Raw genomic sequence first — 55,153 nt, 5'->3', positions numbered from 1 at the left:
CGCCATGGATCAGCTTGGTCGAGCCTGAGGAGGTGCCGCTGGCGAGATCGTTCATCTCGGCCAGAAACACCGAAAAGCCTCGCCCAACGGCGTCGCGGGCAATACCGCAGCCATTGATACCGCCACCGATGACGAAGATGTCATGGATTGCGTCCACAAAGCCCTCCCGCGATTTCGCATTGCAGCATTTTTAGGTTTTTACGAAACCGTATCGGGATTATTTCGAAATAAGAACGAATGTCAAACGAAATATCACGGGGCTGTGATGCAGCCTCTAGGCCAGCGAGGTCTCGATCAGCTGCACCTCGGCCTCTTCGCAGATCCGGCGCACGGACGGGATGTCGCAACGGTCGGTGATGAAGGTGTTGACCTGCGACAGATGGCCGATGCGAACCGGTGCTGTGCGTTCGAACTTGGTCCGGTCGGAAACCAGGATGACATGCCTGGCATTGGCAATGATGGCTTGCGCCACTTTCACTTCACGAAAGTCGAAATCGAGCAGCGCGCCGTCATGGTCGATGGCAGAGGCGCCGATCACGGCATAGTCGACCTTGAACTGCCTGATGAAATCGACCGCCGCCTCGCCGACCACGCCACCGTCGGAGCCGCGCACAACGCCGCCGGCGATCACCACCTCGATCGAAGGATAAATGCGCATCCTATTGGCAACATTGATGTTATTGGTGATGACCATGAGCCCGGTATGGTCGAGCAGTGCCTTGCTGACCGACTCGGTCGTGGTGCCGATATTGATGAACAGCGAGGCGTTGTCGGGAATCAGCCTGGCCGCCGCGCGGCCGATCGCCTCCTTCTCGTCGGCGGCGATCTTGCGGCGCGCTTCATACTCCATGTTCTCGATTCCGGACGGGAACAAGGCGCCGCCATGGATGCGGGTGAGCAGCCGCTGGTCGCAGAGATCGTTGAGATCCTTGCGGATGGTCTGCGGCGTCACATTGAATTGCGTGGCCAGATCGTCGACCAGCACGCGGCCATGGTCTTTCGCCATCTGGATGATTTCGGCATGGCGCGGCGACAGATACACTGAGAACCTCCGTTTTCGTTTTTCTTGTTTGTAACTGAAAACGAAAGCAATGAAAAGGGAGAAGCCGGCTAATGAAATACCGATGATTGCAAAGGCGAACCGGCCATATACGTCGTCAGACCCGTTCTGCCACCTTGCGAGCGACGGCAGCCACTTTGCCCGGCGAGCGGATCATCAGGAATTTGCCAGACCAGATTCCAGGGATTCGCCAGGTGCCTTCGATCTCGGTGGCATCGCCGTTCAGAATGCCGCTGTAGTGGATCGGATGCACGTTCGATCCGGCATTGTCGTATGTCTTGATGAAGGAGACGGCGTTGCCGTCGCGTTGCCCTTGCAAGGTTGCGTATCTCACAGCGGCGGTCGCCGGCCCGGCCGGTTCGTGGGTCGCCCCCGTCAAGCTGGTTGCCGTCTCGATCAGCGTGGCAACGAAGGAGACCGGCGCCAGCTCGCGCGGATAGAAATAGCGCCCGCTCCAGACGCCCGTCAGATTCCGGCTCGCTGCTTCGCCCTGCCCGGCCATGTCCTTGCTCGCAATTCCTTGCTGGCTACCGCGGCGGCGGCAACTGGCGGAACATCCCTGTCAATTCCTCAGGGATCTTGCACAGTCGCAAATGACAGTGAAGGCGGTATCGACGTCTTCTGCCGTCGTCTCGAACTGTCCAACCTGGAAGCGGATGGCGACCCGTCGGTCCACCCGTGTCTGTGTCAGATAGAGGCGGCCGTCATCGTTGATGGCATTGACCAGGCGCAGATTGTGGTCGTCGGCATCGCCTGCTGTCTTGTGGCGGAATGAAAACAGCGACAGCATCGGCTCGGTGACGATCTCGAAATCCGCCTCGCTCGCTATCCGGGCAGCAAGCCCTTCGCTCCAGGCCACATGATTGCGGATCATGGTGCGCAGCGCCTGCAGGCCATGCGCGCGCAGCAGGAACCACAATTTCAGCGCCCGGAAGCGGCGGCCGAGCGGCACCGACCATTCGGAATAGTTGATGATGCCGTCGCGGCCATGCGTCTTCAGGAATTCGGGCTTGATCGCGAGCGTGCGAACCAAGTCCTCCGGCTGGCGGATAAACTGCATCGAACAGTCGAATTGCGCGCCGAGCCACTTATGCGGGTTGAAGACGATGGAATCGGCCCGCTCGGCGCCAGCCCAGAAATGGCGAAATTCGGGGCAGATCATCGCCGATCCTGCCCAGGCGGCATCGACATGCAGATAGAGCCCGTGCCGTTTCGCCACCGCGGCGACTTCAGCGACATCGTCGGTGCCGCCGGTGCTGGTGCCGCCGACGCTGGCGATGATGCCGGCGGGCAGCATACCGGCCGCCCGATCGGCGACGATTGCCGCCTCGAGTGCTGCCGTATCCATGGCGCGGAAGCGACCCGCGACCGGAATGCGGACCAGATTGTCCTCACCGATGCCCGACACCCAGATCGCGCGGTCGATCGAGGTGTGGACCTGATCAGAGGAATAGATGCGCAGCCGCTTCTGCCCGGCCAGGCCCTGTTTGTTGCCCTGCCAATCGAGCGCGCGCTCGCGCATGGTCAGCACGGCGGCCAGCGTTGCCGACGAGGCCGAATCCTGGATGACGCCGGAAAATCCTTCGGGCAGACCGAGCGCCTGGCGCATCCAGTCGACGATGCGGGTTTCGAGTTCGGTCGCGGCCGGCGAGGTCTGCCACAGCATGCATTGCGCGGCCATCGCCGAGACCAGATATTCTGCCACCACCGAGACAGGTGCGGCATTGGCCGGGAAATAGGCAAAGAACCGTGGATGCTGCCAGTGCGTCATGCCCGGCACGATCTTGTCTTCGAAATCGGCGAAAATCTTGTCCATCGGCTCAGCCGCTTCCGGCGGCGAAGCCTCGATGCTGCGAAAGATATCGCCCGGTTCGACCAATGGCCGCACCGGCCTTTCACGCAGCGATGAGCGGTATTCGACGCCCCAATCCGCGGCGCGCCTCGACCATTGGCGGAAATCGCTGTTCTTCATTATCTCTCCCCATACAGGTCACGGCACCGCCCGTCTGAATGGATACCAATAACAGCGCATCCAGAAACGGCAATTCGTGCGCGAACCGCGCTGGCCTTCCATCCCTCCGGGAACAAATCGCTGGCCAACCAATGGAGCAACCCGAAGCGCCTCGCAGCCCTATGTCGACCGCCAAAGACAGCCACGAATCTGGTTTGCGCCTGTTAGGGAATCCTAATAGACTCCAGTAACAATCACGATTTCGTGGTCGCGGGTGGGGCATTTAATTTGACATGGCTGAGAAGCGTTTATGAGACATATCCCAGACGTGTCTCCTTTTTGGAGCTTCTGGTCTTTTTTGGAATACTTGTCAGCTACTGGTGGATAGTATCGTTTTGGTTTTGGGGGGTCTACCTTCTGGAAATCCCCCTGCCCGCTGGTCTGTCGGCATTTTTCTACAAGCTTTGGCTGGTAAAAAACATTCCCCGTGGCTTTTTGATCGCGCTTCTTTTGTGCTCCATCATTCTCAGTTTTTACATACGCCGTATTTCGTTGCGGGAGATGGGTATCCGAACTGACAACATATGGGTTTCCGGACGAGAATGCCTCGTCGTCATTTTCATTATTTTGGTCGCCGCGTCAGCACTTTTACTTATATATCGCCATAATTTTTCCATCGAAAATTATTTCGTCAAGCAACAAGAAACCCGCAGGGAGCTACTGTCGGATCTCTTCCTTGGTCTAATTTCTGGAATAGCTCAGCAATTTCTTTTGCAGTGCTTCTTTCTCCAGAGAACACTTAAGATCTTCAGAAATCCCGCGACAGCAATCTTTTTTTCATCAGCCATATTTTCTTCTCTTCATATACCAAACATACGACTGATGATTGTTACCTTTATTTTTGGAACCATGTGCAGCGTCTTATTCCTGAGAAATAGAAACATCTTCACCGTCGGAATAACGCATGGTATATCTCAACAAATTCTAAGGATTTTTTTTGCTTCGGTCTTTGTTTCCGGATCCTACTATAATGGAAGAGGAAATTACGAGTACAACCTAAGGGTGGGACCTCCCAAAGCGTACCCGGAATATCTGGCTGAATTGAAATACGAAGGCACGCTCCCTGTAATGGCAGCTGCCTCAGCAGGCGGAATTCTAATTCCTGTTTCGGTCACGAACAAAAGCACGGAAATGTGGTCTTCAACGGACGGGTACCACCTCGTATTTGCCAGCTATCACTTTGTCGATCAGGACGGGCAAATAATCTCTGAGGATGGTCCCCTGACGCCTCTCAGCAAACCAATTGGACCTGGGGATTCCGAGACCGTAAACCTGATGGTGACGGCGCCTTCGAAGAGCGGAAACTACCTAGCTGAAGTCGATATCGTGCACACGAAAAGCCCTGAATCGAAAAAACTGACCTGGTTCAAACGCAGAGGCTCAAAAACAATTCTCATTCCCATCACTGCGCCTTAGACGGATTTCTGAAAGATGCGGCCGATGTGCCCGGCAGGAAGAAGAAATGCTGGGGTCGCTATCCCGGGAAATCAGGCAGGCTGGCAAAAGCCGTCTTCAAAGCATTCGACCAACCGTCCGAAATGGTGCGGTAGTACTGATCATCCTGGCCGATCCGCTTCCTTAGCCCAACCCTGAACGTGTCCTTCTCCAGGAACAGCAGGTCGAGCGGCAGGCCGACGGAGAGGTTCGATTTCAGCGTCGAATCGAAAGAGACCAGCAAGAGCTTGACCGTTTCGGCCAGGCTCATCGTCCTTTCATAGGCGCGGATGATGATCGGCTTGCCGTATTTGGTCTCGCCGATCTGGAAGAACGGCGTGTCGTCGGTCGATTCGATGAAATTGCCCTCGGGATAGATCATGAACAGCCGCGGAGGACTGCCCTTGATCTGGCCACCGAGGATGAAGGAGGCGTTGAAATAGGAATCCGCCTTCTCGCCGGCCGGCGACGAACTGGCGATGACTTCCTTGACGGTATCGCCGACCAGCCGCACGGTCTGGTACATGGATGGGGTTTCGAGCAGCGTCGCATGACGCTCGGCCACCGCCTTGGTGCGCTCGTCGAGCAGGCTGACCACGGCCTGCGTCGTTGCCAGATTGCCGGCCGACATCAAAACGATGACGCGCTCGCCGGGCTCTTCCCAGACATGCATCTTCTTGAAGGTCGAGATAGAATCCATGCCGGCGTTGGTGCGCGTGTCCGACATGAACACGAGCCCACGATCGATCTTGAGGCCGACGCAATAAGTCATGGAATCTCTTCAGGCAGCAATCTTGCGGAGAACTACTGCTCTACCGTGACGGTGACCGCAAGCTGTTCCTCCGCCTGTCCCAGTCGAATTCCCGACACCGGCGAGGCATCGCGGTAATCGCGGCCGGTGGCCACCCTGACATAGCGTTCATCAGGAGAAATGCCGTTGGCGGCGTCGAAGGCAACCCAGCCGAGACCTTGCACATGGGCTTCGGCCCAGGCATGGCTTGCCGCCTGCTCGATGGCGGCATCCATCATCAGATAGCCGCTGACATAGCGGGCGGGAAAGCCCATGGCACGGGCGGCGGCGACAAAGATATGGCTGTGATCCTGGCAAACGCCGGTCTTCAGCGCCAACGCCTGTTCGGCCGGCGTCGTCACGCTGGTGGTGCCCGGCGTATAGGCGACGCGCTCGACGATCAGCGCCATCAGCCGATGCAGCCTTTCGATATCGGTGCCTTTGCCGACCGCCGCGGCAAGCTCGCGAATGCCGTCGCCGGGGACGGTCAAAGCGGTCTCCTGGCTGAACAGCCAGAGCGGCGCAAAGCCGTGATGCGGGCCGGAAACACCCGCTGTGTCACGCGTGACAACCTCGCCGGAGGCCTCGACGGTGATGAAGTCGCGCTCGCCTTCAACGCTCAACAGCCTGTTATCATTGCCGAAATGGTCAGTGAAGCGCACTTCCTCGCGCGCACCTTCGATCTTCAACGCCCATGACAACACCGTCTGCGTCGGTCCGCTGACCGGCAACAGCCGCAGCCGCTGCAGCAGATAGTGCACCGGCGCATCGTAGCGGTACTCGGTCCGGTGGGTGATTTTCAGCCGCATAACTTGTCTTCCGCTTTGAGCATGACCTTGTCCGAAAACCGGGTCCCACTTTTCGCTAACGCGGTCCTCCGGTTCGGGATCATGCTCAATTGAACCGGTAATCTTGTGCGATCTCTTCGCCAAGCTTGGTGTTGTCTTGAATGAACCGGGCCAGGAATTCATGCAGGCCGGCGTCGAATATGTCCTTGATCGACCCTGCCCTCAGCATCGCCTGGGTCCTGTCGACGGTGGCGTGGCAGGCATGGCGTTCGCCATAATCGTCGCCGAGGAATTTGAGGTGCTCGGCGAGAAAACGATAGCAGAAGGTCAGCGAGCGCGGCATGCGGACGTTGAGGATCAGATAGTCGGCGATGTTGGTCGGCTTGTAGTCGGCCTCATAGACCCAGCGATAGGAGCGATGCGCCGACACCGAGCGCAAGATCGATTCCCACTGGTAATTGTCCAGGCTCGAGCCGACCCAGGAGATCGACGGCAGCAGCACATAATATTTCACATCGAGGATGCGCGCCGTGTTGTCGGCGCGCTCGACATAGGTGCCGAGCTGCGAGAAATCGAAAATCTCGTTGCGAAGCATGGTGCCGTAGAACGAACCGCGGATCAGCGCCGTCTCGCGCTTGATGGCGTCAAGCACACTCGGCAGGTCGCGCTCGTCGATGGGCTTTGCCAGCATGCGCTTCAGCGCCATCCAGGCTTCGTTGATGCTCTCCCAGGTTTCGCGCGTCAGCGCGGTGCGCACCATGCGGGCATTGTTGCGCGCGGTCTCGATCGCCGACATCGTGCTCGACGGGTTCGAGGTGTCGCGCAGCAGGAAGTCGGCGACATTGGCAGCGGTATAATCTTGGTATTTCTGCGTGAAGGTGACATCGGAGCCGGCGCTGAGCAGCACCGAACTCCACTCTTCCGAGGCGCTCTGGGTGCGGGTCAGCGCCATGCGCAGGCCGGCATCGACCAGGCGAGCCATGTTTTCCGCCCGCTCGATGTAGCGGTTCATCCAGTAGAGCCCGTTGGCGGTGCGGCCGAGAAGCATCAAAAATCCTTCAGGTGAAAGTCAGTCATCGAGCACCCAAGTGTCTTTGGTGCCGCCGCCTTGCGAGGAGTTGACCACCAGAGAACCCTCCTTGAGTGCCACACGCGTCAACCCGCCGGGCACGATCTGGATACGGTCGGAGACCAGTACGTAGGGGCGCAAGTCGACGTGGCGCGGTGACAGGCCCTTTTCAGTCAGGATCGGACAAGTCGACAGCGCCAGTGTCGGCTGGGCGATGTAGTTGGAGGGCTTGGCCTGCAGCTTCTTGGCGAAATCCTGGCATTCCTTCTTGGTCGCCGCCGGGCCGACCAGCATGCCGTAGCCGCCGGAGCCGTGCACTTCCTTGATGACCAGCTCATGGATGTGCTCGAGCACGTATTTCAGGCTGTCAGCCTCGGAGCAGCGCCAGGTCGGAATGTTGCCGAGGATCGCCTTGCGACCGGTGTAGAACTCGACGATCTCAGGCATGTAGGAATAGATCGCCTTGTCGTCGGCGATGCCGGTACCCGGCGCATTGGCGATGGTGATGTTGCCGGCGCGGTAGACATCCATGATGCCGGGCACGCCAAGGGCCGAGTCCGGCCGGAAGGTCAGCGGGTCGAGGAACGAATCGTCGACGCGGCGGTAAAGCACGTCGATCTGCTTGTAGCCTTCGGTCGTGCGCATGGCGACATGGCCGTCGACGACGCGCAGATCCTGGCCTTCGACCAGCTGCACGCCCATCTGGTCGGCCAGGAAGGCATGTTCGAAATAGGCGGAGTTGAAGCTGCCCGGCGTCAGCACGGCGATGGTCGGCGCGCCCTTGGTGCTTTGCGGCCGGACCGCCGCCAGCGACTGGCGCAGCAGCTGCGGATAGTTCTCCACCGGCCGCACCTTGATCTGCTGGAACAGCTCGGGAAAGAGCTGCATCATCGTCTCGCGGTTCTCCAGCATGTAGGAGACGCCCGACGGCGTGCGCGCATTATCCTCGAGAACATAGAACTCGTTCTCCGAGATGCGGACGATATCGACGCCGATAATGTGGGTGTAGACACCGGCCGGCGGCCGCACGCCAATCATTTCCGGCAGGAAGGCCTCGTTCCTGGCGATGAGCTCTCGCGGCACGCGGCCGGCGCGCAGGATTTCCTGGCGGTGATAAATGTCGTCGAGGAAAGCGTTCAGCGCCTGAACGCGCTGCTCGATGCCTTGCGTCAGCCGGCGCCATTCATTGCCGGAGATGATGCGCGGAACGATGTCGAAGGGGATCAGCCGCTCGGAGGCTTCCTGCTCGCCATAGACGGCGAAAGTAATGCCGGTCTTGCGGAAGACGCGCTCGGCGTCCTGCATTTTCTCGGTAAGCCTGGCCGGGTCCTGCTCCTTCAGCCAGCGGTCGTAAGCCGTATACGGTTTTCTCAGTCCGGAAACTTCCGGAAGCATTTCATCGAACGCTGCCAATCGCATACTCCCCTGTGACGCCATTTCACTGGCGTCGCGGGAGAAAATCAAGCGCAATCGGTGATTTGGGGGATGCCGGCGATCAGTATGTTGCAACTGCTCAAAATTCGGGCAGCCAAAACAGGGGTGTAATCAGGCTTTGCCTTGTCGCCGGGCAAGTGCCTGATGTGGCTCTAGAAAGCGCGGAAAGTGACGACCGTGAAGGTGTCCTTGATTCCGGGAATAATCTGCACTTTCTCGTTGACGAAGTGGCCGACATCTTCCTCGTCGTCGACGTAGAATTTGGCGAGCAGGTCGTAATTGCCGGCAGTCGAGTAGATTTCCGAGGCGATCTCGGCATCGGCGAGCGCGCTGGCGACCTCATAAGACTTGCCCAGGTCGCACTTTATCTGCATGAAAAACGTCTTCATTGCCGGTCCCGATCAAGCTTCAGCACACAAGCGGCCCTTGTGGCAGACTGCCGCCCGGCTTTCAAGCATCAGGCGGAGCGTGCCTTGGCGACGGCTTGTCTCAGTTCGGACACCGGCATGCCGCGCCGGTAGAGGTTGCCGCCGATGACCAGAGCCGGCGTGCCGCGCAGCTTGAAGGCTGTCGCCTGGCTGTCGGTGCGAAGAAGTGCAGCGTCAATGTCGGCCTCACGGATGGCGAGATCGGCCCGCACCATCGCCACATCGACCCCGACGGAAGCGAGAATATCGTTGGTGCGGCGCTCCGAGAGGCCGCGCTGATTGGTCATCAGCGCATCGACAGCCGCGGCATAGTGTTCGCCGCTCAGCAGCGCCACCCGCGCCGCGTCGCGCGAGACGTCGCCGAAGATCGGCCAGTCCTTCATCACCAGCCGGATGCCACTGTCCTCTGCCATCAGTTTCTTCAGCTCGACGAAGACGAGTTTGCAGATCGGGCACTGATAGTCGACGAATTCAGCGATGGTGACGTCGCCATCGGGATTGCCGAGTGCTGGAATGACCGGATCGAAGGCGATTTCGGTGACGGTCGGCCCGGTGGCTGCCCAAGCGGGCAAGGGAGCCAGAACTGCAAAGCTGGCCGCGCCCTTCAGCAAAAGGCGCCGGTCGATCGGCTGCTTAGACATGGTTCGTCCCTGGTTGCGCGAACAGGCCCCACCCGTCCCTTACGATGCGCGCCCCGCCTTAAAGGATGTTTAAGCATGATCTTGTGGCCCTTGCGTGGCGAATATTTGCGGTTGCTGAAACCGTAAGGCCACGCCAAGCGTATGGTATGATGCATCCTGGGACAGGTTTTGTTTGGGGACAACGGAGACAGGCCATGCGCCGCATCGCATTCGCAGCCGTTTCATTGCTGTTCGCGTCAGTCCTTTTCGTCTCGGCAGCCCTTGCCGGCGACGCCGAAGTCAAAGCCGGCCAGGCCGTCATCGATGGTCAGTTGAAGGCGCTCATCGCCAATGACGGCGCCAAGGCCTACAGTTTCGCCGCTCCAAACGTGAAGCAGATTTTCCCGACCGTCGACGCCTTCATGAACATGGTCACCAACGGCTATCCGCCGGTGCGCCAGCCACAAAGCTATTCCTTCGGCAAGGTCGAGCAGATAGGCCCGGGTTCGATTATCCAGCAGGTGCTGATCGTCGGTCCCGACGGCAAGAACTACGAGGCCGTCTACACGCTGCAGCAGCAGCCTGATGGCAGTTTTCAGATCACGGGATGCAGCTTGCGGGCGTCGAATTCGCTGAGCACCTGAGGCCTGGTTAAATCACCGGGATATCGCCCCTCGCCCAGCCTTCACTGATCTCCGCTGTGCGAGTTTTGAAGGCCTGTGCCTCGATCGCGGCACGAATGTCCTGCATCAGCTTCTGATAGTAGGACAGGTTGTTCCAGGTCAAAAGCATGGCGCCTAGCGCCTCCTGCGAACGCACGAGATGGTGCAGATAGGCGCGTGAATAATCGCGCGCGGCCGGGCAGTCGCTCTCCTCGTCCAGCGGCCGCGGATCGTCGGCATGGCGAGCGTTGCGCAAATTGACTTTGCCGCGCCTGGTGTAGGCAAGGCCATGGCGGCCGGCGCGGGTCGGCATCACGCAATCGAACATGTCGATGCCGCGCGTCACCGATTTCACGATGTCGTCCGGCGTGCCGACGCCCATGAGATATCTGGGCTTGTTGTCTGGCAGTTCCGGGCAGGTGATGTCGAGCATATCCAGCATCACCGCCTGCGGTTCGCCGACGGCGAGGCCGCCGACCGCATAGCCCTTCAGCTCCATCGCGCTCAGCGCCTGCGCCGAGCGCACTCTGAGAGCCGCGTTGTCGCCGCCCTGGACGATGCCGAACATCGCCTTGCCCGGCTGGTCGCCGAACGCCGTTTTGCAGCGCTCGGCCCAGCGCAGCGACAATTCCATCGCGCGCTCGATCTCCTTGAGCTCGGCCGGCAGCGCGGTGCATTCATCGAGCTGCATCTGGATGTCGGAATCGAGCAGCCCCTGGATCTCGATCGAACGTTCCGGCGTCATTTCGTAGGCCGCGCCGTCAATATGCGAGCGGAAGGTGACGCCTTTTTCGGTAAGCTTCCTCAGCTTCGACAGCGACATCACCTGAAAGCCGCCGCTGTCGGTCAGGATCGGATGCGGCCAGCGGGCGAACTCATGCAAGCCGCCGAGACGCGCCACGCGCTCGGCGCCGGGCCGCAGCATCAGGTGGTAGGTGTTGCCCAGGATGATGTCGGCGCCGACGCCGCGCACCTGGTCCATATACATGGCCTTGACCGTGCCGCCGGTGCCGACCGGCATGAAGGCCGGCGTGCGGATTTCGCCGCGCGGCATGTCGATGACGCCGCGTCGTGCCTTGCCGTCGGTGGCGAGGACCTTGAAAGCGAACGGCTTAGCCATTGAATTCCTTGTCATGGACAGGCGCGCCTGGCGCCTGCCTGTCGAGCGACTGGCGGTATTGGATGCAGCCGCGCATGAATTTTGGCCAGGGCGGCACGGCGATCGATGGCTCGGTCTTTTCCGGCAGCAGATCCCACAGATCGGGGTGATGCCAGCACAGGTCATGGCCGGTCGTGTCGCGGTGCGCGCGGATGCCGGCGCGCAGTTTTTTCACTTCGGCGATCAGGCTTTCGCGATCAAGGGCTTGCAGATCATCGTCCACCGCTCATCTCCGCTCGATAAAGCAGGCTTGCGTCTCCGTAGGAGTAGAATCTGTAGCTTGTGTCGATGGCATGCGCATAGGCCGCGCGCATCGTATCGAGACCGCTGAAGGCCGAAACCAGCATGAACAGCGTCGAACGCGGCAGATGGAAATTGGTCATAAGCAAGTCGGCGGTGCGGAAGCGGTAGCCAGGGGTGATGAAGATGTCGGTCGGGCCGGACCAAGCGGCGAGCGAGCCATCCGGCCTTGCCGCGCTCTCCAGCAGGCGCAGCGAGGTGGTGCCGACAGCAATGATGCGTCCGCCCCTCGCCTTGGTGGCATTGAGAGCGTCAGCCGTTGCTTCACTGACCGAACCGGTCTCGGCATGCATCTTGTGGTCGGCGGTATCGTCGGCCTTGACCGGCAGGAAAGTGCCGGCGCCGACATGCAACGTAACGAAGCGGCGTTCGATGCCTTTGGCGTCGAGCGCGGCAAACAGCTCCGGCGTGAAATGCAGGCCGGCGGTGGGCGCTGCGACTGCGCCTTCCTCCCTGGCATAGATGGTCTGATAATCGGAAAGATCGCGCGCGTCGTCATCACGCTTGGAGGCGATGTAGGGCGGCAGCGGGATGTGGCCGACGGCGCGCAGCGCCTCGTCGAGAAACGGGCCGGACAGGTCGAAGCCAAGCAGCGCTTCGCCGGCCTCGCCCTTCTCGATCACCGTCGCGTCGAGCTGACCGAGGAAGCAGGAATTGCCGTCATGGCCGAAATGGATGCGGTCGCCGGCAGCGATGCGCTTGCCCGGTCGCATGAAGGCCAGCCAGCGGTCCGGCGCCATGCGCATGTGCAATGTCGCCTCGACCTGCGCCTGCGCTTCACCGCGCCGCCTGATGCCTTTCAGCTGAGCGGGAATAACTTTGGTGTCATTGAAGACCAGCACGTCGCCGGCATTGAGCAAGGATGGCAGGTCGCGCACCGAGCGGTCCGAAAGGTCTTCACCCGGACTGACCACCAGCATTTTTGCGCTGTCGCGCGGCTCTGCCGGGCGAAGCGCGATGCGCTCCTCCGGTAGGTCGAAGTCGAAGAGGTCGACGCGCATCAGTAGAGCCGGACGAGCAGCGCTCCGGCCAAGAGCAGCACCGCGCCGGCGATGCGGCCGAGCGAAATCTCGCGCACAGCCACACCGAGGAAGCCGACGCGATCGATCAGCATGCCGGCCAGCAACTGGCCGGCAACCAGGAACGCCATCAGCGCGGCCGCACCGATGCGCGGCGTGAGGATGGTCGACAGCGTGACATAGAAGCCGCCGAGCATGCCGCCGACGACGAACAGCCAGGGCGCCGGCGCCTTCCAGTCGAGCGAGATGTCGTTCAACTTCACCACCGCGACGGAGATGATGCCGAGCACGATCGCGCCCGACAGGAACGAAAACGCCGCCGCCGCGACCGGGAGACCCAGGCCGCGCGCGAGCTGCGAGTTGATCGGCGCCTGAATGGCGATGAAGGCGCCGGACAGGATGCCGAGCAGCGACCAGACCACGCCCATCATCGTTATCAGTCCTTACTTGACGTCGGCCGCGACCTTCAGCGACACGATCTTGTCGGGATCGACCACCGGCTCGCCGCGCTTGATCTTGTCGACGTTGTCCATGCCTTCGATGACCTGGCCCCAGACCGTGTACTGGCGGTTGAGGAAGGCGGCATCGTCGAAGCAGATGAAGAACTGCGAGTTGGCCGAGTTCGGGTTCTGCGAACGCGCCATCGAGCAGGTGCCGCGGCCGTGGTTGGCGTTGGAGAACTCGGCCTTCAGGTCCGGCTTTTCCGAACCGCCCATGCCCGCGCGGGAGGGGGCAAAAGTAGGCTTCGACGAATTGCCGAACTTGACGTCGCCGGTCTGCGCCATGAAGCCTTCGATGACGCGGTGGAAGACAACGCCGTCATAGGCGCCTTCGCGCGCCAGTTCCTTGATGCGGGCGACGTGGCCGGGGGCCAGGTCGGGGAGAAGTTCGATGACGACCTTGCCCTTGGTCGTTTCCATGATGAGCGCGTTCTCGCGGTCCTTGATCTCAGCCATGTCGGATATCCTTTATCTCAGAAAAACAGATTGATTTGATAGGTTTACTTGTCGGCGGCGATGCGCACCTTGATCATGCGGTCGGGGTCGCTGACCGTGCCATTGTCGGCCTCGTCGCCCTTCTTGATCTTGTCCACCAGTTCCATGCCGCTGACGACATTGCCGACGATGGTGTACTGGCCGTCGAGGTTCGGCGCTGGCGCGAACATGATGAAAAACTGCGAATTGGCGGAGTTCGGGTCCTGCGAGCGGGCCATGCCGAGCGTGCCGCGCTTGTAGTGTTCGCTCTGCGAAAACTCGGCCGGCAGATCAGGCAGCTCGGAACCGCCAGTGCCGACGGCCTCGGGGCTGAACCCCTTCTTCATATTGCCGAACTTGACATCGCCGGTCTGCGCCATGAAGCCGTCGATGACGCGGTGGAAGGCGACGTTGTCGTAAGCGCCTTCGCGCACCAGCTTCTTGATCTGCGCGACGTGCTTGGGCGCGAGGTCGGGCCGCAGCGCGATGGTGACGTCGCCGTCCTTCAAGCTGATGATCATGGTGTTTTCCGGATCGGCGGCGAAGGCCGACACTGATGCGGTCACGAGACCGGCAAGCACGACGAGGAATGAGGCGAGCTTCTTCAGCTGCATAGGGATCTCCGAGGGATTATTTCGCAAATTTGGCGGTGAGCGCGCCGGCAACGGCGGCCGGCACGAACGGGCGGATGTCGCCGCCCATCGAGGCTATCTGGCGCACAAGTGTGGCGGTAATGGTTCTGACTGACGGGCTGGCGGGCAGAAAAACAGTCTGCAGCTCCGGCGCCATGGTCTCGTTCATGCCAGCCATCTGCATCTCGTAGTCGAGGTCGGTGCCATCACGCAGGCCGCGGATCATGATCGAGGCGCCCTGCTTCCTGGCGGCGTCGATGACCAATCCGTCAAAAGCGACGACCTTGATGCGGGCCCCGTCGCGTCCAAATTCGGCCTTGGTCGCGGCCTCGATCAGCTTCACCCGTTCCTCGAAGGAAAACAGCGGCGTCTTGCCGGGATGGGTGCCGATCGCCGCATAAACGGTGTCAGCGACAGCCAATGATGCCTTCAGGACATCGAGGTGGCCGTTGGTCAGCGGGTCGAAGGAGCCGGCATAAAGAGCGGTGCGTTCGGTCATGGCAGGCTTCTAGCGGGCGAGCGAACGGAAGGCAAATGCGATTGGGAACATCTACGTGAACCTTTTCGCAGACATGAACGACAGATGAATGCCTTGCTCACGAAGACTTCACGCACCGTTCACTAGTTTGCACTTCAGAAGATGAAACCAAAACCCCATCTAACCGTTGTAAGGCGCAGGAGAACACGCAAATGCTGATCTACATGCTCGCCACCGCAATGACCGTCGCCATGCTGATTGCTACCGCGTTCGGGCTCCATCAGGAGGCAGAGCGCGTCCGTGTCAGGACAAAGCGCTTCGAAGGCTTCGGCGCTCGCTGGCCCCACCGTCACTAACGATTTCACCGGCTAAGTCTTGATTGCGCCGGCCCATCGGGCCGGCGTTGCTGTGTCTGAGCCTGTTCGGCCCTTATTCGGCGCTGCCCGGTGCAGCATCTCCGGCGTCCGGACCGGCCTCGGCCGCGCCCTCGCCGTTCTCTTCGACGTCCTCGTCCGATTGCGGCTCCGAGATCCGCTCGACCGAAACCACCTTTTCGCCTTCGGCGGTGTTGAAGATGGTCACGCCCTTGGTGGCGCGGCTGGCGAAACGGATGCCGTTGACCGGCACCCGGATGACGGTGCCGCCGTCCGAAACCAGCATGATCTGGTCGTCATTGCCGACCGGGAAGGTCGCCACCAACTGGCCGATCTCTGCCGTTTTCGACACGTCGGTGGCGCGGATGCCCTTGCCGCCGCGTCCGGTCAGGCGGAAATCATACGATGACGAGCGCTTGCCGTAGCCATATTCGGTCACCGTCAGCACATACTGCTCATGCGCCTTGAGGAACTCGTAGCGGTCGTCCGAAAGCTCCGCCTCCTCGCCGATCTCCTCATTTGTCAGTGCGATCTCTTCTTCCTCGCCGGCTGTCTCGAGCCGCCGCTCCGCCGCGGCCCGCTTGAGGTAAGCGGCGCGCTCCGCCGGTGAAGCATCGACATGCTCGATCACCGACATGGAGATGATGCGATCGGTCTCGGCCATGCTTATGCCGCGCACGCCGACCGAATTGCGGCTCTGGAAGACGCGGACGTCGCCGACCGAGAAGCGGATGCACTGGCCGGAATTGGCCGTCAGAAGCACGTCGTCATTGTCGGTGCAGGTCTCGACGCCGAGGATCTCGTCGCCTTCCTCCTCCAGCTTCATGGCGATCTTGCCATTGCGGTTGACCTGGACGAAGTCGGACAGCTTGTTGCGGCGCACGGTGCCGCGCGTGGTGGCGAACATCACGTCGAGCTCGCCCCAACTGCTCTCGTCCTCGGGCAGCGGCATGATGGTGGTGATGCGCTCGCCCTGCTCCAGCGGCAGCATGTTGATCAGCGCCTTGCCGCGCGACTGCGGATTGCCGATCGGCAAGCGCCAGACCTTTTCCTTGTAGACGATGCCGCGAGAGGAGAAGAAAAGCACCGGCGTATGCGTGTTGGCGACGAACAGCCGGGTGACGAAATCCTCTTCCTTGGTCGACATGCCGGAGCGGCCTTTGCCGCCGCGGCGCTGCGCCCGGTAGAGCGACAGCGGCACGCGCTTGATGTAGCCGGAATGGCTGACGGTGACGACCATGTCCTCGCGCTGGATCAGGTCCTCGTCTTCCATGTCGGCGCCGCCGTCGGTGAGCTCGGTGCGGCGTGGCGTGCCGAACTCGTCGCGCACGGCGGCGAGCTCGTCCTTGACGATCTGCTGGATGCGCGCGCGGGACGATAAAATGTCAAGATAATCAACAATTTCGGCGCCGATCGTGTTCAACTCGTCGGCGATCTCGTCACGGCCGAGCGCGGTCAGGCGCTGCAGGCGCAGTTCGAGGATGGCGCGTGCCTGTTCCTCGGACAGATTGTAGGTGCCGTCCTCGTTGATGCGATGGCGGGGATCGTCGATCAAAAGGATCAGCGACTCGACATCGCCGGAGGGCCAGCGGCGCTCCATCAACTGCTCGCGCGCCGTCTGCGGATCGGGCGCGGTGCGGATCAGCTTGATCACTTCGTCGATGTTGGCAACGGCAATGGCGAGACCGACCAACACATGGGCACGGTCACGTGCCTTGCGCAGCAGGAACTTCGTGCGCCGGCTAATCACCTCTTCGCGGAAGCCGACAAACGCCTTAAGCATGTCGGTCAGGTTCATCACTTCCGGCTTGCCGCCGTTCAGCGCCACCATGTTGGCGCCGAAGGAGGTCTGCAGCGGCGTGAAGCGGTAGAGTTGGTTCAAAATGACGTCGGCGACGGCGTCGCGCTTCAGCTCGATGACGACGCGGTATCCCTGGCGGTCGCTCTCGTCGCGAATGTCGGAAATGCCTTCGATGCGCTTGTCACGCACCAGCTCGGCCATTTTCTCGATCATCGACGACTTGTTCACCTGATAGGGAACCTCGGTGATGATGATCGATTCACGGTCATTGCCGCGCTGCTCGACATTGACCTTGCCGCGCATGACGATGGAGCCGCGCCCGGTCGAATAGGCGCTGTAGATGCCGGAACGGCCGAGCACGATGCCGCCAGTCGGGAAATCGGGACCCGGAATGATCTCCATCAGCGCCGGCAGGTCGATCGCCGGATTGTCGATGATGGCGATGGCGCCATTGCAGACTTCGGCCAGATTGTGCGGCGGAATGTTGGTGGCCATGCCGACGGCAATGCCGCCGGAACCGTTGACCAGAAGGTTGGGGAAGCGGGCCGGCAGCACCTTCGGTTCGGTGTCGGACGCATCATACGTCTCCTGGAAATCGACGGTTTCCTTGTCGATATCCTCGAGCAACTCATGCGCGACCTTGGTCAGCCTGGACTCGGTGTAGCGCATGGCCGCCGGCGGATCGCCGTCGATCGAGCCGAAATTGCCCTGCCCGTCGATCAGCGGCACGCGCAGCGACCAATCCTGCGCCATGCGCACCAAGGCGTCATAGATCGAGGCGTCGCCATGCGGATGGTATTTACCCATCACGTCGGCGACCGGGCGGGCCGACTTCACATATTTGCGGTTCCAGTGGTAGCCGCTCTCATGCGCGGCATAGAGAATGCGGCGATGCACCGGCTTCAGGCCGTCGCGAACGTCCGGCAGCGCACGGCTGACGATCACGCTCATGGCATAAGAGAGGTAGGAGCTCTGCATCTCCTCGATGATGGAGATCGGCTCAATGCCGGTGGGGCCGCCGTCGGCGCCGCGCGGTGTTTTTTGGTCGGTCAAATCTGATCACAATCTAATCGGGAATCACTGACCGCTTATATAGGAAGCCAGCCTGAAACTCCAATATTCGCGGCACTTTTCCAACGACAATTTCGGTGGTAATTTCAAATGGATACCGCTGATTGCGACGATTTGGCCATAGCGCATTTAGCCGCCATCAGGGCAAAAGCCTGCGGTGGGTCGTTTTCCTAGCCAAGAGCCATAAGCACGATGAACCGGTGGCTGCCTTTGCGAGCGCTGAGCGGTTGGCGGCCCGGGGATCTCAATGGCGATCTGGCCGCCGGGCTGACGCTGGCCGCGATCGCCATTCCCGAACAGATGGCGACGGCCCGCCTTGGCGGCTTTGCGCCCGAGATCGGCTTCTTTGCCTTTGTCGCGGGATCGCTGGCCTTTGCCCTGTTCGGCGCCAATCGCCATCTGTCTTCCGGCGCGGATTCGACCATCACGCCGCTGTTTGCGGGCGGCCTGGCGCTCATCGCCGTTGCCGGCTCGGCGCATTATCTGGCGTTGGCGGCCATGCTGGCGCTGATGGTCGGCCTGCTGGTGGGTCTGAGCGGCATCTTCCGGCTGGGCTGGATCGCCGACCTGTTGTCGGTGCCGGTCACCACCGGTTTTCTGGCCGGCATCGCCGTCCATATCATCGTATCGCAACTGCCCGGATTGCTCGGTCTGCCGGCCGAAAGCGGTGAAACGCTGCGCCGTGTCGGTGAGATCGCCGCCAATCTGCATTTGACCAACCCGTGGAGCCTGACGCTTGGCCTCGGCGTGTTCGCGACCGTGTTCGTCGCCGAGCGCATCAGCGCCCGCATCCCCGGCGCCTTGATCGGCATGGTGCTGGCGACGCTGGCGGTTGCGGTCTTCGGCCTGAAGGCGCGGGGCGTCGAGGTGCTCGGCGCCTTGCCCAACGGCCTGCCGCAAGCCGGCCTGCCGACGGCAAGCCTCAGCGACGCGCAGGCGCTGCTGCCGCTGGCCCTGCTGATCGCCATCGTTGTCATGGTGCAGACGGCGGCCACCAGCCGCTCCTTTGTGGGCGAGGCGCCCGACATCAACCGCGATTTTGTCGGCGTCGGCGCCGGCAGCATCCTGTCTGGCCTGTTCGGCGCCTTCGCGGTCAATGCCAGCCCGCCACGCACCGCAATCGTCGCCCAATCGGGCGGCCGTTCGCAAGTGTCGGGTCTGATTGCCGGGGCCATCGTGCTGGCGCTTGGCGCTTTCGGCGGCGGCTTGCTTGCCGATGTCCCGCAGGCAGCGCTTGCCGGCGTGCTGCTGTTCGTGGCCCAGCACATCTTGCGCTGGAAAGTGTTCGCCAGCGTCTATCGACAGGCGCCGGTCGAATTCGCGCTCATCCTGATCACCATGACGGCGATCGTCGTGCTGCCGATCGAGACCGGCGTGGCGGTCGGCATCGGCCTGTCGCTGCTGCACGGACTCTGGAGCGCGACACGCACGCAGGCGATCGAGCTCGAACAGGTGCCCGGCACGTCGGTGTGGTGGCCGCCGGGCACGCCGTCGGCGGGCGAGCAGCTCTCCGGTGTGCTGGTTGTGGCTTTCCAGGCGCCACTGTCCTTCGTCAATGCCGACAGCTTCAAGCGCGGCGTCTGCGACCTGATCGATGCCAGGGCCGAAAACATCAAGCTTGTCGTGCTGGAAGCCAGCAACATCGCCGAGATCGACTATACCGCCGCGCAGGCCCTGATCGACACCATCGCCCACTGCCGCAAGGCGGGCGCGATCTTTGCCATTGCGCGGCTGGAATCGCTGCGCGCCCAGGCGGCACTGGCGCGTTTCGGTATTGCCGACCTGGTCGGCTCGCACAGGATCTTTCACAGCGTCGACGCCGCCATCAAGGCCCTGGCGCCGGACAAGCAAAAGCAGGACGAGGCAACATGACCACCGAGCGAGAACCCTTGCTGAGCCCGGTTCCGGTAGCGGAGCTGCGGCCGACGCAGATCACCGTCGGATTGCGGGAAGTGGACGTTAAACGCCGCATGATCCGGCTGCAGAGCCCGAAGAAGACCGGGGCGTTTCTGGGCCGCCATCTGGTGCCGGTGGTGCTCGGTCCGAAGAAACGCAACTACGTCACCGATCACCACCATCTCGCCCGCGCGCTGCTTGAGGAAGGCGTCGCGGACGTACTGGTGACGGTGATGGCCGATTTGTCGGCCCTCGACAAGGACGCCTTCATGGTCGTGCTCGACAAGCGCGGCTGGATGCATCCGTTCGACGAGAATGGGCACCGCCGGGATTATGACGCCATTCCCAAAAGCATGGCCGACCTTGTCGACGACCCCTATCGCAGCCTGGCGGGAGAGCTTCGCCGGCGAGCCGGCTTCGCCAAGGAAACGACGCCGTTCAGTGAGTTTTTATGGGCGGATTTCATGCGCCGGCGCATCGACCGGGACGCAGTGGTGAAAAACTTCGACAAGGCGATGGGGCAAGCGCTGGTCCTGGCCAGGAGCAAGGACGCCGACTACCTGCCGGGATGGTGTGGGCCAAGCTCGGACTGATATCAGAAGGGCGCAATCGCCGATGGTGACGGCAAAGCGCTGCCAGACCGGCGGGCGCGATAGTCACCGGGCGTTTCGCCCATGACGCGCCGGAAACGGCGATTGAATGTCGACAAATCGTTGAAGCCGGCCTCGAAGGCAATTGCCGAGATGGGCTCATCCGACATGCGCAGCCGCACCGCCGCGCGGTGCAGCCGTGTTCTCAACAGAAACTGGTAAGGCGTCATGCCGGCGACCTGCCGGAAGGTGCGCAGGAAGTGATAGGGGCTGGTCGCCGTCGAGCCGGCAAGCTCGGCGAGCGAGACCGGCCGGTCGGCATTGAGCTCGATCTGCCGCACCGCCTCGGCGACCCGTTTCTGGTCGCGTCGGCTCGGCGGGCGAGCTGCCGGCGCGGCCTCACTGGCGACAGCAAGTGCGGCGCCGGCAATGCGCAGGCCAAGCTCCTCGAAGGCATCGATGTCGGTCGTCTCACGCGCCGCTTCGGCCTCGGCCAGCAGCGACGCCAGTGCCGGCAAGGGCGGCAGATGCGGCACTCCGAACGCCAGCTTCTTCGCGCCAGCCACGTCGCTGGCGATGCGGTCAAGATGGGCCGCAGCGAAGTGGAACGACAGGCAGCGGTCTCCGGCACCGTGCTCGTGCCCGCATTCATAGCAGGCGCCGACATTGCCAAGCAGGATCGCGCCCGGCGCCAGCATGGCGGCGCCTTGGCTGGTGCGGTAACGGAAGCTGCCGCTGGTGACCGCGGCAATGCAGACGCTGCGGTGCTCTTCCTCGAACGGACGATCGCCGGCGCCGGCCGTGCACAGCACGTCGGACACATACCAGTCCGGCCCCGAAGCCAGTTTTTGCTCACTCGTGGTCATGGCCTGAAAGATAGCAATTTTTCCCAAGCGCAACACCCCCGCCCCGGCCTATCGCTTGCAGCCTCCTGACACCACGAAGGCAGCAGCATGACCAATTCTTTCTCTTTCAGCCAGGCGCTCCACAGCGACGGCCCCAATCCTGACCTGGCTGAGAAGCTCGATCTCTACGGCCGTTTCGTCGGCGCCTGGACATTCGATGCCACGCGCCACCTCGAGGACGGCACGGTTCTCACCGGACGCGGCGAGGTGCATTTCGGCTGGGTCCTGGAAGGCAAGGCGATCCAGGATGTGTGGATCTTGCCCGCACGCGATGCCGGCCCGACGCCCTCGCTCGGCAAATGGACTTTCTATGGCACAACGCTGCGGGCCTTTGATCCCAGCTCGGATGCCTGGCACATCTTCTGGAGCGACCCGCGTAACCAATATTACAGCCGCCAGCTTGGTCGCGCCGAAGGCGACACGATCGTGCAAGTTGGCGCCGATGGCACCGGCTCGTCGGTGCGCTGGAGCTTTTCACGCATCACCAAAGACAGCTTCCGCTGGCTGGGCGAGCGTTCGCACAACAATGGAGGGACATGGCGCCTCGAAGTCGAGTTCCTGGCGCGCCGTGTCGCGCAAGGCTGACAGCGCAACATATTGTAAAAAAGGTGAAAAACATGCTTGGCCATGTCTCGATCGGTGTCCGCGACACCAATATTTCGAAGCCCTTCTACGATGCCGCGCTGAAGCCGCTCGGCTATTCCTGTCTCAGCCAGTCGCCAGGCTCGCTCGGCTATGACGCACAGGCGATAGCACTCTGGGTGAACGACGCGGCGCGGCCGGTGCCACCGGACGAAAAGTCCGGCCTGCATTTCTGTTTTGCCGCGCCGACAAGGGCCAGCGTCGACGCCTTTCATGCCGGTGCCATGCGCCAAGGCGGCAGCGACAATGGCGCGCCGGGCCTTCGCGCCGACTATGGGGACAATTACTACGCCGCCTTCGTCATCGATCCCGACGGCTATCGTCTGGAAGCTTATTGCAGCGCGGCCGGCTAACACTGCCGGCGTCTCCGGCATCTCAGACGGTTCCCACCGGCCGGGCTTTGCTCTACCACTATGGTGGCGCGGGGGTCCGGCCCGGCGGGAGGGGTCAGCGATGCCGAGTTTCGACAGCCTGTTCAACGCCTTCGTCACCATTCTGGTGACCATCGACCCGCCTGGCCTCGCGCCGCTCTTCCTTGCCGTCACGCGTGGCATGAACCGCGAGGAGCGTCAGCAGGTTTCGGTGCGCGCCTCGATCATCGGCTTCCTGGTGATGGCGCTGTTTGCGGTTGCCGGCGCCTCGATCCTGTCGGTGTTCGGCATCACGCTGCCGGCCTTCCGCGTCGCCGGCGGATTTTTGCTGTTCTTCATCGCCTTCGAAATGGTGTTCGAGCGCCGCCAGGACCGCAAAGAGAAAATCGGCGACGTCGCCATCACCAAGGACATGATCCACAACATCGCCGCCTTCCCGCTGGCGATCCCGCTGATTGCCGGGCCTGGCGCGATTTCGGCGACCGTGCTTCTGTCCGGCTCGTTCCAGGGGTTTACCGCCCAGGCGGCGCTGGTCGGCATCATCTTTGTCTGCCTGGCCATCACCTATCTGGTGTTCGTCTTGTCCGAGCGCATCGACCGCATCCTCGGCCAGACCGGCCGCTCGATCCTGACCCGCCTGCTCGGCGTCATCCTGGCAGCGCTTGCGGTGCAGTTCGTCGCCGATGGCATCAAGGCGCTGATGGCGGGGTGAGTGGCAGGCCCTACTGCCTACTGCCTACTGCCTACTGCCTACTGCCTACTGCCTACTGCCTACTTCGCCCCTGTGTCGACGACTTCGAAATCGTGGGTAATAACAGCGGTCTTCGCCAGCATGGCGGAGGCCGAGCAGTATTTTTCGATCGACAGGTTGATCGCGCGCTGGACCTTGTCGTGCGACAGCGCGCGGCCCGTGACGACGAAATGCATGTGGATGCGGGTGAAGACTTTTGGGTCGGTTTCCGCCCGGTCGGCGTCGAGCTCGACGACACAGTCCTCGATCGCCTCGCGGCCTTTTTCCAGAATGTGGACGACATCATAGGCTGAACAACCGCCGGTGCCGATCAGAACCAGCTCCATCGGGCTCGGACCCGGCGTCTTGCCTTCCGGCCCGGAGGCGGTTCCCAGCACGACCTTGTGGCCGCTGCCGGACTCGCCAACAAAGGTGCGCTCCTCGACCCACTTGATCCGTGCTTTCACGGCAGTCTTCCTCTCAGAAATATGCAACGCGTCACTGGCCAAACACGACCGCATGCATGATCCGGCCCGGCAGCAGCGTGAACACGCCGGCGCCGATCAGCGCGAAAACATAGAGCGAAATCATGACCCTGCGATGTTTAGCGATGCGATGCATATGCGCGTGCCAGACCGCAAGCGGTACGGTGACCAACACTATGATCGACAAGATGTGGATCGGGCTGAACGGGCCGATGAGGCGTATCTGCTGGATCCAGAAACTGGAGATGGCGATGACCAGCATCAGCGCCGCCCAGGCGTAGCCCATCACGCGATGGCGCGTCGTGCCTTTCGGCAGCGCCAGTTGGGTGCCACCTAAAACCAGCGCGGTAAGGGCCGCGAAGGCGTGCCAGGGAATGGGAGGGGGCGCCGATAGAAGCGGTCCGAGCGACATCGCGCCCTCTCCCTAGATTGGCTATCGCTCGCTGCTCAGAACGGGATTTCGTCGTCCAGTTCGCGTGACGAGCCGCCGCCACCGCCACCGCCCCTGGCGCCACCGCTGTTGCCGCCACCACGGTTGAAGCTTTCATTGGGGCTCGACTGGCCGAAATCCGAGCCACGGCTGGCGCCGCCGCCACCGGCATAGTTGCCGACCTGGCCGCCGCCCTCGCCGCGTGAATCGAGCATCTGCAGCTCGCCGCGGAATTTCTGCAGCACGACTTCCGTCGTGTACTTGTCGGCGCCGGTCTGGTCCTGCCATTTGCGTGTCTGCAGCTGGCCTTCGACGTAAACCTTCATGCCCTTCTTCAGGTACTGTTCGGCGACCTTGGCGATCTGGTCATTGAAAATGACGACATTGTGCCACTCGGTCTTTTCCTTACGCTCGCCGGAATTCTTGTCGCGCCAGCTTTCCGACGTGGCGATGCGGATGTTGACGACCGGGTCACCCGAATTCAGGCGACGAATTTCAGGGTCCGCGCCGAGGTTACCGACCAGAATGACCTTGTTGACGCTACCCGCCATGACACTTCTCCGCGCTCATCCGAAACAAATTTTAAGTCGCTCACCTTACAGCCTGCAGACAATCCTCGCTTGCCGCGGCTGGCTTTTCCCACAAGGTTTTTGTTCTATTTTTGTTCTATTCCTGTCACCTCCTCCTGTCAAGAAACGTCAACAAGAGGTAGGGTAAGCGCCTGAAATTGCGACCATGCCGGATCGAAAGGCGGTGGCGAATGAAGGTCATTGCGCATCTGGACCAGCCGCGAGAGCAGTGGCGGGCAGGCGTGGACACCCGAATGCAGGTCTCCGCCGACAACGGGGCAAGCCAGCTTTGCCTGTTCGAACAATGGGTTCAGCCCGGCGTCGGGGCTCCGACCCACCAGCACCCGGTGGAGGAAGTGCTGACCGTCATCGCCGGGACCGCTGAAATGTGGATCGATGAAGACCATCTGACGCTGACTGCCGGACAATCGCTCCTCATTCCTGCCCAACGAAAACACGGGTTTAGAAACGTTGGCGCCAAAACGCTTCACATCCAGGCCGTGCTGGCGTCACCGATCTTCGAGGCGGCGTTCGAGGGCTCTGCCGAGCCGGTGAGGCGCTGGCTTCCGGCGGCGCCATAAAACACCGCTTGCCAAATCAATAAGTATCGACTTATGCTTTTGCCATGATCGAAGCAGAGATTTTTCGCGCCCTGGCCGACCCGACGCGGCGCGCCGTCTATGAGCGGCTCGCCGGCGGCGAGATGAGCGTGTCGGAGCTGCGAAGCGGCATGAGCGTGTCGCAGCCGGCGGTGTCGCAGCACCTCGCCGTGCTGCGCGGCGCCGGCCTGGTCAGCGAAAGGCGCTCCGGCCGCAACGCGTACTACCGCGCCGATCCGCAAGGGCTCGAGCCGCTGCTCGGCTGGATCGAACGCTACCGCGCATTCTGGCCGGAACGCATGGAAAGACTGAAGGCCGTTTTGAAGGACATGGATCAATGACCGAGCATGCGAAAAATAAGGAAGACGCACTCGAATTTGAATGCGACCTCCCGGACGCACCGGAAAAGGTGTGGCGGGCGCTGACCGTGCCGGAGCTTTTGGCGGCCTGGATGATGCCAAACGACATCAAGCCGGAAACCGGCAGTCGCTTTGCCTTTGCCGGACCAGAGGCGCCGATCGAGTGCGAAGTGATCGATGCCGAACCTGGGCGTTTGCTGCGCTACTCCTGGCGCGAGCGGTCGCAGACCGGTGATGCCAATGGGCTGGACAGCATCGTCACCTTCACGCTTTCGCGCACCGTTTCCGGCGGCACGCATCTGCGCATCGTCCATGACGGGTTTGTCCAGGCAGCAATGCCCGCAGTTGCGATGGCGGGCGCCGGCTGCCGGCTTTCGCTGCGCGCAAACAAGCCCAGACTACCTATCGCCGCGAACGCGCCGCGCCTGCTGTTGCGCGCCGCTTGATCTAGAGAAAACCGAACGGAGACAATGAGATGAGCGGCTTTGCCAATCTGGTGCCGATGGTGATCGAACAATCGAGCCGCGGCGAACGCGCCTTCGACATTTTCTCGCGGCTGCTGCGCGAGCGCATCATCTTCGTCAATGGCGAGATCAATGACGGCATGTCGGCGCTGGTCTGCGCCCAGCTGCTGTCGCTGGAATCGGACAATCCCGACAAGGAGATCTCGCTCTACATCAACTCGCCGGGCGGAGTGGTGACCAGCGGTTTCGCCATCTATGACACGATGCAATATGTCAGTTGCCCAGTGTCGACGGTGTGCATGGGCTTTGCCGCCTCGATGGCCTCGTTCCTGCTGATGGCGGGAACGCCGGGACGGCGCATCGCACTGCCCAATGCCAGCATCGTGCTGCACCAGCCCCTGGGCGGCTTCCAGGGCCAGGCCTCGGACATCCAGCGCCATGCCGAAGGTATTTTGCGCACCAAGCGGCACATGACGGAGCTCTACGCGCACCATTGCGGTCGCACCTATGAAGAGGTCGAACGCACGCTCGACCGCGATTTCTTCATGACCGCGCGAGAAGCCAAGGATTGGGGCCTCGTCGACCACGTCTTCGATACCCGCAAGCAGGCGGCTGCCTGATCGCCGCATTGAAGGCTGGCCGGCGTCGCGTCAATTTGATGCCGCCGGTCTGGCCTCGCATTGAGCGCATCACTATAGTCTTGCGATGCGCTACCGCCTGAACAGACTGATGACCGCCATTGCGATCACCGCCGCGGCCGCCGGCGCGGCTTTTGCCGGGAACAGCCCATCGCAACCGCAGACGGGCGCCCTGCCCGGCGTAACCAGCGACTACCGCATCGCCAAACCCGCGCCGCAGCCGGAGCCGGACGACGCGCTGCCTACCGGCGAGAACGGCACATTCAAGATCGGCGACACCGATGTCACGATTTCCGGCAGCATCACTGTCGATGTCGGTACGGGTGGGATCAAGCCTTCGAACCGATAGGGTCGGATCAGGCTCCATTTCATAAGTCAGCGCCGCCCCTCATCTGGCTGCCGCCATCTTCTCCCCGTGTGAACGGGGAGAAGGACGCTGCCATCAAGGATTTCGCCAATCGCGCAGGCACAAACAGACAGCCCCGCCGTTGCTTCCGCAAACGGTCGGGGCTTTTTTTGGATTTAAAATCCAACTTGCCGGTAGTGTTATACCGACTTTTTTCTCGGATGCTTCGCGGCATTCAGCCGACGATCCGACTATCCGTCTCTGATTTTTGTGGGATTCGGCAGGTCACGGTTTGTCGGGTGGTTTGTTGGATTAAAGCGATGCGTTCGTTTGGACGCATACACTCTAATGCCTTGAAACTACCCTGGCACTTATGCCCGCCGCGGCTCCAACGAGATGTGGAGCCTCAAAGGACTATCCGGTGGCGTCATGCTCCGCTCCTATGTCCGTTGCGACTGTTGTCGTCCGAAGCACAAATCGCGAAACCTGCGGCGTCTCGCAGGCCACCTATGGGCGGCGAGGCCATCGAAAGACGGCCGGCTCCGGTGACTTCTGAAGACTGCGCCCCTGATTCCGCGACGTCAACCTTGAATAGCCGGTTACCGAAAAATGTGATCGCCGGGAGCTTACGTCAGGGTCAGTTTCTGAAACATCCTTGTCAGTTTCTGCACAGCTTTGTCAGGAGCGTGTTCGGCCTTTGTTCTTTCCGCTTGCCCCTTCGCGCGAAAGACGGTTAAACGACTTTGGTCGAGAAGTGTGGCGTCTCTCGACGTGGCGGCAAAAATACCTACATAGGGGATGGCCGGGAAAACCCCGCCGATCCCACTGATACCAGACTTGAGGCGGCGACCGGCGATGGCCGACCATAAATACCTTTCCATTCGCGGTGCACGCGAACACAATCTGAAGAATGTCGATCTCGACCTGCCGCGTGACAGCCTGATCGTCATGACCGGTCTGTCGGGCTCCGGCAAATCGTCGCTTGCCTTCGACACCATCTATGCCGAGGGCCAGCGTCGTTATGTCGAGAGTCTATCGGCCTATGCGCGGCAATTCCTCGAAATGATGCAGAAGCCGGACGTCGACCAGATCGACGGCCTCTCGCCTGCCATCTCGATCGAGCAGAAGACGACGTCGAAGAATCCGCGCTCGACGGTCGGCACCGTCACCGAGATTTACGACTACATGCGCTTGCTGTTCGCGCGTGTCGGCATTCCCTATTCGCCGGCCACCGGCCTGCCGATCGAGAGCCAGACGGTCAGCCAGATGGTCGACAGGGTGCTGGCAGTCGAAGAAGGCACGCGCCTGTTCCTGCTCGCCCCCATCGTGCGCGGCCGCAAGGGCGAATACCGCAAGGAACTGCTGGAGCTGCAGAAAAAGGGTTTTCAGCGCGTCAAGGTCGACGGCGTCTTCTATGAGATCGCCGATGTGCCGGCGCTGGACAAGAAGTACAAGCACGACATCGACGTCGTCGTCGATCGCATCGTCGTGCGTGGAGACTTGGCAACACGGCTTGCCGATTCCATCGAAACGGCGCTGAAGCTCGCCGAAGGGTTGGCCGTGGCAGAGTTCGCCGACAAGCCGCTCGACGCCAGCCAGACCGGCGAAGACTCCGTCAACAAATCGAAGAACGAGACGCATGAGCGCATCCTGTTCTCGGAAAAATTCGCCTGCCCGGTCTCCGGCTTCACCATTCCGGAGATCGAGCCCAGGCTGTTCTCGTTCAACAACCCGTTCGGCGCCTGCCCGACCTGCGACGGTCTCGGCAACCAGCGCGCCATCGACGCCAGCCTGATCGTACCGGATGAAAACGTCTCGCTGCGCGACGGCGCCGTCAGCCCGTGGGCGAAATCGACCTCGCCCTATTACGCGCAGACGCTGGAAGCGCTGGGCAAGGCGTACGGCTTCAAGCTCGGCGACAAGTTTAGGGATCTGACCGAAGAGGCCAAGGAAGCCGTCCTGCGCGGCACCGGCGAGCGCGAGGTCACCTTCCAGTACGATGACGGCTTGCGGTCCTACAAGACGACCAAGACGTTCGAAGGTGTCATCCCCAATCTCGAGCGGCGCTGGAAGGAAACCGAATCCGCCTGGATGCGCGAGGAGATCGAGCGCTTCATGTCGGCGACGCCTTGCCCGGTCTGCAAGGGCTACCGGCTGAAGCCGGAAGCGCTGGCGGTGAAGATCGCGGGAAAACATATCGGCGAGGTCACCGAGCAGTCGATCCGAAACGCCGACAAATGGTTTACCGACCTGCCGGCGCAACTCAACGACAAGCAGAATGAAATCGCCGTGCGGGTGCTCAAGGAGATCCGCGACCGGCTGCGCTTCCTCAACGATGTCGGTCTCGACTATCTTACGCTGTCGCGCAATTCCGGCACGCTGTCGGGCGGCGAGAGCCAGCGCATTCGCCTGGCCTCGCAGATCGGCTCGGGCCTCACCGGCGTGCTCTATGTGCTGGACGAGCCGTCGATCGGCCTGCACCAGCGCGACAATGCCCGCCTGCTCGACACGCTCAAGCATCTGCGCGACATCGGCAACACGGTGATCGTCGTCGAGCATGACGAGGACGCAATCCTGCATGCCGACTATGTCGTCGACATGGGCCCGGCCGCCGGCATCCATGGCGGCGAGATCATCGCCCAGGGCACGCCGCAGCAGGTGATGGCCAATCCGAATTCGATCACCGGCAAATATCTGTCGGGCGCGCTGGAAGTGGCCACACCAGGTGTCAGGCGCGAGGCGAAGAAGAACCGCCGGATCAAGGTCGTCGGCGCGCGCGGCAACAATCTGAAGAACGTCACCGCCGAAATTCCGCTCGGCACTTTTACCGCTGTCACCGGCGTGTCGGGTGGCGGCAAGTCGACCTTCCTGATCGAGACTTTGTTCAAGGCGGCCTCGCGCCGCATCATGGGCTCGCGCGAACATCCGGCCGATCACGACCGCATCGAGGGGCTCGAATTCCTCGACAAGGTCATCGACATCGACCAATCGCCGATCGGGCGCACACCGCGCTCCAATCCGGCCACCTATACCGGCGCTTTCACACCCATCCGTGACTGGTTTGCCGGACTGCCGGAAGCCAAGGCGCGCGGCTATCAGCCAGGCCGCTTCTCCTTCAACGTCAAGGGCGGCCGCTGCGAGGCCTGTCAGGGCGACGGCGTCATCAAGATCGAGATGCACTTCCTGCCCGACGTCTACGTCACCTGCGACGTCTGCCATGGCAAGCGCTACAACCGCGAGACGCTCGATGTTGTGTTCAAGGGCAAGTCGATCGCCGACGTGCTCGACATGACGGTCGAGGAAGGCGTCGACTTCTTCGCCGCCGTGCCCGGTGTGCGCGACAAGCTCGATACGCTGAAGCAGGTCGGCCTCGGCTACATCCATATCGGCCAGCAGGCGACGACACTGTCAGGCGGCGAGGCGCAGCGCATCAAGCTGGCCAAGGAACTTTCACGCAAGGCAACCGGCAAGACGCTCTACATCCTCGACGAGCCGACCACCGGCCTGCATTTCCACGACGTCGCCAAGCTTCTGGAAGTGCTGCACGAACTGGTCGACCAGGGCAACACGGTAGTGGTCATCGAGCATAATCTCGAAGTGATCAAGACCGCCGACTGGGTGCTCGACCTCGGCCCCGAAGGCGGCGACGGCGGCGGTGAACTGGTCGCCCAGGGCACGCCGGAAGCCATCGTGCGCGAAAAGCGCAGCTACACCGGCCATTTCCTCAAGGAATTGCTCGAGCGACGGCCCGGGGGCAAGCGCGAAGCGGCGGAGTGATAGACAGACCGGTCGAGCGCCTGGAGAGCTTTGAATGATGTTCCGACAGGCGCTTGCCGGTGATCTTGACGCAGTCGTCTCGCTGACGCGGGCCGCCTACGAGCATTACACGCCTCTGCTCGGCGCGCCGCCGATCCCGGTCACCGAGGATTATGCGCCGCGCATCGAACGCGGTGAGGTCTGGTTGCTGGAGAGTGGCTCGGATCTCGCCGGGCTGATCGTCATCGAGCGGCATTCCGATCATGTGATGATCTTCAGCGTCGCCGTCTCCCCCGCGTTCCAGGGCAGGAAACTCGGCACCGCGCTGCTCGACTTCGCCGAAGAGCAGGCGCGGTCGTGGGGCGTTCCGGAGGTGCGGCTCTACACCAATTCGCGCATGGAACGGAACATTGCGATCTACACTGCCTATGGTTTTCGCGAAACAGGGCGCCGGGCCAATCCCCACCGGCCGGGATGGACGGTCGTCGATATGGCAAAACCTGTCGGCGAGGCGGCCTGATTTTTCTGAACTCGGCCAGACTTCTGAACTCGGGAGGACGACTATGAGCACTTCAGGAACAATCCGCTCGGGCATGGGCGGCTGGACTTTCGAGCCCTGGGATACGTCCTTCTATCCAGACAAACTGTCGAAGGCCAAGCAGCTGAACTATGCCACCCGCCAGGTGCCAAGCATCGAGGTCAACGGCACCTACTATTCCAGCTTCAAGGAGCCAACCTTCATCAAATGGGCGAGCGAGGCGCCCGACGGTTTCGTCTATTCGCTGAAAGGCAACCGCTTCGTCACCAACCGGCGCGTGCTTGGCGAAGCCGGCGAATCCATGACGCGCTTCCTCAGCTCCGGCGTCGCCGCGCTCGGTGAGAAGCTCGGGCCGATCCTGTGGCAGTTCGCGCCGACGAAAAAGTTCGATGCGGACGATTTCGAAGCCTTTCTGAAGCTGCTGCCGGAAAAGCAGGACGGGGTGGCGCTGCGCCATGCGCTCGAGGTGCGCAACGACAGTTTCATCGTGCCGGAATTCGCCGCACTCGCGCGCAAATACAAGGCGGCGATCGTTTATGCCGACCATGTCAAATACCCTGATATCGCCGACATCACCGGCGATTTCATCTATGCGCGGCTGCAGACCGGGTCGGACGACAATCCCGACTGCTACACCCCGAAAGGCCTGGACGAATGGGCAGCGCGGGTAAAAACCTGGGCGGAAGGCAAGCAGCCGGCGGATCTGCGGCGCGCCGATCCGGCCTTCGACGCGCCAGTCAAGCCGCGCGACGTGTTCGCCTACTTCATCACCGAGGGCAAGGTGCGCGCGCCGTTCGGCGCCATGGCGCTGATGAAGCGGGTGAGCTAGCTGGGGCGGCGAACTTCCACACGGCGCTTTGGTTTTGTTGCGGAACCTGCCGGGCATCTTGATCGTTTTATCTTTGCAGGCGCTGAGGTCGCCGCGAGTCGCCAACCATCCCGCAAGGTCCTGCATCAGATGCAGGACGTGAAGGAGGCGAGACATGATTGTTATCCTCTTCGGTGCGTTGCTCACCGTCGCCGGCGTTGTGTATATGGCGGGCGCAGTTCTCAGGCGCGGGCGGCTCAGCGATCCGGCACCCTCTCCGGTTGTGCCGATTCACCCTGGGGGAAATTTCGTAAAGTCAGGTCCGACGCTGGAGCCGCGGCGGCGCGGGCTTGGCTTTCTCGGCCTGTCGCAGAATTGGCCAGGCCTCCTGATGATGGGCGTCGGCCTCATCCTGCTGCTATCGGTGGTCCTCTAAACGCAGCGAAATCACGGCATCTTCAGCGCCATCGTAACCTTATCGATACCTCCGTAACCTTATCGATACCTCCTTCCTGCATAAATCGGGGGTCGGTCCCGTCGTAGAGACAGGCTGCCGCGGGCAAGGACGAGGGCATGTCGCTCGACTACAATTCCCTTCTGCTGGCTGTCGGGTTTTCCGCCGCTTGCCTCGGTATGACTCTGTTTGGCATCTGGCTAACCGCGCGCTCGGAAAAATTCCTGCTGACATGGGCGGTCAGCGTGCTTCTGATCGTCTGCGACGTCTTCGCCTACCAGGCCTATATCGACACGCCCGGACGCCTGCTTGGCCTCGCCACCTTCACGTTCCTGCTGCTCGGCTTCGCGACCATGCTGGGCGCGGCCCACCAATTCACGACCGGCGCCTCGCCGCTGCCGCGCATCGGCATAGGCGCCGGCGTCTCGCTGGCGATCGCCTTGCCACCAATGGCGCTTGGCTATGACGGGCTGGGCTTCATGCTGGAAAATGCCTTTGCCGCGCTGCTCCTGTTTGCGACGGCCTATGAATACTGGAAGGGGCGAACCGAATTCCCGGCCCCCATCATCGGTATCGCCGGGCTTTACACAGCCACTGCCATATCCTTCGTGCTGTGCTCCGGGGTGCTCGTCTGGGATGGCAGGCTGGTGCTCGGCCATGCGCCGAGCAACTGGGCAGAGAATCTCAGCCTCATCGTTGTTATCGCCTGCATGACCGGCATCGGCGCGCTGTCGCTGGCGCTCAACCAGGGGCGCCTGGCACAGCATCACCGACGCGAAGCGCTGACCGATCCGCTGACCGGCCTACTCAACCGCCGCGCTCTGTTCGATCTGCATGGCAAAACACCGGTAGGGGTTTTCACCGCCGTGATCGTGTTCGATCTCGATGGCTTCAAGGCCATCAACGACGAGTTCGGCCATGCCACCGGCGACGAGGTGCTGAAACTGTTCGCCAAGGATTTGACCGCCAATCTCCAGCCGGGCGATGTCGCGGCGCGCATGGGCGGAGAGGAGTTCGCGCTGGTCCTCGATCGCATCTTGCCTGAGAAGGTGGAATTCATAGCCGAGCGCATCCGGGCCAGTTTTGCCTCGCGCCGGATCGATACAGAGACCCGCCTGCTGGCCTGCACGGTCAGCGCCGGCTACGCCTTCGGCAGCGAAGGCGGCACCAAGTTCGACAAGGTGCTCAGCGCCGCCGACAAGGCGCTTTACGGCGCCAAGCGCGGCGGCCGCAATCGGGTGCTGGCCTTCCGGCGCGCCGGTTAGGCTGTGCCGATATTCAGGTGATGCCGGCCTGCAAATGGCGGCTCTCTGCGCTTCCGGTGCTCACGTACTAAAGTACGCTCCGCTCCGGTTCTCGGCAGCCACCATTTTCGGCACGGCCTGACCTGAATCTCAACACATCCTCAGTCCGAAACAGTCACGCCGCCAGGACGATCTCGTTGTAGGTGTCGAGATCCACATAGAAAACCTTGGTGATTTCGCCGATCAGCTCATCAGGCTGGTAGCCCTGCGAGCGCAGAATGTTGATGGCGGTGATGATGTCGACGCGCTCTGTCAGTCGTCGTTTCTGGTGGTCCTCGACGAACCGTTCCATAGCCCTATTCTCCTGGCAAGATTATCTGGACGCATTGACCGACAATCAGAACTGCGAGGGAAAGCTAGGGTGGCTTGCTTGCGTGGAACTTGCAGGCTGAGCCAGCGCATTCCCTCGATCTGCTACAGACTGATACGGAAGCGGCCGACTCACCGAGGGCCTAGGAAAGACTAGCATGCAGTATTCGGCGTGCCAGTGTTGAGTATGGCGCCGCTGACGAAAGTCAGGCGCAGAGGCGCGGACCTTCGCGACTTCGTCATCCTTGGGCGTGGCTCCGCGAGGCGGGGCGAAGACCCAGGGATCCATGCCGTGACGAAGAAGCGTTACCAACGGTTCAGAAGGTCGAATGGCCAATGTGCCGTAGAAGCGGTTTTATTCTGCATCGCGGCGCTCGTTGGCGGATGTCGCGGCATGGATTCTAGGGTCTGCGCGCGTCGCTCCGCTCCTTGCTCCGCCCTAGAATGACGAAGTGGTTCTGGGCATTTCGGCCAATCTTCGACGTGAGCGATCCGTGCAGCCGTTCGACCTGCGTTATACCGTCAGAAACTTCCTGACATCCGCCCTATCCAGATCTTCCGCCGGGCCGGTGTGGACGATCTGGCCGCGATCCATGATGTTGACCTCGTCGGCGAGTTCGCGACAGAAATCGAGATATTGCTCGACCAGCAGCACGGCGATGCCGGCCTGGTCGCGCAGATAGCGGATGGCGCGGCCGATGTCCTTGATGATCGAGGGCTGGATGCCTTCCGTCGGCTCGTCCAGCACCAGCAGTTTCGGCCGCATCACCAGCGCGCGGCCGATGGCGAGTTGCTGCTGCTGGCCACCGGAGAGATCGCCGCCACGGCGGCCGAGCATCTGCTTCAGCACCGGGAACAGTTCGAAGACATGCGCCGGCACATTGCGGTCGCTTCGCTTCAACGGAGCAAAGCCGGACTCCAGGTTCTCGCGCACCGTCAGCAGGGGAAATATCTCCCTGCCCTGCGGTACGAATGCGATGCCCGACCGGGCGCGATCATACGCCGCGCTCCGGTCGAGCGCCTTCCCCTCGAAGGCAACACTTCCGCTCGTCAGCCGGTGGTGGCCGACGATCGATCTCATCAAACTGGTCTTGCCGACGCCGTTGCGGCCGAGCACGCAGGTGATCTTGCCGGCACCAGCGGTCAGCGACACGCCGCGCAGCGCCTGGGCGGCGCCGTAGTGGAGCGTGGCGTTGGAAACTTCCAGCATGTCAGCGCCTTCTCCAGAAGCGAAGGAAAGACAGATCGAAGCGATGGAATTGCACCCGCCACACCATGCTCATCTCCCGAGATAAACTTCGACGACACGTTCGTCGGCCGAGACAAAGTCGAGCGAGCCTTCCGACAGCACCGAGCCCTCATGCAGGCAGGTGACCTTGACGCCGAGCTCGCGCACGAAATGCATGTCGTGTTCGACAACGATGACCGAATGGTCGCGCGCGATATCCTTGAGCAGCCGCGCGGTCTCCTCGGTTTCGGCATCGGTCATGCCGGCGACCGGCTCGTCGACCAAAAGCAGTTTCGGGTCCTGCGCCAAAAGCATGCCGATCTCCAGCCATTGTTTCTGGCCGTGGCTGAGATTGGCTGCCAGATCGTGACGCTTGTCGCCGAGCCGGATGACGCCAAGGATGTCGTCGATCTGCCGCGCCTCGGCGGCCGAGCGGCGATGGAACAGCGCCGGGAAGATCGAGCGCGGCCCCTTCAGCGCCAGCATCAGATTGTCTTCAACGCTGTGGTTTTCGAAGACGGTCGGCTTCTGGAATTTGCGGCCGATGCCCATCATGGCGATCTCGGCCTCGTCGTGCCGGGTGAGGTCGACCTGGCCGTCGAAGAACACCTCGCCCTCGTCGGGCCGCGTCTTGCCGGTGACAATGTCCATCATTGTCGTCTTGCCGGCACCGTTGGGCCCGATGATGGCGCGCATCTCACCCTTGTCGAGCACAAGCGAGAGATTGTTGATGGCGCGAAACCCGTCGAAGGAGACCGAGACGCCGTCGAGATAGAGGATGGTGTTGGACTTCGACATCGCTCTACTCCGCCGGCTGCGGTTCGGGGCCGGACGCGGACCAGGCACCGGGCGTTGTCGCCGCGGAGCGAACGATCTTCGGGGGCGGCGGGACATCAGGGTCGGCGCCGGCTTCCTCGGCGATCGCGGCTGCCCGCATCGCCCGAGCGTTGCCGCGCCAACTGTCCCACATGCCGACGATGCCCTTGGGCAGGAACAGCGTGACGGCGACGAACAGGCCGCCGAGCGCAAACAGCCAGAATTCCGGCAGCAGCCCGGTGAACCAGGATTTGCCGGCATTGACGAGCAGCGCGCCGACGATCGGGCCGACAATGGTGCCGCGCCCACCGACGGCTGCCCAGATCACCACTTCGATCGAGTTGGACGGCTCGAACTCGCCGGGATTGATGATGCCGACCTGCGGCACATAGAGCGCGCCGGCAATGCCAGCCATCACGGCCGACACGGTGAAGGCGAACAGCTTCACATTCTCCGCCCGCCAGCCAAGGAAGCGGGTGCGGCTTTCGGCATCGCGCACAGCCATCAGCAGCTTGCCGTATTTGGAGCCAACGATGGCCCAGGTGATGAAGACGGCGAGCGCCAGCATCGCCGCACTGGCGGCGAACAGGGCCGAGCGGGTCGCGTCGGCCTGGACGTTGAAGCCCAAAATATCCTTGAAATCGGTCAGGCCGTTGTTGCCGCCGAAACCCATATCGTTGCGGAAGAAGGCAAGCAGCAGCGCATAGGTCATCGCCTGGGTGATGATCGAGAGATAGACGCCGGTGACGCGGCTGCGGAAGGCGAACCAGCCGAAGACGAAGGCGAGCAGGCCGGGCACGGCGAGCACCATGATGGCGGCGAACCAGAAATGGTCGAAGCCGGTCCAGAACCAGGGCAATTCCTTGTAATTCAGGAATACCATGAAGTCGGGCAGGATGGGATTGCCGTAGACACCGCGCGAGCCGATCTGGCGCATCAGATACATGCCCATCGCATAGCCGCCGAGCGCGAAGAAGGCGCCGTGGCCGAGCGAAAGGATGCCGCAATAGCCCCAGACGAGATCGAGCGCCAAGGCAAGCAGTGCGTAGCAGAGATATTTGCCGGTCAGCGCGACGATATAGGGCGGAATATAGAACGCGCTGGTCGGCGACACCGCGAGGTTGAGCAGCGGCACGATGATGGCGGCAGCCGACAGGATGAAAATGGTGATGGCGATGCGGCGGTCGGCGCCAGCGGCAAAGAAGTGTCCAGTGATCATGCTTCCACCGCCCTGCCCTTGAGCGCGAACAGGCCGCGCGGGCGCTTCTGGATGAACAGGATGATCAGCACCAGCACGACGATCTTCCCGAGCACCGCGCCGGCATAGGGTTCCAGAACCTTGTTGACGATGCCGAGCGAGAAGGCGCCAACCAGCGTGCCCCAGAGATTGCCGACGCCGCCGAAGACCACGACCATGAAACTGTCGATGATGTAGCCGCGGCCGAGATTGGGCGAGACATTGTCGATCTGGCTGAGCGCGACGCCGGCAATGCCGGCAATTCCCGATCCGAGAGCAAAGGTCAGCGCGTCGACCCAGGGCGTCCGGATGCCCATCGAGGCGGCCATGCGCCGGTTGGCGGTGACGGCGCGCATCTGCAGGCCCCAGGGCGTGCGCTTCATGACGTAGAGCAGCACCCCAAAGACAGTGAGCGCGAAGACCAGGATCCACAGCCGGTTCCAGGTGATGGCCAACTGGCCGACGTCGAACGAGCCCGACATCCAGGAGGGATTGCCGACCTCCTGGTTGGTCGGCCCGAAGATCGAACGCACCGCTTGTTGCAGCACCAGCGAGACGCCCCAGGTCGCGAGCAGCGTTTCCAGCGGCCGGCCGTAGAGAAAGCGGATGACGCCGCGCTCGATGATAAGGCCGACAGAAGCAGCAACCAGAAAAGCCAGCGGCAGCGCGATGACCAGCGACCAGTCGAACAGGCCGGGGAATGAGGTTCGGATCACCTGCTGGACGACAAAGGTGGTGTAGGCGCCGAGCATCACCATCTCGCCATGCGCCATGTTGATGACGCCCATGACGCCGAAGGTGATGGCAAGGCCGATGGCCGCGAGCAGCAGCACCGAGCCGAGCGAAATGCCGTACCAGATGTTCTGGCCGGCATCCCACAGCGCCAGGCTCGAATTGATGCTGGCGATTGCCGCGGTCGCCGCGTCCTTGACCGCGCCTTGCGCATTAGCCTCGACCGCGGTCAGCAGCGAGAGCGCGTCGCGATCGCCGCGCGCGCCGATCAGCGCGACTGCCGCGAGCTTGTCCGCTTCCGGCTTGTCGGAGACCAGCACCGATGCCGCGCGCGCCTGTTCAAAGAGTGCCTTGACCTTGGCATCGGTCTCGGCGGCGATTGCCGCGTCGAGCGGCTCGATGTTGGCGGCATCGGGCGTCTTGAACATGGTATCGGCCGCGGCGATGCGGACAGACGGATCCTTGGCGCGGAGCGTCAGCGTGCCCAGCGCGTCGCGGATGACACGGCGCAGCGTGTTGTTGACCTTGATCTTGGTGATATCGGTCTTGGCGGCATCGCCGGTCTTTTCGCCGCTCAGCGGATCGAGCAGCGAGACGCTGTCGCCGGCCTCATTGCCGACGAAAACCATGGAATCGGCTTTGCGGATGTAGAGATTGCCTTCGGCAAGAGCGGCAAGCGGCCGTTCAACCAGCGGATCGCCGGTAGCGGCAAGCTCGCGCACCACGGCCTCGATGGCGGAAAAGCCAGTGCCGGTGGCGAACTTGGCGATGATGGCGCGCAAATCGGCTTCGGCTGCGTTCGACGGCAACAGACTTGCCATCAGGAACACCAACATGAGGCCGAGAGCGCGCAACAGGATCATCCGTTCAGATACTTTTCCGGGAGGTGGAATTCGGCGTCCGGGCGGGCTGAAGCGCCCGGACGCCTTGCGGTCTCTGGCCTTGGAACCGGCCAGATGGCCATGGACCTGATGGTCCAGGCCGGGGAGGATCAGTTGGTCCCCTTGCCGCCGCACTTGCCGGTGGCGACGTTGAAGTTGCCGCAGGACAGAGGCGCGCGCCAATCCGAGATCAGGTCCTTGGAATCAGGCAGATAGTCGGACCATTCGTCGCCCATCACGAGGCCGGGCGTCTGCGACACGGTCTCGAACTGGCCGTCGGCCTGGATCTCGCCGATCAGCACCGGCTTGGTGATGTGATGGTTCGGCATCATCGTCGAATAGCCGCCGGTGAGGTTCGGCACGGACACGCCGACCATGGCGTCGATCACCTTGTCCGGATCGGTAGTGCCGGCCTTCTCGACCGCCTTCACCCACATGTTGAAGCCGATATAGTGGGCTTCCATCGGGTCGTTGGTGGTGCGCTTGTCATTCTTGATGAACTTGTGCCAGTCGGCGATGAACTTCTTGTTTTCCGGCGTGTCGACGCTCTCGAAATAGTTCCAGGCGGCGAGATGGCCGACCAGCGGCGCGGTGTCGAGACCGGCCAGTTCTTCCTCGCCGACCGAGAAGGCCATGACCGGGATATCCTCGGCCTTGATGCCCTGGTTGCCGAGTTCCTTGTAGAAGGGAACGTTGGCGTCACCGTTGACGGTCGAGACGACGGCGGTCTTCTTGCCGGCCGAGCCGAACTTCTTGATCGCCGACACCTCGGTCTGCCAGTCGGAGAAGCCGAACGGCGTGTAGTTGACCATGATGTCTTCGGCGGCGACGCCCTTGGCCTTCAGATAGGCCTCGAGGATCTTGTTGGTGGTGCGCGGATAGACATAGTCGGTGCCTTCCAGCACCCAGCGCTTCACCGAGCCGCCATCCTCGCTCATCAGGTAGTCGACAGCAGGGATGGCCTGCTGGTTGGGAGCCGCACCAGTGTAGAACACGTTGCGCTCGCTTTCCTCGCCCTCATACTGGACGGGATAGAACAGGATGTTGTCGAGCTCGGAGAATACCGGCAGAACGGATTTGCGCGACACCGAGGTCCAGCAGCCGAATACGGCCGCGACCTTGTCCTTGGAGATCAGCTCGCGCGCCTTTTCGGCGAAGAGCGGCCAGTTGGACGCCGGATCGACGACGACCGCTTCCAGCTTCTTGCCGAGCAGGCCACCCTTGGCGTTCTGCTCTTCGATGAGCATCAGCATGGCGTCTTTCAGCGTCGTTTCCGAAATCGCCATGGTCCCCGACAGCGAATGCAGAATGCCGACCTTGATCGTGTCTTCGGCGGCCTTGGCTGGAGACGACATCGACAGGCCGGCAGCGACCACGCCGGCCGAAAACATTTTTGTTATTGTAGCGAAATTACCCCTCATACCGAAGACTCCCAAGCTTGGTTGATTGCACCGCAACAATGCAATGCAACAGCCGTGCCAAATGCAAAGGCACCTCTCGGAAAGGGGAGATAGCCGAACGTTATCAGCCGGTTATTATATTAGCCTAAAGAAAACAAAGGCAGCCGGTTAAGAACTGATTGAGGGAAATTTGCGCAGCGCACAAGGCTTTTGCCTAATTTTCGCCCAAGTATGACAAGTGCCTAGATTTTGATCTCCGGCAGCGGCTTGCGGGCGAACAATATTGCAGCACGGCGCAAAAATGGGGCAAGCTCATTCCGCAAACGAGTAACCCGATGACATCCCGCATCTCATGCATTTCCGGCATCCTGCTGCTGATCGCAACGAGCGGCGCCGCGCGCGCCGACTTCAGCGATGGCAAGCTGCCGGACGGTACCTATCACTGCGAAGTCTATCTGCTGGGCGCCTTCCTGAACCTCGGCGACATTACCATCAAGGGCAATGTCTATAGCGGCCCGGTGACGTTCGGCACCGCGCCGCAAGGCTACAACTACCAGATGAACGCCAATGGCGAGATCACCTGGCTGGGCCCGCTGGGCGGCTACACCACCGGCGGCAACTCAGTCTCGATGACGCAAGCCACGCTGGACGGCGAGACCACCCCGTCGTTTGACATCATCCTGAAGCAGCCCGACGGCGCCTTCACTGCCTCGACCTGCACCAAGGGCTGAGCGAGCCCGATCCAGTCGTTCGCTTGCGGTTTCCTCTCCTGTCATGCGGATGTTGCCGAAGCAGACTACGGCAGCGGTGCGCCGTAACATCCACCCTGAGAGGCAGACACCATGGCCAATGCACCGTCTTCATCCTCCCCCGTCATCCGCGACGTCATTGCCGAGCGCGTCTCGCGCCGGTCTCTTTTGAAAGGCAGCCTTGCCTCCGGCGCGCTGATTGCCGGCGGCAGCTTTGTCGGCTCCCTGTTTGCCGGTGAAACGCATGCCGCGGCAGCGCAGTCGACGCTTGGCTTTCCCGAGTTGAAGCGCGTCTACGACAAGACCCATGCCGCCGCCGAAGGCTATGAGACGACCATCGTCGCGCGCTGGGGCGATCCGCTTGCCGCCGGTCTCGCCGAGTTCGACGGCAACAAGGTCGCCGCGGACGAACAGGAAAAGCGTTTTGGCTACAATTGCGACTACATCGCCTTCATGCCGCTGCCCAAAGGCACGGTCAATTCCGACCATGGCCTGCTCTGCGTCAACAATGAGTACATCTCGCCCAATGTGATGTTTCCGGGCACGACCGAGGACGATTCCGGCAAGACGATGACCAAGGAACAGGTCGATCTCGGCATGGCCGCGATGGGGCATTCGATCGTCGAAGTGCAGTTGAAGGACGGCAAGTGGGAAACGGTTGCCGACAGCCCGCTCAACCGCCGCATCACCGCCAACACCGAAATGACCGTTTCCGGACCGGCCGCCGGCCATGCCCTGATGAAGACCTCAGCCGACGTCACCGGCACCAAGGTGCTCGGCACCAGTTACAACTGCAGCGGCGGCTTCACCCCCTGGGGCACGGTGCTGACCTGTGAGGAAGGTGTTTCCGATATTTTCGGCGGTGACCCGAAGAAGGCGCCGACCGCCGAGCTTCTCGACCGCTACGGCTTCGACGGCTCCGACATCTACGGCCGCGGCCGCTTCCATGACCGCTTCAACCTCGACAAGGAGCCGAACGAGGCAAACCGCTTCGACTGGGTGGTGGAGATCGATCCCTACGACCCGCAGTCCAAGCCGGTGAAGCGCACAGCGCTCGGCCGCATGTCGCATGAGGCCTCGACGGTGGTCCTCAACAAGGACGGTCGCGTCGTCGTCTATATGGGTGACGACGACTATTTCGAATACATGTATCGCTTCGTCTCGGCCAAGGCCTACGACAAGGCCAACTCGGCCTCCGGCGCCAATCTGCTCGACGATGGCGTGCTATCGGTCGCCCGCTTCGATGCCGATGGTTCGATGACATGGCTGCCTTTGGTGCACGGCCAAGGCAAGCTCACCGCCGAAAACGGTTTTGCCGACCAGGCCGAGGTGCTGTTGAAGACGCGGTTTGCCGCCGACGCGCTCGGCGCCACGCCGATGGACCGGCCCGAGGATATCGAGACCAATCCGGTGACCGGCCGTGTCTATGCGGTGATGACCAAGAACAAGAAGCGCGACCAGTCGAAGGTCAATCCGGCCAACACCCGGCCGGAAAACCTGTGGGGCCATATCGTCGAGCTGATCCCGCCCGGCGGCCGTGGCGCGGACGCCGACCATACGGCGGAAAAGTATGCCTGGGACCTGTTCGTGCTCTGCGGCAACCCGAAAGATGCCAAGGTCGGCGCCACGTTCCATCCGGATACGTCGGACAATGGCTGGTTCGTCTGCCCCGACAACATCACCTTCGACCCGGCCGGGCGGCTGTGGGTGGCGACGGACGGCGCCAATGATTTCGACCTGCCGGACGGCGTCTACGGCGTCGACACGGAAGGCGCGGCGCGCGGCCTGCCCAAACTGCTGTTCACCTGCCCGCATGGCGCGGAGGCGACCGGCCCATGCTTCACGCCGGATGGCACGACGCTGTTCCTGTCGGTGCAGCATCCTGCGGAAGACGCCGAGACGCTCGACAAGGTGCAGACGCTGTGGCCCGACTTCAAAAACGGCCAGTTGCCGCGGCCTTCCGTCGTCGCCATCCGCCGCAAGGACGGGCAGCCGGTCGGCGCTTAGCCAGACGAAAAAGGCGGAACGCGACTTGGCGCGTTCCGCCTTGAGGTCCGGGAGGACGGTTTTTGGTCGGCTTAGATCGTCTTGGCCGACATTTGCGAGGCGATGTATTCGGCCTGGCGGATCGCCAGCGACACGATCGTCAGCGTCGGGTTCTCCGCCGCCCCGGTGGTGAACTGGCTGCCGTCCGACACGAACAGGTTCTTGATGTCGTGCGCCTGGCCGTGTTTGTTGACGACGCCGTCTTCCGCCTTCTCGCTCATCCGGTTGGTGCCGAGATTGTGGGTCGAGGGATAGGGCGGCGTCGGGAAGGAGCGCGTTGCGCCGACCGCGTCGTAAAGTGCGGTGGCCTGCTTGTAGGCATGGTTGCGCATCACCGTGTCGTTGGGGTGATCATCGAAATGCACGTCGGCGATCGGCATGCCATGGGCATCCTTCTCGTCCTTGTGCAGGGTGATGCGGTTTTCCGCGCGCGGCATGTCCTCGCCGACGATCCACAGGCCGGCCATGTGATCATAGTGGTCGAGCGCCGTGGTGAAGGAACGGCCCCAGCCGCCCGGATTGAGGAAGGCGGCCATGAAAGGCAGGCCGAGCGACAGCGTCTCGAACTCGTAGCCGCCGACAAAGCCGCGTGAGGGATCGTGCCGCGCCTCGTCGCGGATGATGCCGGCCATGGTGGTGCCGCGATACATGTGCACCGGCTTGTCGAAGATGGCATAGACCGAGCCGGTGGTGTGGCGCATGTAGTTCTTGCCCACCTGCCCCGACGAATTGGCGAGGCCGTGCGGGAATTTGGACGACTCCGAATTGAGCAACAGGCGCGGGCTTTCGATCGAGTTGCCGGCGACGGCGACGATGCGGGCCTTCTGCTCCTGCAGCTTGCCGTCCTTGTCGGCATAGACGACGCCGGTCACCTTGCCTGAAGCATCGTGGTTGATCTTGATCGCCATGGCATTCGGCCGGACTTCGAGATGGCCGGTCGCCTCGCCCTTGGGGATTTCGGTGTAGAGCGTCGACCATTTGGCGCCCCATTTGCAGCCCTGGAAGCAGAAACCGGTCAGCTGGCAGGAATTGCGGTCGTCGCGCTCGACCGAGTTGATGGCCATGTTGCCGGTGTGGCATTCCTTGTAGCCGAGCTTGTCGGCGCCGGCCTTCAGCACCTTGAAATTGTTGTTGCCGGGCAGCCGCGGCCAGCCATTGGTGCCGGTGACACCCATCTTGGCTTCGGCCTTGGCGTAATAGGGCTCCATCTCGGCCAGCGTGACTGGCCAGTCCAGAAGGTTGGCGCCGTCAACCTTGCCGTAGTTCGTAAGTGCCTTGAACTCATGCTCCTGGAAACGCAGCGAGGCGCCCGCCCAGTGCGTGGTCGAACCGCCGACCGATTTGACGATCCAGGCCGGCAAATTCGGGAAATCCTTCGACACCCGCCAGTCGCCGGAGGTCGTGCGCTTGTCCGTCCAGGCGAGCTGGCTGAAGGAAGCCCACTCGTCGTTGATGAAATCCTCATATTCGTGGCGGGCGCCGGCCTCGAGGATGACGACATCGACGCCTTTCTGGGCGAGTTCGTTGCCGAGCGTGCCACCGCCGGCGCCGGAGCCGATGATGACGACCACGCCGTCGTTGTTGAGATCAAATGAAGCTGCCATGGTTTCCTCCCATGAATTCCTGTTTGCGAGTTTCAGAACGACGGAGGGCTCAAAGCCACTCGATGTCGTCGAAACCGCGCGCGATGTAGCCGCCCTTGGAGTAGGATTCGCCCTCGTAGCCGAAGATCGGCCACACCTCCTGCTGGTTGTAGAGGCTGACGACGAGGCCGCCGCGGATGGACTGGAAGAACGGCGTCGCCTCGATCTTCTGCAGCACGGCGACGCGCTGCTCCTCCCAGCCGAGGCCGCGATAGCCGCCCTCACCCGACTTCTTGTCGAGGTCGGCAATGCCGTCTTCGATCATCGTCTTGTAGGCGGCGTCCTTGCCGGCCTGCTCGTCATGGCCTTTCACGGCAATGGCGTAGTATTTGTCCGGGACCTGATCGTGCGGATAGATGTCGCGCGCCATCTGGATCAGCGTCGCCATGGTTTCGGGCTTGAGCGCCGATGTCTCGAGACCCCAGGCATTTTCGGGGCTGATGACCGCACTGCCGGAGATGACGAGCAGCGCGCCGATGCCGCCGCGCTTGAGAAGTTCACGACGTGAGAGCCCAGGCTTTCCGTCATAGATCGTGACCATTTTGTTCCTCCCTGCTTGCTATTTGCGCCCTTGAAGAGCGCCGTTGCTGGCGTCGCGCGGCTGAACGCGGCGGAATAATCCCCTACTGGAAGCGCCCTCCACGCTGCAGAACCTCGATCTTGTAGCCGTCGGGGTCCTCGATGAAGAAAAAGCGGGCGATCAGCGACCCATCGCGATTGAACTCGACGATTTTCTTGGGGTTGAGGCCGAGCGCGCCGATCCGGTCGTGCTCGCTGTCGAGATCGGCGACCGAGACCGCCAGGTGGCCGTAACCGTCGCCAAGCCCATAAGGCTCGGCGCGGCCCTTGTTCACGGTGAGTTCGAGTTCGAACCCGGTTTCGGCGTTGGCGAGGTAAATCAGCGTGAATGTCTCGAAATCCAGCCTGTCGGCGATATCGAGCCCGAAAGCGTTTCTGTAGAAATCGACGGATCGGGCCTCATCGAGGACCCGGATCATGGAATGGATCGCTTTCGCCAAATCAGTCTCCGTCGCTGCATGTTGGAGGCGATTATGGGCGGCGCTAATAAAAGGTGGTGGCAGCCGGTTACCACGGCTAAATTTGCAATCGCTGCTATGCCTGCGCCTAGCGACCAAAGTCCGATTGCCGTTTGCGGCTTTCGGGCCGAAAATGGCTGGACAAATATACGCTTGAAGGCGCGACTCACTGCGCCCAAAACCAACAATATCGGGAGGTAGGAATGTGCAGGGTTTTTGCCGGGCAGGATCCGGAAGGCTACCGACAGATCAACCGGTCGATCCGCATCGACGGCCATTCGACGAGCATCCAGCTTGAAGCGACATTCTGGGCGCTGCTTGACGAGATTGCCGACAGCCAGGGCCTGACGACGCCGAAATTCATCTCAAAACTCTATGACGAGGCGATCGAGATCAACGGCGCGATCCCGAACTTCGCCTCGATGCTGCGCACCACTTGCGCGCTTTATCTGCGCGGCCATCGTCCGGATATGGATGAGCTGACGCCGAAGCGCGAAGCCGCTTGAAGCTTATGCCTCGGCCGCAACGTCGAGCCCGAGCCGCGCCATGTCGGTGAATAGGGCCTGGCGCTCGGAATAGGTAGTCTGTTCGTCGGTCACGATGTTGTCGACCACAGTCAGCAACGACAGGGCGCGGGCGCCGAAATGCGCCGCGATGCGATAAAGGGCGCTGGTTTCCATGTCGACAGCAAGCGCGCCAAGCGCCTGTGCTTCAGCGAATCGATCGCGCCCTTCCGGGTGATAGAATACATCGCTGCAGATGGTCAGCCCTGCCTGATGGTCGATGCCGAGTTGAGCAGCGCAGGCCAACGCGTGGGCAAACAGGCCGGGATCAGGCCCGGCGGCGGCATCGTAGAGGCCGAAGACCTGGCCGCTTCGCTCGCTTTCGGCGCGCACCGACTGCGAGATCACGACCGAGCGCAGCGGCACGCCGGCGGTCAGGCCACCGCAGGTGCCGGTGCGGATCAGCGTTTTGACGCCGTGGAAATCCAGGAGCTCATGCACATAGATCAGGAAGGACGGGACACCGATGCCGGTGGCCTGGATGCTGATGGGCCGGCCGCGATAGAGGCCGGTAAAGCCCAGCGCGCCCCGGCGGCGGTTGACGCAGCGCGGCGCTTCAAGAAACGTCTTTGCCATCCACTCGGCGCGCTGCGGATCGCCCGGCAACAGCACGGTTGCGGCATAGTCACCCTTGGCTGCCTCGTTGTGCGGCGTCACGACATGCTCCCCAAAACCCGCCGCCCGTTTCGCCTGCAATCATGGCAGCGTCACGTCATTGCGCAAGCGGTGAATTAGGGGGGGCCTAAAGCGCGTCGCTAGCGACGCACTTTAGGCTTTTGTTTTATGCATGTCGTTTTCTCAAAACCGGGGCCACTTTTGAGCGACATGCATCAGGATTCAAGCACGTCCTTGACGACAGTGGCCAGTTGCTTGAGCGAGAACGGCTTCGGCAGGAAGCCGAATTGCGCATCGGGCGGCAGGTTCCGGGCGAAAGCGTCCTCGGCATAGCCCGAAACGAAGACGAACTTGATGTCGGGCTGGCGCTTGCGCAATTCGCCAAGCAGCGTCGGCCCGTCCATTTCCGGCATCACCACGTCGGACACGACGATATCGACCTTACCGCCGAGCGCTTCGAAGACTTCCAGCGCCTCAACGCCCGAGGACGCCTCGTGCACGGTGTAGCCGCGCGAGGTCAGCGCCCGCGAGCCGCCCATGCGCACGGCATCCTCGTCCTCGACCAGGAGCACCGTCGCGGAGCCCGACAGGTCCTTGGCGGTGTCGGCAGTTTTCACCGGGGCCGCCGGAGCTTCGCCGGCCGCGCCCGGCTTCTTCACTTCCGCGATATGGCGCGGCAGGAAGATACGGAAGGTCGAGCCCTTGCCGACTTCGGAATCACAGTAGATGAAGCCGCCGGTCTGCTTGATGATGCCGTAGACCATCGACAGGCCAAGGCCGGTGCCCTTGCCGACTTCCTTGGTGGTGAAGAAGGGTTCAAAAATCTTCTTCAGGACGTCCGGCGCGATGCCGGAGCCGCTGTCCTCGACCTCGACCACGACATAGTCGGCCGGCGTGAGTTCGCGGTAGGAGAAGCTCTTGCATTCCTCGGCCGTCACGTTCCGGGTGCGCACGGTGAGGTCGCCGCCGGTCGGCATGGCGTCGCGCGCGTTCACTGCCAGATTGACCACCACTTGCTCGAACTGGCCGATGTCGACCTTGACTGGCCACAGATCGCGGCCGTGGTCGACCTTCAGCTTGATGTCGTTGCCGACCAGGCGGGCAAGCAGCATCCTGAGATCGGCAAGCACGTCGGTGAGGTTCAGCACTTCCGGCCGCAACGTCTGCTTGCGCGAGAAGGCGAGCAGCTGCCGCACCAGCGAGGCCGCCCGGTTGGCATTCTGCTTGATGTTCATGATGTCGGGGAAGGACGGGTCCGACGGGCGGTGATTGGTCAGCAAAAGGTCCGACGCCATGATGATGGCGGTCAGCACATTGTTGAAGTCGTGGGCGATGCCGCCGGCGAGCTGGCCGACCGCCTGCATCTTCTGGCTTTGCGCCATCTGGCCCTCGAGCGCTTTCTGCTCCGTGGTGTCGACGGCATAGACGATGGCCGATTCTTCCGCCCCTTCGCCGCCGGTGCCGTCGGCGACCGCGTTGACGTAGAAGCGGATGTGGCGCTCCTCGTTGCCGGGCAGCAGCGTGTCGATCGGCTCGATGTCGGCCTGCCTCAGCCGCGCCTTCTCGAAGGCGGCGGCAAAGGCCGGACGGTCGCGCTCGTGGATGACCGTATCCAGCCGCACGCGGCGGTCGACGGCATCGCGATCGACGACGGAGGAAAACAGCGACAGGAACGGCGCGTTGGTGCGCAGGATGCGGCCGCTGGCGTCGACGCCGGCAATCGCCATCGGCGTCGAGTTGAAGAAGCGGGTGAACCGCACTTCCGACGCCCGAAGGTCGGCGGATGCGTCCTCCCCTTGCGTGCGGTTGAGCACGATCGTGCGGGTCGGACCGTTCGTCCCCTCGCGGCTGGCCGAGACGCGGTGCATGAAGCGCACCGGCAGCGCCTCGCCGGTCGTCGTCGTCAGATCGAGATCGATGACGGCGTTGCGGGTGGTGCCGGGATCAGCCTTGACCGAGCGCACCAGCGCCATGCCGTCGCCGGCGACGATTTCCTGCAGCGTGACCGCGCCAGGCGTGAAGCTCGCCAGATCAATGCCCAGCCATTCGGCGAGTGTGGCGTTGATGTAAGTGACGCGGCCCTCCTGGTCGGCCGAGAAGAAACCGGCCGGCGCGTGGTCGAGGTGATCGATGGCCTTCTGCAGGTCGAGGAAGAAACGCTCCTGCTCGGCCCGTTCCTGCGAGATATCGGCAAGTTGCCAGGCGAGCATGGGCAGACGCTGGCCGGGAACGCTGAAGGTGCGGGCCCGCGCCCGGTACCAGCGTGCGCCTGGTTCGGCGCCGGGCCGGATCGACTGCGCCAGCCGGAATTCGCCGTCGCCAGCCTGGCCGTCGCGCAGACCCGAGGCCAGCCGGTATATGGTCACCGAAGCTTCGGGAACATCGGAAAGCAGGCCTTCGACCGTCTTCAGATCGGTTGCCGACGCAGCACCGGTCATCTCGGCATAGGCGCGGTTGGCGTAGACAACGCGGCCCTTGGTGTCGGTGACGATCAGGCCCTGCGACATCGAATCGACGAAGGCCTTCGACAGTTCGTCGCCGGTCGAACGCGGCGCGATCTGCACGAAGCCGATGGCCGTGGCGAACAGGAAGCCGACGCCGATCATGGCAAGCACGCCCAGCATGCCGAGCAGGAAGGGATCGCCGAGCCGTTCGCGGAAAAGGCCGAAAACGACCGCGGCGCCGGTCAGGACGATGATGAAGACGATGAGCCGGGTAACCGCGCCCGGCCGCGTATTCTGGTCGACGATCGGTACCGGATAGAAATCGCCGCGCGTTTCCCTGGCCATATGCCCCCTGCTCGTGAATTCCTGATATCCGACACCTGCCCCTGGGCCGGTTGAATCACATTCTCCTAGTCCGGAAAAGGCCCCGACGGCAAATGTCCGATAAAAATGACGTGCTGGTGTTTCAAGCTGTTCATGAAGCGTGAAAGGCAACTTGCGGTCGCCGGTCGCAACGGTCTAGTGTCGCGTCCACTTCAAAAGCAGATTTGGGGGCACCGATGCAGTGGCTGGATAGCGTGGCGGGTCCTGGATATGCCGCGGCGCTGCTGTGGACGTTTGCCGCCCTTGTCCTGCTGGTCATCGTGCTCGTCATCATCAGGCTGGTCCGCAACCTGACCTTCGGCACCTTCGTTGCCGGCGGCAGGAACCGCAAGACACGGCTGGCGGTCATGGACGCCACGGCGGTCGACAGCCACCGCCGGCTGGTGCTCATCCGTCGCGACGATATTGAACACCTGATTTTGATCGGCGGCCCGACCGACGTTGTCGTCGAGCGCGACATCCGGCTGGCAGCGCCACGCCGTCCGGCATTGACCGGTGATGGCGGCGGTGGTGGCCAGCAGCAACAGGCGCCACGACCGCGCGCGGCGCAACCCGCGCCCGTCGCACCCGCAAGGCAGGCGCCACCACCGCAACCGGTAAGGGCTGCTCCGGCCTCCGTTGTGCCACGCCAGCCCGCGCCGGCGCCACAACCAGCCCAAATCTACCAGGCAAGCAATGTGACACCGCTGCCGGCCTATGGCTCCGCCGCCAATACCGCCAGGCAGGCCCCGCCGCCACCGAAGCGCGAGTCCATCGACGACACGCTGATGCGGGAGCTCGAGGTCTCTCTCGACGATTCGTATGCCAGCAAGCCGACGGCGAAACCGCCGCAGTCTCTCGACGACGAGATGACCAAGCTGCTCGGCGAACTCGCCAGCCAGAAACGATAGCGGGAATCGAAATGGCCGATGGCCTGGAACGTTTCACCGTTTCACTGAAACGACGAACTGTCCTGTCTCTTGATTTTGCACTGGCGAGATGATTTCGCGCCTGTTTGCTGGATCGGTATCCAATACAGAATCGAATTGACATTCCAATTTGACGTTCAGAGATGAGCGTTTGCCACGAGCCCAAAAACAAAAATGGCCAGGAAACCCGGCCATTTTCAGATTTCTGCTCTGCAGTTGCGGCTCAATCGTCGCGATAAACTTTCTCGCGGCGCTCGTGGCGCTCCTGCGCTTCGATCGACAGGGTCGCGATCGGGCGCGCGTCGAGACGCTTCAGCGCAATCGGCTCTCCGGTTTCTTCGCAATAGCCGTAAGTGCCTTCATCGATGCGCTGCAGCGCCGAATCGATCTTGGAAATGAGCTTGCGCTGGCGGTCGCGGGCGCGAAGTTCGATGGCGCGGTCGGTTTCCGAAGAAGCCCGATCGGCGAGATCGGGGTGGTTGGCGTTTTCCTGCTGCAGGATTTCGAGAGTTTCGCGCGCTTCGCGCAGTATGTCGTTCTTCCAAGTGACGAGCTTCAGGCGAAAGTAGGATTTCTGCCGTTCGTTCATGAACGGCTCGTCTTCGGAGGGTACGTAATCGGCGGTAGAGATATCGTTCATTCGACTCACCCAACAACCCCAAATTTCGCGCCTATATATTCGCGCAGAGAAGGCTGCACAAGCGTAATCGGCGCGCGCTTCACGCAATTGTTAATGCCGTGGGGGCAAAGCCTTCCACAGCAAGGGCGCGGGCGAATTCGCACATGATTCGTTGTGCTTGGGTGCCGCCGCCCATTGTGCGGCAGGCCTTTCTCGTGGCTAATCCAATCGTGTCATTTGATGGGCAGCACACCATGGGGGTCCGGTGAGCAGACTGTATCTGTTGCGGCATGCCAAGGCTGGATGGGCCCTGCCCGGCGTGCGCGACTTCGACCGCCCGCTCGACGCATCCGGCATTGCCGATGCCGAAATGATGGGGACGGCCATGCGTGCCCGCAACTACATTCCCGATATCACACTCTGTTCCAACGCCAAGCGGGCGCGCCAGACGCTGGAGGGCATCGCCGGCCACACCGATACCGGCCGGGTGCTGTTTTTCGACACGCTCTACAGTGAGGATGCCGCCGGCTACCTTGCCATCATCCGCGGCAATGGCGGGCCGGGCTCGCTGCTGGTCATCGGCCACAATCCGATGACGGAAGACCTTGCCATGGCGGTTTCGGGCGACGGCGACGAGGCGGCGCGGGCCATCATGAACCATGGTTTCCCGACCTCGGGCCTCGCTGTCGTGCGCTTCAGCGGCAATCTTGCCGAGGCCGCGCAAGGTGCGGGCTATCTCGAAGCCTTCCTGACGCCCGCCGATCTCTGAGCACAGCCGGCCATCCCCGGGCGCCATTTCAAATGGCTGATGCAAAGCCTATATCGGGGCGGACCGAGGCCCGAGAGAACAGATTTTGGCATCATCGCTGACCACATTCACCGACGAAGCGAGAATTGCCCTGGATACGCTGTCGGGGCGGGCAAGCGGTCTTTTCTCGCCGTCGCTGAGGCTCGGCGTCACCGGCCTGTCCCGCGCCGGCAAGACGGTGTTCATCTCGGCTCTCGTCCACAATCTGATCCATGGTGGACGCCTGCCGCTGTTCGAGGCGCAGAAATCTGGACGCATTGCGCGCGCCTTCCTCGAGGAACAGCCGGATGACGCGGTGCCGCGTTTTCAGTATGAGGATCACATCGCAGCCTTGGTAAACGACCGCATCTGGCCGGACTCGACGCGCGCCATCTCCGAACTCAGGCTCACCATCGAATACGAATCGGCCTCCGGCTGGAACCGGATGTTTTCCAGCGGCCGGTTGTCTGTCGACATCGTCGACTACCCCGGCGAATGGCTGCTCGACCTGCCGCTGCTCGGCAAATCCTTCGCCGATTTCTCGCGCGAAGCCTTCGAGATGGCGATGCTGCCGGTGAGGGTCGACCTGTCGCAGGACTGGCGGGCGCTGGCGGCGACGATCGACCCCAATGCCGACGCCGACGAGATGATGGCGCGCCGGCTGGCCGAGAGCTTTGCCGCCTATCTCAAGGCCTGCAAGCTCGACGAGCGAGCGCTGTCGACCTTGCCGCCCGGCCGTTTCCTGATGCCTGGCGACCTCGAGGGGTCGCCGGCGTTGACCTTTGCGCCCCTGCTGCTCAAAGGCGAGAGGCGGCCGCGCCCCGGCTCGTTGCAGGCGATGATGGAGCGGCGCTACGAGGCTTACAAGACGCATGTGGTGAAGCCGTTTTTTCGCGAACACATTACCCGCCTCGACCGTCAGATCGTGCTGATCGACGCCATGCAGGCGCTGAATGCCGGCCCCGGCGCGATGGCCGACCTCGAGCGCGCGGTGACCGAGATCCTGTCCTGTTTCCGTCCGGGTCGGGGCAATTTCCTCACCGACCTGTTTTCACGCCGCATCGACCGCATTCTGGTCGCCGCGACCAAGGCCGACCATCTGCATCACGAAAGCCATGACCGGCTGCAGGCGATCGTGCGGCGGCTTGCCGACCGGGCCGTGGCGCGGGCGAATTTCACTGGCGCCGATGTCGACGTGGTCGCCATGGCGGCTGTGCGCGCGACACGCGAAGGCACGGTCAAGCAGGGCCGTGAAACGCTGCCGGTGATCATCGGTACGCCGCTGAAGGGTGAGAAGATCAATGGCGAAACCTTCGATGGCAAAACCGAAACCGCTATATTTCCCGGAGACTTGCCGGAGAAAATTGATGCAGTGTTCGACGTGTCCGAAGCCGGCCACCGGCAAAGCAGCGACGATCCGGCGATCCGTTTCGTGCGCTTTCGTCCGCCAAAGCTCGAACGCACCGCCGAGGGCGTCACGCTGTCGCTGCCGCATATCAGGCTCGACCGCGCCTTGCAGTTCCTGATCGGAGACCATCTGGCATGACCGCGCCCCGCAGACCGGCAGCATTCCGCATCGAGCCGGAGGCCGAACCGAAGCAGGCGCGCAGCCATGCCGAGCCGCCGCCGACGCGCAAGCCGCGCGCCGTCGTCGTGCCGGCAGAGATCGACGTCTTCGACGAACCCGACATCATTGCTGCCGAACCGCCGCCGGCGACCGCGCCGCGCAAGCGCTCGCTGTTTGCCAGCCTGTTTTTCGGCGCGGTCGGCGTGCTGGTTTCGCTGGCCGTCGGCCTGTGGACCGACCAGCTCATTCGCGAACTTTTCGAGCGCGCAGAGTGGCTGGGCTGGCTGGCGGCCGGAATGGCTACAATCGCCGTGCTGGCGCTTGCGGTCGTGCTGGTGCGCGAATTCCTGGCTATTGCCCGGCTGGCCGAGGTCGAAAAACTGCAGAAGCGGGCTCTCGATGCCGTCGCGCGCGACGATCCGAAGGCTGCAAGGGCCGTCGTAGACGAGCTCTCGGCCTTTGTCGCGGCGAAGCCCGAAACCGCGGCAGGCAGGCGCTCGCTCAGCCAATTGCGCGGCGAAATCATCGATGGAGGCAATCTGGTGCGGCTGGCCGAAACCGAGATTCTCGGGCCGCTCGACGCCAGGGCAAAGGTGATGATCCTGGAAGCGGCCAAGCGCGTGTCGCTGGTGACAGCGGTCAGCCCGCGTGCGCTCGTAGATGTTGCCTATGTCGTGTTCGAGGCCGGACGTCTGATCCGCCGCCTGTCCGAGCTTTACGGCGGTCGGCCCGGCACGCTGGGCTTTTTCCGGCTGGCGCGCAGCGTTCTCGCCCATCTGGCGGTGACCGGCTCGATCGCCGTCGGCGACAGCTTTGTCCAGCAGATCGTCGGCCACGGCCTTGCCGCGCGGCTTTCGGCGAAACTCGGCGAAGGCGTTGTCAACGGCATGATGACGGCGCGCATCGGCATCGCTGCCATGGAGACGGCGCGGCCGCTGCCCTTCATCGCCGCCAGGCGGCCAGGCATGGGCGATTTCCTGTCGGCGCTGACTTCGTTTGCGACCAAAAAAGAGAGTGAAACACCCGCCTCGGCCAAGTGAACATCCTCTCGCGGTCACCAAGCATTAACCAATCTTCTTCATGGTCGTCCAACAACAGCCTCCTTGTTGCCGGGTGTCGTCTATGAAAAGCGTAATCTTGTCCTGCGTCCTGCCCTTGGTCGCGCTTGCAGCACCTTTGGGCCTGGCCGGGAAAGCCTCT

Annotated in this window: 60 protein-coding genes (2 of these 60 running past the window's edge); 26 read left to right on the top strand and 34 right to left on the bottom strand. The window is 62.2% G+C overall.

From position 1 onward, the window contains the following. From glpD to AC1D1B_RS17870, 4 genes are all read right to left on the bottom strand, one after another. Positions 1–157 carry the beginning of a glycerol-3-phosphate dehydrogenase gene (gene glpD, locus AC1D1B_RS17885; RefSeq protein WP_477333780.1) on the bottom strand. 1,364 nt of this gene lie to the left of the window's left edge, so 157 of the gene's 1,521 nt are visible here — the first part of the coding sequence; it begins with the start codon at positions 155–157; its stop codon lies off the left edge, out of view. Positions 158–274: 117 nt separating this feature from the next. Further along, complete coding sequence (locus tag AC1D1B_RS17880) at positions 275–1,042, bottom strand: DeoR/GlpR family DNA-binding transcription regulator (protein WP_477333779.1); 768 nt, start codon at positions 1,040–1,042, stop codon at positions 275–277. Between the two features lie 115 nt (positions 1,043–1,157). Next, entirely contained in the window at positions 1,158–1,562 is a 405-nt protein-coding gene (locus AC1D1B_RS17875) for a hypothetical protein (protein WP_477333778.1), read from the bottom strand. A gap of 60 nt (positions 1,563–1,622) precedes the next feature. After that, positions 1,623–3,032 (bottom strand): pyridoxal phosphate-dependent decarboxylase family protein, encoded by a 1,410-nt coding sequence (locus tag AC1D1B_RS17870; protein WP_477333777.1) that lies wholly within the window; start codon positions 3,030–3,032, stop codon positions 1,623–1,625. Positions 3,033–3,350: 318 nt separating this feature from the next. On the opposite strand from AC1D1B_RS17870, the gene AC1D1B_RS17865 reads away from it, so the two are divergent. Beyond that, the gene (locus AC1D1B_RS17865) at positions 3,351–4,487 is read left to right on the top strand and encodes a lysostaphin resistance A-like protein (protein ID WP_477333776.1); all 1,137 of its coding nucleotides are present in this window, start codon (positions 3,351–3,353) and stop codon (positions 4,485–4,487) included. A gap of 58 nt (positions 4,488–4,545) precedes the next feature. Here AC1D1B_RS17865 and AC1D1B_RS17860 read toward each other — a convergent pair whose 3' ends face one another. From AC1D1B_RS17860 to AC1D1B_RS17835, 6 genes are all read right to left on the bottom strand, one after another. Continuing rightward, positions 4,546–5,277, bottom strand: a complete 732-nt coding sequence (locus AC1D1B_RS17860; protein WP_477333775.1) for a proteasome-type protease — start codon at positions 5,275–5,277, stop codon at positions 4,546–4,548. A gap of 32 nt (positions 5,278–5,309) precedes the next feature. After that, the gene (locus AC1D1B_RS17855; protein WP_477333774.1) at positions 5,310–6,104 is read right to left on the bottom strand and encodes a transglutaminase family protein; all 795 of its coding nucleotides are present in this window, start codon (positions 6,102–6,104) and stop codon (positions 5,310–5,312) included. A gap of 85 nt (positions 6,105–6,189) precedes the next feature. Further along, a complete protein-coding gene (locus tag AC1D1B_RS17850) occupies positions 6,190–7,131 on the bottom strand; it encodes an alpha-E domain-containing protein (protein ID WP_477333773.1) in 942 nt (313 codons plus the stop codon). A gap of 21 nt (positions 7,132–7,152) precedes the next feature. Then, the gene (locus tag AC1D1B_RS17845) at positions 7,153–8,565 is read right to left on the bottom strand and encodes a circularly permuted type 2 ATP-grasp protein (protein ID WP_181057110.1); all 1,413 of its coding nucleotides are present in this window, start codon (positions 8,563–8,565) and stop codon (positions 7,153–7,155) included. A 173-nt stretch (positions 8,566–8,738) separates the two neighbouring features. After that, positions 8,739–8,975, bottom strand: a complete 237-nt coding sequence (locus AC1D1B_RS17840; protein ID WP_023670963.1) for an Lrp/AsnC family transcriptional regulator — start codon at positions 8,973–8,975, stop codon at positions 8,739–8,741. Positions 8,976–9,043: 68 nt separating this feature from the next. Continuing rightward, positions 9,044–9,655 (bottom strand): DsbA family protein, encoded by a 612-nt coding sequence (locus AC1D1B_RS17835; protein WP_477333772.1) that lies wholly within the window; start codon positions 9,653–9,655, stop codon positions 9,044–9,046. Between the two features lie 194 nt (positions 9,656–9,849). On the opposite strand from AC1D1B_RS17835, the gene AC1D1B_RS17830 reads away from it, so the two are divergent. Next, positions 9,850–10,278 (top strand): DUF4864 domain-containing protein, encoded by a 429-nt coding sequence (locus AC1D1B_RS17830; RefSeq protein WP_477333771.1) that lies wholly within the window; start codon positions 9,850–9,852, stop codon positions 10,276–10,278. A gap of 7 nt (positions 10,279–10,285) precedes the next feature. On the opposite strand, the gene tgt is transcribed toward AC1D1B_RS17830, so the two are convergent. The 7 genes from tgt to coaD all read right to left on the bottom strand — a co-directional run bounded on the left by tgt (position 10,286) and on the right by coaD (position 14,879). Further along, on the bottom strand, positions 10,286–11,416 hold the full coding sequence (gene tgt / locus AC1D1B_RS17825; RefSeq protein ID WP_477333770.1) for a tRNA guanosine(34) transglycosylase Tgt: 1,131 nt from the start codon (positions 11,414–11,416) through the stop codon (positions 10,286–10,288). Further along, positions 11,409–11,678: a hypothetical protein gene (locus tag AC1D1B_RS17820; protein ID WP_477333769.1), complete on the bottom strand. Its 270-nt coding sequence runs from the start codon at positions 11,676–11,678 to the stop codon at positions 11,409–11,411. The genes tgt and AC1D1B_RS17820 overlap by 8 nt, the downstream gene beginning before the upstream one ends. After that, positions 11,668–12,756, bottom strand: a complete 1,089-nt coding sequence (gene queA / locus AC1D1B_RS17815) for a tRNA preQ1(34) S-adenosylmethionine ribosyltransferase-isomerase QueA (RefSeq protein ID WP_477333768.1) — start codon at positions 12,754–12,756, stop codon at positions 11,668–11,670. The genes AC1D1B_RS17820 and queA overlap by 11 nt, the downstream gene beginning before the upstream one ends. Further along, on the bottom strand, positions 12,756–13,205 hold the full coding sequence (locus AC1D1B_RS17810; RefSeq protein WP_477333767.1) for a DMT family transporter: 450 nt from the start codon (positions 13,203–13,205) through the stop codon (positions 12,756–12,758). Before AC1D1B_RS17810 ends, queA begins: the two co-directional genes overlap by 1 nt. Positions 13,206–13,217: 12 nt before the next feature. Beyond that, positions 13,218–13,730 (bottom strand): peptidylprolyl isomerase, encoded by a 513-nt coding sequence (locus AC1D1B_RS17805; protein ID WP_477333766.1) that lies wholly within the window; start codon positions 13,728–13,730, stop codon positions 13,218–13,220. A gap of 44 nt (positions 13,731–13,774) precedes the next feature. Further along, a complete protein-coding gene (locus tag AC1D1B_RS17800) occupies positions 13,775–14,269 on the bottom strand; it encodes a peptidylprolyl isomerase (RefSeq protein ID WP_235984214.1) in 495 nt (164 codons plus the stop codon). Positions 14,270–14,378: 109 nt separating this feature from the next. Then, on the bottom strand, positions 14,379–14,879 hold the full coding sequence (gene coaD / locus AC1D1B_RS17795) for a pantetheine-phosphate adenylyltransferase (protein WP_477333765.1): 501 nt from the start codon (positions 14,877–14,879) through the stop codon (positions 14,379–14,381). 191 nt (positions 14,880–15,070) lie between these two features. On the opposite strand from coaD, the gene AC1D1B_RS17790 reads away from it, so the two are divergent. Continuing rightward, entirely contained in the window at positions 15,071–15,214 is a 144-nt protein-coding gene (locus tag AC1D1B_RS17790) for a hypothetical protein (RefSeq protein WP_181057120.1), read from the top strand. Positions 15,215–15,287: 73 nt separating this feature from the next. On the opposite strand, the gene gyrA is transcribed toward AC1D1B_RS17790, so the two are convergent. Beyond that, positions 15,288–18,086: a DNA gyrase subunit A gene (gene gyrA / locus AC1D1B_RS17785; protein ID WP_477333764.1), complete on the bottom strand. Its 2,799-nt coding sequence runs from the start codon at positions 18,084–18,086 to the stop codon at positions 15,288–15,290. A gap of 210 nt (positions 18,087–18,296) precedes the next feature. Here gyrA and AC1D1B_RS17780 point away from each other — a divergent pair, with 210 nt between their 5' ends. Together AC1D1B_RS17780 and AC1D1B_RS17775 are read left to right on the top strand one after the other, a co-directional pair. Then, complete coding sequence (locus tag AC1D1B_RS17780) at positions 18,297–19,976, top strand: SulP family inorganic anion transporter (protein ID WP_477333763.1); 1,680 nt, start codon at positions 18,297–18,299, stop codon at positions 19,974–19,976. Continuing rightward, positions 19,973–20,593, top strand: a complete 621-nt coding sequence (locus tag AC1D1B_RS17775; RefSeq protein ID WP_477333762.1) for a ParB-like protein — start codon at positions 19,973–19,975, stop codon at positions 20,591–20,593. Before AC1D1B_RS17780 ends, AC1D1B_RS17775 begins: the two co-directional genes overlap by 4 nt. Before the next feature lie 2 nt (positions 20,594–20,595). Here the strand turns inward: AC1D1B_RS17775 and AC1D1B_RS17770 are convergent, their stop codons facing one another. Beyond that, a complete protein-coding gene (locus AC1D1B_RS17770) occupies positions 20,596–21,456 on the bottom strand; it encodes a helix-turn-helix transcriptional regulator (protein WP_477333761.1) in 861 nt (286 codons plus the stop codon). An 87-nt stretch (positions 21,457–21,543) separates the two neighbouring features. On the opposite strand from AC1D1B_RS17770, the gene AC1D1B_RS17765 reads away from it, so the two are divergent. From AC1D1B_RS17765 to AC1D1B_RS17755, 3 genes are all read left to right on the top strand, one after another. Beyond that, a complete protein-coding gene (locus tag AC1D1B_RS17765) occupies positions 21,544–22,080 on the top strand; it encodes a hypothetical protein (protein ID WP_477333760.1) in 537 nt (178 codons plus the stop codon). A 32-nt stretch (positions 22,081–22,112) separates the two neighbouring features. Next, the gene (locus AC1D1B_RS17760; protein WP_477333759.1) at positions 22,113–22,490 is read left to right on the top strand and encodes a VOC family protein; all 378 of its coding nucleotides are present in this window, start codon (positions 22,113–22,115) and stop codon (positions 22,488–22,490) included. Positions 22,491–22,590: 100 nt separating this feature from the next. Beyond that, entirely contained in the window at positions 22,591–23,220 is a 630-nt protein-coding gene (locus tag AC1D1B_RS17755; RefSeq protein ID WP_023822237.1) for a MarC family protein, read from the top strand. Positions 23,221–23,279: 59 nt separating this feature from the next. Here the strand turns inward: AC1D1B_RS17755 and AC1D1B_RS17750 are convergent, their stop codons facing one another. Genes AC1D1B_RS17750 through ssb form a run of 3 tightly spaced genes read right to left on the bottom strand, consistent with a single transcriptional unit; the run spans position 23,280 to position 24,704 of the window. Further along, the gene (locus AC1D1B_RS17750) at positions 23,280–23,705 is read right to left on the bottom strand and encodes an OsmC family protein (RefSeq protein WP_477333758.1); all 426 of its coding nucleotides are present in this window, start codon (positions 23,703–23,705) and stop codon (positions 23,280–23,282) included. Positions 23,706–23,736: 31 nt separating this feature from the next. Then, on the bottom strand, positions 23,737–24,135 hold the full coding sequence (locus tag AC1D1B_RS17745) for a DUF2306 domain-containing protein (RefSeq protein WP_477333757.1): 399 nt from the start codon (positions 24,133–24,135) through the stop codon (positions 23,737–23,739). A 35-nt stretch (positions 24,136–24,170) separates the two neighbouring features. Beyond that, entirely contained in the window at positions 24,171–24,704 is a 534-nt protein-coding gene (ssb, locus tag AC1D1B_RS17740) for a single-stranded DNA-binding protein (protein WP_477333756.1), read from the bottom strand. A gap of 176 nt (positions 24,705–24,880) precedes the next feature. On the opposite strand from ssb, the gene AC1D1B_RS17735 reads away from it, so the two are divergent. The 10 genes from AC1D1B_RS17735 to AC1D1B_RS17690 all read left to right on the top strand — a co-directional run bounded on the left by AC1D1B_RS17735 (position 24,881) and on the right by AC1D1B_RS17690 (position 33,949). Beyond that, positions 24,881–25,303, top strand: coding sequence for a cupin domain-containing protein (locus AC1D1B_RS17735; RefSeq protein WP_477333755.1), 423 nt, complete (start codon positions 24,881–24,883; stop codon positions 25,301–25,303). Positions 25,304–25,347: 44 nt separating this feature from the next. After that, positions 25,348–25,662 carry an ArsR/SmtB family transcription factor gene (locus AC1D1B_RS17730; RefSeq protein ID WP_477333754.1) on the top strand — a complete coding sequence of 105 codons (315 nt, stop codon included), beginning with the start codon at positions 25,348–25,350 and terminating at the stop codon, positions 25,660–25,662. Then, positions 25,659–26,126, top strand: a complete 468-nt coding sequence (locus tag AC1D1B_RS17725; protein ID WP_477333753.1) for an SRPBCC family protein — start codon at positions 25,659–25,661, stop codon at positions 26,124–26,126. Before AC1D1B_RS17730 ends, AC1D1B_RS17725 begins: the two co-directional genes overlap by 4 nt. 29 nt (positions 26,127–26,155) lie before the next feature. Then, a complete protein-coding gene (locus AC1D1B_RS17720; RefSeq protein ID WP_477333752.1) occupies positions 26,156–26,764 on the top strand; it encodes an ATP-dependent Clp protease proteolytic subunit in 609 nt (202 codons plus the stop codon). Between the two features lie 109 nt (positions 26,765–26,873). Beyond that, entirely contained in the window at positions 26,874–27,131 is a 258-nt protein-coding gene (locus AC1D1B_RS17715; RefSeq protein WP_477333751.1) for a hypothetical protein, read from the top strand. 852 nt (positions 27,132–27,983) lie between these two features. After that, positions 27,984–30,905: an excinuclease ABC subunit UvrA gene (gene uvrA / locus AC1D1B_RS17710; protein WP_477333750.1), complete on the top strand. Its 2,922-nt coding sequence runs from the start codon at positions 27,984–27,986 to the stop codon at positions 30,903–30,905. A 34-nt stretch (positions 30,906–30,939) separates the two neighbouring features. After that, a complete protein-coding gene (locus tag AC1D1B_RS17705; protein ID WP_477333749.1) occupies positions 30,940–31,404 on the top strand; it encodes a GNAT family N-acetyltransferase in 465 nt (154 codons plus the stop codon). A gap of 43 nt (positions 31,405–31,447) precedes the next feature. Continuing rightward, entirely contained in the window at positions 31,448–32,251 is an 804-nt protein-coding gene (locus AC1D1B_RS17700; RefSeq protein ID WP_477333748.1) for a DUF72 domain-containing protein, read from the top strand. 154 nt (positions 32,252–32,405) lie between these two features. Further along, positions 32,406–32,666, top strand: coding sequence for a hypothetical protein (locus tag AC1D1B_RS17695; protein ID WP_477333747.1), 261 nt, complete (start codon positions 32,406–32,408; stop codon positions 32,664–32,666). 137 nt (positions 32,667–32,803) lie between these two features. Beyond that, entirely contained in the window at positions 32,804–33,949 is a 1,146-nt protein-coding gene (locus AC1D1B_RS17690) for a GGDEF domain-containing protein (protein ID WP_477333746.1), read from the top strand. 154 nt (positions 33,950–34,103) lie between these two features. Here AC1D1B_RS17690 and AC1D1B_RS17685 read toward each other — a convergent pair whose 3' ends face one another. The 6 genes from AC1D1B_RS17685 to urtA form a co-directional block, all read right to left on the bottom strand. Further along, on the bottom strand, positions 34,104–34,280 hold the full coding sequence (locus AC1D1B_RS17685) for a hypothetical protein (protein WP_477266637.1): 177 nt from the start codon (positions 34,278–34,280) through the stop codon (positions 34,104–34,106). 531 nt (positions 34,281–34,811) lie between these two features. Beyond that, positions 34,812–35,507: an urea ABC transporter ATP-binding subunit UrtE gene (gene urtE / locus AC1D1B_RS17680; RefSeq protein WP_477333745.1), complete on the bottom strand. Its 696-nt coding sequence runs from the start codon at positions 35,505–35,507 to the stop codon at positions 34,812–34,814. Between the two features lie 69 nt (positions 35,508–35,576). Further along, complete coding sequence (urtD, locus tag AC1D1B_RS17675) at positions 35,577–36,323, bottom strand: urea ABC transporter ATP-binding protein UrtD (protein WP_477333744.1); 747 nt, start codon at positions 36,321–36,323, stop codon at positions 35,577–35,579. Between the two features lie 4 nt (positions 36,324–36,327). Beyond that, the gene (urtC, locus tag AC1D1B_RS17670; RefSeq protein WP_477333743.1) at positions 36,328–37,560 is read right to left on the bottom strand and encodes an urea ABC transporter permease subunit UrtC; all 1,233 of its coding nucleotides are present in this window, start codon (positions 37,558–37,560) and stop codon (positions 36,328–36,330) included. Then, positions 37,557–39,173: an urea ABC transporter permease subunit UrtB gene (gene urtB / locus AC1D1B_RS17665; RefSeq protein ID WP_477333742.1), complete on the bottom strand. Its 1,617-nt coding sequence runs from the start codon at positions 39,171–39,173 to the stop codon at positions 37,557–37,559. The genes urtC and urtB overlap by 4 nt, the downstream gene beginning before the upstream one ends. A gap of 128 nt (positions 39,174–39,301) precedes the next feature. Then, positions 39,302–40,612, bottom strand: coding sequence for an urea ABC transporter substrate-binding protein (gene urtA / locus AC1D1B_RS17660; protein WP_477333741.1), 1,311 nt, complete (start codon positions 40,610–40,612; stop codon positions 39,302–39,304). A gap of 314 nt (positions 40,613–40,926) precedes the next feature. Between urtA and AC1D1B_RS17655 the strand changes: the two genes are divergently transcribed. Together AC1D1B_RS17655 and AC1D1B_RS17650 are read left to right on the top strand one after the other, a co-directional pair. Beyond that, positions 40,927–41,322, top strand: coding sequence for a hypothetical protein (locus AC1D1B_RS17655; protein WP_477333740.1), 396 nt, complete (start codon positions 40,927–40,929; stop codon positions 41,320–41,322). A gap of 111 nt (positions 41,323–41,433) precedes the next feature. Beyond that, complete coding sequence (locus AC1D1B_RS17650; protein ID WP_477333739.1) at positions 41,434–43,347, top strand: PhoX family protein; 1,914 nt, start codon at positions 41,434–41,436, stop codon at positions 43,345–43,347. A 71-nt stretch (positions 43,348–43,418) separates the two neighbouring features. Here AC1D1B_RS17650 and AC1D1B_RS17645 read toward each other — a convergent pair whose 3' ends face one another. The 3 genes from AC1D1B_RS17645 to AC1D1B_RS17635 all read right to left on the bottom strand — a co-directional run bounded on the left by AC1D1B_RS17645 (position 43,419) and on the right by AC1D1B_RS17635 (position 46,048). After that, positions 43,419–44,990 carry a GMC family oxidoreductase gene (locus AC1D1B_RS17645; protein WP_477333738.1) on the bottom strand — a complete coding sequence of 524 codons (1,572 nt, stop codon included), beginning with the start codon at positions 44,988–44,990 and terminating at the stop codon, positions 43,419–43,421. 49 nt (positions 44,991–45,039) lie between these two features. Next, the gene (locus AC1D1B_RS17640; protein ID WP_477333737.1) at positions 45,040–45,570 is read right to left on the bottom strand and encodes a gluconate 2-dehydrogenase subunit 3 family protein; all 531 of its coding nucleotides are present in this window, start codon (positions 45,568–45,570) and stop codon (positions 45,040–45,042) included. 82 nt (positions 45,571–45,652) lie between these two features. Next, positions 45,653–46,048 (bottom strand): VOC family protein, encoded by a 396-nt coding sequence (locus AC1D1B_RS17635; protein ID WP_477333736.1) that lies wholly within the window; start codon positions 46,046–46,048, stop codon positions 45,653–45,655. Positions 46,049–46,269: 221 nt separating this feature from the next. Here AC1D1B_RS17635 and AC1D1B_RS17630 point away from each other — a divergent pair, with 221 nt between their 5' ends. After that, positions 46,270–46,572 carry a ribbon-helix-helix domain-containing protein gene (locus tag AC1D1B_RS17630; RefSeq protein WP_181057146.1) on the top strand — a complete coding sequence of 101 codons (303 nt, stop codon included), beginning with the start codon at positions 46,270–46,272 and terminating at the stop codon, positions 46,570–46,572. Positions 46,573–46,575: 3 nt separating this feature from the next. Here the strand turns inward: AC1D1B_RS17630 and AC1D1B_RS17625 are convergent, their stop codons facing one another. After that, positions 46,576–47,286, bottom strand: a complete 711-nt coding sequence (locus AC1D1B_RS17625) for a purine-nucleoside phosphorylase (protein WP_477333735.1) — start codon at positions 47,284–47,286, stop codon at positions 46,576–46,578. A gap of 173 nt (positions 47,287–47,459) precedes the next feature. Beyond that, entirely contained in the window at positions 47,460–50,033 is a 2,574-nt protein-coding gene (gene cckA, locus AC1D1B_RS17620) for a cell cycle histidine kinase CckA (protein ID WP_477333734.1), read from the bottom strand. Between the two features lie 215 nt (positions 50,034–50,248). Between cckA and AC1D1B_RS17615 the strand changes: the two genes are divergently transcribed. Next, complete coding sequence (locus AC1D1B_RS17615; protein ID WP_477333733.1) at positions 50,249–50,962, top strand: hypothetical protein; 714 nt, start codon at positions 50,249–50,251, stop codon at positions 50,960–50,962. A gap of 241 nt (positions 50,963–51,203) precedes the next feature. On the opposite strand, the gene dksA is transcribed toward AC1D1B_RS17615, so the two are convergent. Beyond that, on the bottom strand, positions 51,204–51,620 hold the full coding sequence (gene dksA, locus AC1D1B_RS17610) for an RNA polymerase-binding protein DksA (protein ID WP_112395407.1): 417 nt from the start codon (positions 51,618–51,620) through the stop codon (positions 51,204–51,206). Positions 51,621–51,864: 244 nt separating this feature from the next. On the opposite strand from dksA, the gene AC1D1B_RS17605 reads away from it, so the two are divergent. The 4 genes from AC1D1B_RS17605 to AC1D1B_RS17590 all read left to right on the top strand — a co-directional run. Continuing rightward, positions 51,865–52,368: a SixA phosphatase family protein gene (locus AC1D1B_RS17605; RefSeq protein WP_477333732.1), complete on the top strand. Its 504-nt coding sequence runs from the start codon at positions 51,865–51,867 to the stop codon at positions 52,366–52,368. 85 nt (positions 52,369–52,453) lie between these two features. After that, positions 52,454–53,932, top strand: coding sequence for a YcjX family GTP-binding protein (locus tag AC1D1B_RS17600; protein ID WP_477333731.1), 1,479 nt, complete (start codon positions 52,454–52,456; stop codon positions 53,930–53,932). After that, positions 53,929–54,993 (top strand): YcjF family protein, encoded by a 1,065-nt coding sequence (locus AC1D1B_RS17595; RefSeq protein WP_477333730.1) that lies wholly within the window; start codon positions 53,929–53,931, stop codon positions 54,991–54,993. The genes AC1D1B_RS17600 and AC1D1B_RS17595 overlap by 4 nt, the downstream gene beginning before the upstream one ends. 82 nt (positions 54,994–55,075) lie before the next feature. Further along, a protein-coding gene (locus AC1D1B_RS17590) for a hypothetical protein (protein WP_477333729.1) crosses the window boundary here: on the top strand, positions 55,076–55,153 show its 5' portion. 471 nt of this gene lie beyond the right edge of the window; only the first 78 of its 549 coding nucleotides appear in the window; it begins with the start codon at positions 55,076–55,078; the stop codon falls past the right edge of the window.

This window comes from Mesorhizobium sp. P2_C5_2 (genome assembly GCF_056404535.1).
This window is presented reverse-complemented; position numbering and strand designations above follow the sequence as displayed.

Excerpts from the sequence above, each read along its gene's own strand:
- AC1D1B_RS17875 (WP_477333778.1), bottom strand. The coding sequence starts at position 1,562 with ATGGCCGGGCAGGGCGAAGCAGCGAGCCGGAATCTGACGGGCGTCTGG.
- AC1D1B_RS17870 (WP_477333777.1), bottom strand. The coding sequence starts at position 3,032 with ATGAAGAACAGCGATTTCCGCCAATGGTCGAGGCGCGCCGCGGATTGG.
- AC1D1B_RS17860 (WP_477333775.1), bottom strand. The coding sequence starts at position 5,277 with ATGACTTATTGCGTCGGCCTCAAGATCGATCGTGGGCTCGTGTTCATG.
- AC1D1B_RS17855 (WP_477333774.1), bottom strand. The coding sequence starts at position 6,104 with ATGCGGCTGAAAATCACCCACCGGACCGAGTACCGCTACGATGCGCCG.
- AC1D1B_RS17850 (WP_477333773.1), bottom strand. The coding sequence starts at position 7,131 with ATGCTTCTCGGCCGCACCGCCAACGGGCTCTACTGGATGAACCGCTAC.
- AC1D1B_RS17840 (WP_023670963.1), bottom strand. The coding sequence starts at position 8,975 with ATGAAGACGTTTTTCATGCAGATAAAGTGCGACCTGGGCAAGTCTTAT.
- AC1D1B_RS17835 (WP_477333772.1), bottom strand. The coding sequence starts at position 9,655 with ATGTCTAAGCAGCCGATCGACCGGCGCCTTTTGCTGAAGGGCGCGGCC.
- AC1D1B_RS17830 (WP_477333771.1), top strand. The coding sequence starts at position 9,850 with ATGCGCCGCATCGCATTCGCAGCCGTTTCATTGCTGTTCGCGTCAGTC.
- tgt (WP_477333770.1), bottom strand. The coding sequence starts at position 11,416 with ATGGCTAAGCCGTTCGCTTTCAAGGTCCTCGCCACCGACGGCAAGGCA.
- queA (WP_477333768.1), bottom strand. The coding sequence starts at position 12,756 with ATGCGCGTCGACCTCTTCGACTTCGACCTACCGGAGGAGCGCATCGCG.
- AC1D1B_RS17810 (WP_477333767.1), bottom strand. The coding sequence starts at position 13,205 with ATGATGGGCGTGGTCTGGTCGCTGCTCGGCATCCTGTCCGGCGCCTTC.
- AC1D1B_RS17805 (WP_477333766.1), bottom strand. The coding sequence starts at position 13,730 with ATGGCTGAGATCAAGGACCGCGAGAACGCGCTCATCATGGAAACGACC.
- AC1D1B_RS17800 (WP_235984214.1), bottom strand. The coding sequence starts at position 14,269 with ATGATCATCAGCTTGAAGGACGGCGACGTCACCATCGCGCTGCGGCCC.
- coaD (WP_477333765.1), bottom strand. The coding sequence starts at position 14,879 with ATGACCGAACGCACCGCTCTTTATGCCGGCTCCTTCGACCCGCTGACC.
- AC1D1B_RS17790 (WP_181057120.1), top strand. The coding sequence starts at position 15,071 with ATGCTGATCTACATGCTCGCCACCGCAATGACCGTCGCCATGCTGATT.
- AC1D1B_RS17780 (WP_477333763.1), top strand. The coding sequence starts at position 18,297 with ATGAACCGGTGGCTGCCTTTGCGAGCGCTGAGCGGTTGGCGGCCCGGG.
- AC1D1B_RS17775 (WP_477333762.1), top strand. The coding sequence starts at position 19,973 with ATGACCACCGAGCGAGAACCCTTGCTGAGCCCGGTTCCGGTAGCGGAG.
- AC1D1B_RS17770 (WP_477333761.1), bottom strand. The coding sequence starts at position 21,456 with ATGACCACGAGTGAGCAAAAACTGGCTTCGGGGCCGGACTGGTATGTG.
- AC1D1B_RS17765 (WP_477333760.1), top strand. The coding sequence starts at position 21,544 with ATGACCAATTCTTTCTCTTTCAGCCAGGCGCTCCACAGCGACGGCCCC.
- AC1D1B_RS17760 (WP_477333759.1), top strand. The coding sequence starts at position 22,113 with ATGCTTGGCCATGTCTCGATCGGTGTCCGCGACACCAATATTTCGAAG.
- AC1D1B_RS17755 (WP_023822237.1), top strand. The coding sequence starts at position 22,591 with ATGCCGAGTTTCGACAGCCTGTTCAACGCCTTCGTCACCATTCTGGTG.
- AC1D1B_RS17745 (WP_477333757.1), bottom strand. The coding sequence starts at position 24,135 with ATGTCGCTCGGACCGCTTCTATCGGCGCCCCCTCCCATTCCCTGGCAC.
- ssb (WP_477333756.1), bottom strand. The coding sequence starts at position 24,704 with ATGGCGGGTAGCGTCAACAAGGTCATTCTGGTCGGTAACCTCGGCGCG.
- AC1D1B_RS17730 (WP_477333754.1), top strand. The coding sequence starts at position 25,348 with ATGATCGAAGCAGAGATTTTTCGCGCCCTGGCCGACCCGACGCGGCGC.
- AC1D1B_RS17725 (WP_477333753.1), top strand. The coding sequence starts at position 25,659 with ATGACCGAGCATGCGAAAAATAAGGAAGACGCACTCGAATTTGAATGC.
- AC1D1B_RS17720 (WP_477333752.1), top strand. The coding sequence starts at position 26,156 with ATGAGCGGCTTTGCCAATCTGGTGCCGATGGTGATCGAACAATCGAGC.
- AC1D1B_RS17715 (WP_477333751.1), top strand. The coding sequence starts at position 26,874 with ATGACCGCCATTGCGATCACCGCCGCGGCCGCCGGCGCGGCTTTTGCC.
- uvrA (WP_477333750.1), top strand. The coding sequence starts at position 27,984 with ATGGCCGACCATAAATACCTTTCCATTCGCGGTGCACGCGAACACAAT.
- AC1D1B_RS17705 (WP_477333749.1), top strand. The coding sequence starts at position 30,940 with ATGATGTTCCGACAGGCGCTTGCCGGTGATCTTGACGCAGTCGTCTCG.
- AC1D1B_RS17700 (WP_477333748.1), top strand. The coding sequence starts at position 31,448 with ATGAGCACTTCAGGAACAATCCGCTCGGGCATGGGCGGCTGGACTTTC.
- AC1D1B_RS17695 (WP_477333747.1), top strand. The coding sequence starts at position 32,406 with ATGATTGTTATCCTCTTCGGTGCGTTGCTCACCGTCGCCGGCGTTGTG.
- AC1D1B_RS17690 (WP_477333746.1), top strand. The coding sequence starts at position 32,804 with ATGTCGCTCGACTACAATTCCCTTCTGCTGGCTGTCGGGTTTTCCGCC.
- AC1D1B_RS17685 (WP_477266637.1), bottom strand. The coding sequence starts at position 34,280 with ATGGAACGGTTCGTCGAGGACCACCAGAAACGACGACTGACAGAGCGC.
- urtE (WP_477333745.1), bottom strand. The coding sequence starts at position 35,507 with ATGCTGGAAGTTTCCAACGCCACGCTCCACTACGGCGCCGCCCAGGCG.
- urtD (WP_477333744.1), bottom strand. The coding sequence starts at position 36,323 with ATGTCGAAGTCCAACACCATCCTCTATCTCGACGGCGTCTCGGTCTCC.
- urtC (WP_477333743.1), bottom strand. The coding sequence starts at position 37,560 with ATGATCACTGGACACTTCTTTGCCGCTGGCGCCGACCGCCGCATCGCC.
- urtB (WP_477333742.1), bottom strand. The coding sequence starts at position 39,173 with ATGATCCTGTTGCGCGCTCTCGGCCTCATGTTGGTGTTCCTGATGGCA.
- urtA (WP_477333741.1), bottom strand. The coding sequence starts at position 40,612 with ATGAGGGGTAATTTCGCTACAATAACAAAAATGTTTTCGGCCGGCGTG.
- AC1D1B_RS17655 (WP_477333740.1), top strand. The coding sequence starts at position 40,927 with ATGACATCCCGCATCTCATGCATTTCCGGCATCCTGCTGCTGATCGCA.
- AC1D1B_RS17650 (WP_477333739.1), top strand. The coding sequence starts at position 41,434 with ATGGCCAATGCACCGTCTTCATCCTCCCCCGTCATCCGCGACGTCATT.
- AC1D1B_RS17645 (WP_477333738.1), bottom strand. The coding sequence starts at position 44,990 with ATGGCAGCTTCATTTGATCTCAACAACGACGGCGTGGTCGTCATCATC.
- AC1D1B_RS17640 (WP_477333737.1), bottom strand. The coding sequence starts at position 45,570 with ATGGTCACGATCTATGACGGAAAGCCTGGGCTCTCACGTCGTGAACTT.
- AC1D1B_RS17630 (WP_181057146.1), top strand. The coding sequence starts at position 46,270 with ATGTGCAGGGTTTTTGCCGGGCAGGATCCGGAAGGCTACCGACAGATC.
- cckA (WP_477333734.1), bottom strand. The coding sequence starts at position 50,033 with ATGGCCAGGGAAACGCGCGGCGATTTCTATCCGGTACCGATCGTCGAC.
- AC1D1B_RS17615 (WP_477333733.1), top strand. The coding sequence starts at position 50,249 with ATGCAGTGGCTGGATAGCGTGGCGGGTCCTGGATATGCCGCGGCGCTG.
- dksA (WP_112395407.1), bottom strand. The coding sequence starts at position 51,620 with ATGAACGATATCTCTACCGCCGATTACGTACCCTCCGAAGACGAGCCG.
- AC1D1B_RS17595 (WP_477333730.1), top strand. The coding sequence starts at position 53,929 with ATGACCGCGCCCCGCAGACCGGCAGCATTCCGCATCGAGCCGGAGGCC.